The following is a 57,671-nucleotide window of genomic DNA, read 5'->3' as shown; positions in this document are numbered from 1 at the left end:
CACGGTATCGGTGTTCATTCATTTTACTGATTTCATTAAACTTGCGGTTTTTGATCGCATACTCGGCCATTTTCATGAGGTCTTTGGGAGTGGAGTAGTGCCCTTTGGTATCGTATCCGCACGGATTGCTAAATGATGTGTGATTCATCCCGATTTTTTTGGCCTTGGCATTCATCATCTCAACAAAATGCTCTTCCGATCCTCCGACTGTAATCGCGATCGCTTTAGCCGCATCGTTATCCGATTTGATCATCGCCGCTTTGATCAAATCTTCCATAAGGATCACATCGCCTCTGCGATATCCCGCTATCGTCGGCTCTACTTTGGTCATTTCCCGTGTAATCGTAATCGGTTTTTTAAGGCTGCCGTGTTCAATCGCCAACATAACCGTCATCACTTTAGTGAGACTGGCAGGTTGAACCTCTTTGAACGGTTCTTTCGAATAAAGCATCTGATTAGAGGTCATATCTTTAACCAGTAATGCTTCGACTTCAAGCTTACCCAGCTCATTTTTATCGATCTGAGCGTTGAGGGTGAGTGAAAACCCAAAAAGAAGTGCACATAGATGTTTAACCATATAAATCCTTGAAAAAATGTTTGTATTAACTCCCTAAAAAGCAAACACTATGCCACCTCGTAACATACACTTTTAATCCGTCAAAAAAACGTGAAAAAGTCACAAAAAATGTGACTTAAGATTTATAGAATGCGTTATAATAAAAGATGCAAAGTGTAATTCCGGCATCACTAACTATTACCCATGATTCGATCCAAACCCTTCTTAAGTGCAAAGGAAATTGGACCATCGAAAATCTCTCAGAGGTCTCGGATCAACTTGAAAACCTTACTCTTCAACCAACGATTCTTTGGGATGTAGCCGAGATATCTGAAATCGATTCAGCCGGAATTGCATTGTGGCAACTGAACAATCGTCTCTTTGAACAAAAGGGACACCAATGTGAAACAATCGGCATCCGTAATGAACATTCCCATCTCTACCGTCTTCTTTACTCCAAACCGTTCCAAGATTCTCCTCCCCCCGACTTACCCTCTTGGCTTTATCGGCTGGGAAGAGAAGCCCATTTTAGTTTTTTAGGGATTGGAGCTTTTCTCTCCTTTTTAGGAGAAGCTTTCATACTGCTGTTTTTTACCCTTCGGCATCCTCAACTCATTCGCTACCGTTCAATCGGGGTTCATATCTTGGAAACCGGAGCAAAGGCCCTACCGATTATCGCCATCAGCGCATTTTTGATTGGTGTCGTAGTAGCCTATCAAAGTGTCGTACAGCTTCAAAAATTCGGCGCCGACATTTTTATTGTCGATATGATCGGAATATCCCTTACCCGCGAACTCGCACCTTTGATTACGGCCATCGTTGTTGCAGGGCGAAGCGGTTCGGCATTTACCGCTCAAATCGGTGCCATGAAAATGACGCAAGAGATCGATGCGATGAAAACCATGGGATTTGACCCTTTTACCTTTTTGGTATGGCCGAGGGTCTTCGCACTCATGATCGTTATGCCACTCCTTATTTTCTTTGCCGATATGGTAGGAATTTTCGGAGGAATGGTGATTGCAAACGCTCAATCTAATTTGAGTTTTACTGAATTTATCAATCGTTTGCAAGGTGCATTGGCACTGAAACATTACCTTATCGGAATATTCAAAGGGCCGTTTTTTGCCTTTTTGATCGCGTTTGTGAGTACGTATCGAGGATTTCAAGTTTCCATGAATACGGAGAGTATCGGGCAATACACAACAAAAAGTGTTGTAAACTCCATCTTTTTGGTCATTGCCTGCGACGCCATTTTTTCGATCCTCTTAACGGAGCTAAAACTGTGACTCTCCCTATCATTGAAGTTCGTAATATTGTCACTTCATTCGGAGAAAATCTCATTCACGATCATGTCAACTGTACCGTACATCGCAATGAAATCTATGCTCTCTTAGGAGGAAGCGGCTCCGGAAAATCAACTCTGATGCGTGAAATGATACTCTTAGAACGTCCACAAAGCGGTACTATCCGAGTATTGGGGCATGATCTTTCTACCCTAACTCCGCTTGAAGCAATCCGACTTCGTCGTTCATGGGGTGTACTCTTCCAATCGGGTGCACTTTATTCCTCTCTTACCGTCGGAGAAAATATTGCCCTCCTATATACGGAGTATACCGATCTCCCTCCCAAACTTATTGATGAACTTATTCAACTCAAAATTAATCTTGTCGGGCTTCCACCTCATGCAAAACACCTCTACCCTTCCCAGCTCAGCGGAGGAATGGTTAAGCGAGCGGCACTAGCACGCGCCCTTGCCCTTGATCCAAAACTCCTTTTTTTGGATGAACCCACTTCCGGACTCGATCCGCTAAGTTCACGACAGTTTGATGCTTTAATTCAACAATTACGTGATCTTTTGGGACTTACCGTCATCATGGTGACCCATGATTTGGATACAATTCATCATATTGTGGATCGATTCACCTTATTAGGCGAGAAAAAAGCGATTGCGGAGGGGACTCTCAAAGAGGTTCTCGCAATCGATCATCCGATTATTGATTATTTTTTTCAAAAGGGTCAGCATGGAATCACGCGTTAATTATACGGCCATCGGTGTCTTTATCGTCCTCTTTATCGTCGCTCTCGTTGCGTTTGCATTTTGGCTCGGCAAATACAATCAGGATGAACGGCAATACCGTCGCTACAAGGTTTTTATCACCGAATCGGTTTCAGGGCTTGCACCTGAAGCGGCTGTAAAATTTCACGGGGTGGATGTCGGAAAAGTCGAATCGATCCGTATTAACCCCCGAAATAGTGAAGAGGTCGAGTTGACCCTAAAAATAAAAAAAGAGACCCCTATCAAAACCGACTCTAATGCTATCTTGAAATTTTACGGTATTACAGGACTTGCTTTTATTGAAATTGCCGGCGGTTCAAAAGGTGCCCCACTCCTTGCAAACGGAAATGAAAATGTTCCTACTATCCCTTCTAGCCCTTCGTTAATCCAGCGTCTTGATGAATCTCTCAGCGATGTTGCCTCCAAACTCTCGACAACCCTTGATCGAGCCGACAGACTCTTCAGTGATAAAAATGTTGATAACGTTGCCCGATCCCTTGAAAATTTACGCTCATTAACCGCCCAAATTGACGGTTATCAAGGAGAGATTAAAGCCTTATTGGCACAGAGTATCGCATTAGAGCACAATGCATCCGAATCTTTGGGGGCGATGAAAGAAGCAGCCGGAAGCGTTAAAACCGCTTCGGGTAATTTTAATACGCTCGTTCAAACCAAAATGGCGACAACCTTAGACTCGCTTGAAGCAACCTCTAAAGAGAGTCATACACTGATTAAAAAGCTTGAAGCGAGTGTCGATCGAGGTGATTATAATATCGCTCCGGCAAGCAGTGAACTCACCTCCCTCTTAGAACAAAGCCGTTCTCTTACGAATGAAATGGAGATGACGTTACGCTCGCTCAGAGAAAGCCCTTCTGATTTACTGTTTAAAAAAACGCCTCCAAAACCAGGTCCGGGAGAATAATAGATGCGACATTACCCTCTTTATCTTATAGCACTTTTTACACTGTGGGGATGCTCCGCACCTTCCATCAATGAATATACACTTCTCACTACCCAAACCGTTTATCAGGACAAAGCTCCGCTCTCTTCAAAAAGTCTCTCAGTGGCTCTCAGTAAATCGGTAGCTTCTCTCTCCGGTAAAAACATTATTTACCTTCATGAAAACGGTGAAACCGGGGCTTATCTTTATAGCCGCTGGAGTGATACTCCCTCCCTCATGTTACAGCGTTCCCTCCTCACATCGTTATACGCTCAAGGTGTATTTACCTCTCTCTCCCCTTCCACTTCCGTTGCTAAATCCGATTGGATACTCGAATCCGATTTAGATGCCTTTACCCATCGTATTTTGAATGATAAAAGTGATGGGTACATTGATATTACCTACCGTCTCATCGATACCCAGAGTAAACGTCAGATTGCATCCAAACGCTTTGTTGTCTCCTATCCCTCATCCTCAACCAATGCAACAGGGGGAATCAATGCCCTTAAATCGAGTGAACATGAACTTAACCGTCAATGCATAGAATGGCTAAAAACAATCGCCAAGGAGATAAAATGAATCAAAAAATCGCTATCCTCTGCTCAGGCGGAGATGTATCGGGAATGAATCCGGCACTCAAACGCTTTGTCGAATATGCCTATGCCCGTAACCTACAACCCTATTTTGTCCGTAACGGGTATGAAGGGCTCATAGATAACCATATTATGCCCGCTGATTATCATGATGTTGCCGGGATCATTACACGAGGGGGGACTAAGATCGGTTCAGCCCGATCTAAACGGTTTTTGGAACCTTCTTTTCGTGCACTTGCCGCAGAAAACCTCCGATCCCACGGAATTGATAAACTCATTGTACTGGGAGGTGATGGCAGTTTTCGAGGAATGGAGCGATTTTATCATGAGAGCGGAATCGCCTTTTGCGGTATCCCCTCTACGATTGATAATGATATCAACGGCACCGATTATTGTCTGGGAGTCGATACGGCACTGGGGGTGATCAAAGATGCCATCGATCAGATACGCGATACCGCATCCTCATTTCATCGTGCATTTGTTATTGAGACGATGGGGCGAAACTGCGGATATCTTGCCCTTATTTCGGCGATTACGTCAGGTGCGGAGCTGTGTCTTATCCCTGAAATTCCGATAAATATCGATGAATACACCGGGTGCTTTAAATCACAAGTGGCTAAAGGGCGTGACTACTTTATAGCGATTGTCTCGGAAGCGCTTAGCAGTGACGAAGTAGCACAGTGGTTCGAAAAAGAGCTTGGGTTTGAATCGCGGGTTTCGGTCTTAGGACATATTCAGCGCGGAGGCAACCCGAGTGTTTATGATCGATTGATGGCGTACAAATTTGTTACTTACGCGATTGATGCTCTTATGGAAGGGAAAAGTCATTCAATTATCTGCTATAACAAAAGCCATTTCAACTTTAAAACGATTGGCGAAGTAGCCCTCCACCCTTATCAACTCGACGAAGAGCTCCTTAAGCTCGGACGTGAACAATTTCTTCCATCGCACTGTCAAATGTAGGGTACAAAAACTTAAACCCTGCATCTTGCAAAATCCTCGGATATACCTCTTTGGATTCAAGCATTACGGAAGAGCCTTCTCCGAATGCCAGTTTCACCAACCAAGCCGGAAGATCAAAAAAAGTGGGTCGATCTAAAATCCGCCCTATCGCTTTGGTCTGCTCCAAATTACTGATCGGTTCAGGCGAAGTTAAATTGACGACACCTTGTATCTCATGATGATCGATTAAAAAAGCACACGCACGCACCAAATCTTCCAAATGGATCCATGAAATCATCTGAAATCCGTCTCCCATTTTTCCGCCGAGTCCAAATTTGAAAGGGGGGAGCATTTTAGACATCGCTCCGCCCCCATTGGCATAAACGACACCGAAACGCATTGCACAAACACGGGTACGTTCCGATTGAGCACGAAATGCGGCATATTCCCAATCTTGAACCAATTGACTCAAAAAATCATCTGCAAAATGAGTGGAAAATTCATCATGCTGATGATACGCATCGTATATCCCAACGGCTGAAGCGTTTAAGAGGGTATGGGGAGGATGTTCGCATGTTGCGAGTGCATCGACCAGCACTGCCGTTGTCTCTAAACGGCTTTGTCGTAAAAGCGCTTTATACTCTTTCGTCCAACGTCCCAAGATATTGGCTCCGGCAAGATTAATGAGGACATCACATCCGTTTAGCTTTTGAGAAACCAGCTCAACCGATGTCTCGGCTCGGATACTTAAAGAAAATACCTCATCCCCTCTTTTTTCAAAGAAAACTTTGAGTGCACTTCCGACAAAACCGCTTATTCCACATATTGCTATTTTCATGCTCATCCCTTTAATTCGGGTTTATTGTAGCCTAATGGATGTATGAAACGTTTAAAGATATTATTGACATTGGGGTTTAAAGCAATTCTAATGCTAAAGAAAAAAATTGAAGGTTTACTAAAAAGGTAGAGAGAATACCCCAAGAGGGGTATGAGGGGATTAACCGCAAGAAGGAACGTTGCCTGAATCTGAACCGTATTCAAACAAGAAGTCGCGTAAATCTTGTGATTGTCCTTTGAATGCCTCACCGTTGAAATAGGCTGCAGATTTGTCATTAGCATGTGCTTTAATGATTTTTGCTCCGCCGTTTGCAAACAATTCATCCCATTCGTCTTGTGTATGCATTGCAGCACCTTTAGTACCGCTACCATGACAATTTTTACAGGTTTTCAAATAAACTTTTTGACCTTTTTTTACATCGGCAGATGCCACTGTACTCATCATCCCTAACGCTACAAGCGCTGCAAGGAAGCATGAAGCTGACTTTTTCATGTCGTTCTCCTTCGAAAATTAGTGATTTAAGACACCTTCAACATTTTCGAAAAAACAGTGAAGGTGTCTTGATACCCCTTAATAATATCGGATAAAGAATAAATGGAGCTTTAACCGAATGTTAATATGATGCTTTTTTAGCATATTTTATCAAAAATGTATCAAACTCTCCCATTTTATTCTGCATCAACACTCGTGTCAACTTCTTCTTTTACTTTACTCGCACGGACTTCCAAGCGAATTTTATCTTGGCGAATTTTACGATACGCCTTATATTGTGCTTTGGTAAGTTCTTCGCCCGCCATCCCTACTTCTTTACCTATCTCTTCAGACGAAACTCCCGCTTCGTTCATCATTACCATTCTAAACTCTTTTTTAGTAAGGTGACGTTTCAGAGATGCATACAGTGCACGTTCATCATCACCGATCTCTACCGCACTGCACTCATAAAGGCGTGCCAATACTTCGCGGATGGTTTTCGTCGGGTTGTAGCGGAGCCACAATGAATTTTCTAACATTATGAAAATACCTTTGTAATAATTTGGGTGAGATCTTTCGTCTCAATGATAACATTCGCCTCTTTTTTGAGGATCTCTTTCGCGCAAAATGCGACGCGGATTCCGGCATGAGCAAACATAGAACGATCATTCGCGCCATCCCCCACCACCATCGTCTCCTCTGCGGCGACTCCGAAAAGCCCTTGCAATCGGACGAGCATATCCCCTTTGGAATAATCGAACATCATATCGCCGCCGACCAATCCCGTGAGCTTTCCGTCCTTCGAATGCAAAACATTCGAAAAATCGGCATCGTATCCGAGGATATCTTTCGCATACGATGTTGCCGTTCTAAAGCCGCCGCTGAAACAAACAACCTTAATACCGCGCTCTTTCAGTGCCGCGATTGTCTCTACCGCACCGTTCATATATGGCAAGTTTTGGCAGATCTCTTCGACAAGACCAAACTCCAACCCTTTTAAAAGCCCCACTCGTTGTTGGAGGGATTCGAAAAAATCGAGTTCACCGTTCATCGCTCGCTCAGTGATCGTACTCACTTGCTCGCCGATTCCAAGCGCTTCCGCAAAAAAGTCAATCGTCTCTCCATCCATGAGAGTAGAGTCAAAATCAAATACCGCTAATTTAATCAAAAGAGCCTATCCTGTTTGTTATAATGACGCAATTATATCCAAGGGTAGCTTTTGTTCGAATCATTTATACATAAACTCCGTCACGAGACCTATATCACCCTTGAGACGACACCATCACGCTCAGCTCAGTTTGAGCCGACAATTGAAAAAATTGCCGCATTGGGTCTTGATAAACTCATCGACGGATTCAGTACCACCGACAATCCTCTCGCCAAACTCAAATACAACGCCCTTTTCGCGGCAATGAAACTTCAAGAGCGCTTTGGAAAACCTACATTAGCAACCATGAGCATGCGCGACCGCAACCGTATCGCATTGCAATCCGATCTCCTCGGAGCAAATGAATCCAATGTCCGCGCCATCCTCGCCCTCACGGGTGACAGCGCTCATTATTCTGACCAACCGCATGCCAAAGGGGTATTCGAGGGGAACAGCAAACTCCTCCTCGACATCATCACCACCCTCAACAACGGAACCGACTTGGCGGAGCAAAAACTCCTCGCCCCCGTACAAGAGATTTATCCCTTTGCCGTTATCGATGCGTATGCCAAAAGTGCCACGACGTTGCAGAAAAAAATGACCAAAAAAGTGGCGCACGGGGCGATAGGCATTATCTCCCAACCCGTCTACGATCTCGAAAACGCCCGCAAACTGCTCGATATGATGGCAGAAGCCAACCGTGAAAACAGTGCTGAGTGCGTCCTCGTTTTGGGCTATTTTCCGATTACGAAACTCCGTACCGCACGATTTTTGGATGAAAATGTTCCTGGGATATTTGTACCCAGCACATGGGTCGAAGCACTCGAAGCCGCTTCGCTCATCAGCCCTGAGGAAGAGTACAAAGTCGGCTTTGACCTGAGTAAAACACTCTTTGAAGAGCTCAAAGCACTCCATCCGAAAATCCATATTATGACGGCCAATCAGTTTGAACTCGCCAAGGCGATTTTGAGCTAATCATTTTTATCTTTATGATAACTGTCCCGCTCGCAACACAAGATTTGGATAAACATTAGACTTGTCTGCTATTATTGTTACATGATTGTTTTGTTGAATATCAGCAACTAATCGATTAATAATATTAGAATATACAAATGTACCGTTTTGTTTTCTTTCATATAATTTATTCAAATCTTCGTTTAAAAATGAAAAATATGTATTAATTAAGTCACTTACCGAGTAGGACTCTATCCTTCGTTCTCTCAGAAAAACTCCCTGCTCATAAGTTACTACATTTGATTGAAATTTAATTGTCAAATTGAGTTTTAATTGATCCATACTGTCTCTAAAGAATGACTCTTTTTTGTTACTTTCAATATACTTATCAAACTCAGTATTAGAATGTTGTTTTAGCATTATCAAAAACAGCAAATATCCCAAGTGTATAGATTCAGAACTTTGCCATGTCAACACAATTGCTGATAAAACTGTCGCAACTTGTTCTTGATCTCTCAAACTCAATTTGAAAAAACTGGCATAGAGAGTAAACAGCTCAACATTGAGGTCTTTGTCTTTGTATAAATCTTGTTCCAAAGGTGAAAATAGTTTCTCATTTTTGGTAATACCGTGAAGTTCAAAAAGATAATGGGCAAAAGCATAATTATCTGGTTTAGTTAGGTTGTATTCTTGATCGAAAAAACGTTTTAAATAGCGCTCAGATGCAAAGTTTTGCCCATAAACAGCATTGATGGAGTGTGAAAGTTGTTTCGAATCGGTTGCGATGACAAAGACTATTCCTGGAATATCAAAAATATGTTTGATGTTTTCGAGCAACTCAATTGCATAACTAGGCCGACATCGATCTAACTCATCGATAAAAACAAACATCGGCAATTGTTTAGATGAAATATTTTTATCAATATAACTTAATAATTTCGCCATATTCTCTTTAAAAGTAATGATGCTTTTACGAACGGTTTCATGATCCACCAATGCTGATTCGGCTAATTTTGAAAACACCGATTCCACTGAGTCCTTTGTTGAATTATGATCAGTTTTTTCTATTTCTTGTTCATTTTTTGCATTTTCGTTGCTATCATCAGACTCTTCATTGAAATGATCATATGTTAATCCTGTAAGATTTTTGACAAGCATGGGAATGAGAAGTTTTTTTGATGTATTCCACACTTTCGTAAATAGTTGTTGACCTTTTTTACTTTTAGTAAGAAAAGGACTTAACGAAGTATTTATTTGTGAGATAAAAGCTAAAAGCGGCTGATCTGAATAATCGTTTTGCCATGCATCAAAATAGATGACAGGATGTTTTTGTGTTGCAAGTTCTTTGGAAAGGTTTTTTAAAAAATAGGTTTTTCCAAATCCCCATTCGGCATTGATATTTAATACAAAAGGCTTATTTGGTGTGTTTGCATAACGCTTTAAAAGATATTCGGACAGAAATTTGCCCTCATTCCGTCGGTTTAATAAATCATCTTCCCAAATAGCTTGTTTTTCTTCCATTTTACATCTCGTCAGCATTGTATTTTAGTACAGATAGTTTACAGTAAAATCATGCTTGTTACACAAGACAAAAAATAATTTGTCAATTGTTTTGACAAAATAAATATTGTCTGATTTTACTTATCGTAATATGCCTTCATTATGATCATAGAGAGAACAATTTTCAGCCTCTTTTGGCTATAATCGATCATTATTAAACAGCAGGAATATTCCCTTATGATCGATGTAAAACTTCTCCAGAAAAATTTTGACGAAACCGCTTCTGCGCTCATGCGTAAAAAAGTCTCAGCGGAAATAATCGCTGAACTGAAATCCGCCAATGAAACCCTCAAAACCGCTAAACTCGCTTACGAGACATTACAGGCCAAACAAAATGAGTTGAGTAAACTTTTCGGTCAGTATAAAAAAGAGGGAAAAAGTACCGACGAGTTGAAAATCGAAGTCGATGCGAACAAAGTAACCCTCAATGATCTCCTCGATACACAACGCTCCGCCGAAGAATCCCTCGATGCGATCATTATGCGTGTTCCGAACATTCCCGATGCAGACGTACCCGACGGTGCGGATGAAAACGATAATATCGAAATCCGCAAAGTTCTCACCCCTCCAACATTCACATTTACTCCTAAAGAGCACTGGGAATTGGCGGAGCAAAACGGCTGGATCGATTTTGAGCGCGGTGTCAAACTCGCCAAAAGCCGTTTCAGCGTTGTGGGCGGTATGGGTGCACGATTAGAGCGCGCATTGATCAATTTCATGCTCGATTTTAACCGTGAACGCGGTTTCGAAGAGTTCAGCGTTCCGATGCTCGTCAACCGCCGCGCATTAGAGGGGACGGGTCAGCTTCCGAAGTTTGAAGATGATTTGTTCAAAGTCGAAGAGGAAGAGCTTTATCTCATCCCGACGGCGGAAGTCCCTCTCACCAACCTCTATCAAGATGAGATTTTAAACGGTGCCGATTTGCCGATCAAAATGACGGGATACACCTCATGTTTCCGTAAAGAAGCAGGTTCCGGCGGTCGTGACGTGCGCGGGATGATCCGTCAGCATCAGTTTCACAAAGTTGAACTCGTCTCGATCACCCGTGCCGATCAAAGTGACGCTGTGTTTGAAGAGATGGTTGCGTGTGCTTCCGATCTCCTGAGTGCTCTTGGTCTCCCTCACCGTCTCGTCACTCTCTGTACGGGAGATTTAGGTTTCGGTGCGGCACGTACCGTCGATTTGGAAGTATGGTTACCGGGACAAAATACCTACCGTGAAATCAGTTCTGTCTCCAATACAAGAGATTTCCAAGCCCGTCGTGCGAAGATCCGCTACAAGGAAGAGGGAAAAAATATCCTTGCTCACACCCTAAACGGTTCAAGTTTAGCGGTCGGACGGACGATGATAGCTATTATGGAAAATTTCCAGCACGAAGACGGGACTATTACCATTCCGACTGTATTGCAAAAATACCTCTAAAGGGTTAAAGAGAGGCCATGGCAGAAGATCAAGAAGAGATAATTATTATTGAAGAGGCAGATGCAGCCGGTGTCGAAAAAACGGCAGCGGCAGCGGCTGAACCGATCAGTGAAAAACCGAGTCTGCTCAAAAATAAAAAAATTATTATCTTGGCCGCACTTGTACTTACGCTCCTTTTAGGAGCTGCCGGTATGATTTTTTTACTCACATCCGGTTCTGAAAAATCGGCGCAACCAACCCATGAGCAACCGATCGAAAAAGCAAAACCTTCTCAAGAAGACAACATCATTGAGCCCAGTGAACTGGAGAGTATGATTGAGCGTGCCAACTATCTTTACGCAAACGGAAATGCGAATGAAGCACTAAAGCTGTATGAAAAAATAGCCCTCTACTCCGAAGCGATATCCCAATACAATCTAGGTGTCGTTCAACTCAAAGAAGGTGAATACCAAGAAGCATTGGAGAATTTCAAACGTTCAATCGCCAACAGTGAAAATCGATGCGTCAGTGCCATCAATGCAGCGGTGTGCTGTCTCCATTTAAAACGGGAAAAAGAGTTCAATTATTATATGAATATGGCCCATTCCTATCTCCCCCAAGAGAGTAACTCTCCGATGTACTCGTATTATTATGCCCTGATCAACTATTACAAAGGAAATTACTTCGAAGCTCTGAGCGCTTTAAAGCACCCTACGACTGAAGAGTACCAAACAACACAAAACAAACTTCGCGCTAAAATCAGTGCCATGTTCGGAAGCTTCCGCGATGCTATCAGCGCCATGGAAAATATGTTTCAAGAAGAAGATTCTTTTTCATTGGGACTTATGTACGGGAATCTCGGAGATTTACCCTCGGCAAAAAAATATTTAAACGATGCGATTTTACAAAATGACAAACCGATCCAAGAGCGACTGGCATTAGCGTTCATTAATCTCAAATCAGGCCTTCATGAAGATGCGGCTAAATTAATTAAACAAACTACCGATGAATACCCGAATGAAGTCTATACCCCCTATCCGATCCGTGTCTTTTTAAAACCGTCTCTCTATAATCCAGATGACATTCAACGTCTCTATCGAGACTCAAAACAAGATAATCGTCTAAAAATTTATCAAAGTATCTTTTATTTTACCCCTTATAAAATTTTTAATGCAGACCAAACTCTCCGCTATATTCAAAAAGGAAATGCCAATATCTATATTGATGATATTGCCACGGCAAAAGAGTATCTTCAAACCAGTTCAAGTGCTTCCAGTGTCGATTACGGTATAGCTCTTTCGATACAAAAAGCGCTTAAATTTCGCCTCAGAGATGCCAATCAACAGCTTATTCAACTTTTAAAACGTAATCCTCAACATTCTATTTTGCATTACAATTTAGCTCTAACCTATGCACAAATGGGTGATATGTCAAAAGCGCATGATCACTTCTTACGCTCTTATTATCTTGATGCTAACAATTATATGTCCGGTATTTTTGCCATAATGTGTTCGGACATGATTGGTAAAAGTAATCCGAAACTCACCTCTATTCTTAAAGATAATCTCTCCCAAGAGCCTGAGAAAGAGGAATTTGAGCTTTACCGTACTTTATTAGACATCACCCAAAACAATATGCCTAGCGCATCTAAATGGCTCGATAACACCTATAAAGTGCGTCCTCTTTATCTTGCTCTTAACGTTGCTATTGCTACGGAGATGGATCAAAATGATATAGCACGTCTAAGTGCCAAAAAATTATCTGAACTTCAACCGCACGATATCCTTCCCCATCTGATGGTTATAGATACCCATTTCAGCGATCAAAAGCCAAAAGCATTTGCCACATCGGCAATCAACTATCTCAAAAAACAATCTTTTCATTATGATGATCTCTACTTCGGTCCTCAATTAACTCGGGATAAAGCGATCCTTATGTCGGTAATGACCGGACAACTTACCCCTTTTATCCAGCGTCTTGAAAGCAGACTTCAAATAACGGCAGATCATACAACTGATATTGTCGGAGCATTGGCACAAGCCTACTTCTACAATCAAGATTTTGAAAAATCGTATACCCTCTACAATCAGCTCATTGATACCCATAAAATTCGGGATGAACATACTCTATTTATGGGTGCATCCGCTTCTATCGGCTCAGAACATTATGAAAATGCGATTGCACTTTTAGAACTCTCTAAACTCAAAAATCCAGCCTATTTAGAGACTCGCTACGCGCTTGCACTTCTTTATATGCAGATTTATAATAACCCTGCTGCAGTCAACCAACTGATTAAAATGGGAAATACCGGCTTTATCTCCCGCTATTTTGATTTCGAAATTGATACCGAAAAACTCGCTAATGAGCCTAAAAAACATCACCCTCTGTAAATAAGACGTCTTAGTAAATAAAAAGAGGCACGCAGAGGTCCATAAAGCAAATATCCCGCTGCAAGTATTGCCAAAGCTTCTATCGGATAAATAAATACCCCCATGGCGATCACAATGAGCACTACCAAAAAACGCATCAAATGGAATGTTTTAAAGTTCATTTTTTTAAAACTCGGATAGCGAATATTGCTCACCATCAATATTGATAAAATAACGGCGAAGGGAAGGAGCAATATTTTTAAGTCGGTGATTTCACGGTAATGCTCTAGCAATAAAATAGCGATTGATATCATAATTGCGGCCGTAGGTATCGGTAAACCGATAAAAACACTCGGCTCAATTCGAGAGGTCATGACGTTAAATCGGGCTAATCGCACTGCACCGAAGATAATAAATAATGCGCTTACAACAATACCTATCCTACCATAGAACTCACCGATATACAAATAGAGTAATAATGCAGGAGCCACACCAAAAGCAACAATATCGGCAAGCGAATCAAATTCAACCCCAAAATGGCTTGCCGTATTGGTCATTCTCGCAACTCGCCCGTCCAGCCCATCAAAAACAAGGGCTAAAAAGATAAACCAAGCCGCTGGTTCAAAAGCACCTTCATAAGCCAAAGCAATTGCATAAAATCCGGTAAAAATAGAAGCCGCCGTAAAAAGGTTAGGGAGAAGGTACGCGATAGGGGGAGGGGTTTGACGCATAGAAAACTCCTTTTGCACAACAAAGAGAAGCGAAGAGATTTCTTCACTTCAGCACTTAGGCAGCGTTTAGATATCCAATAACACTTTCACCCGCACGAACGGTAGATCCGGCATTAATATTCAAACGGGTATTCTCAGGCAAGTAAATAACACTTCGCCCTTTGGCTAAGAAACCGTAACGACCGCCTTCTTTGAGTTTTTGGCTTTTTTCCACTTCAATACCTATCGGAAAACAGCTCTGCTCACTTAGATGTTCGATGTAGATTTCATCCCCTTTTGATGAACGGAACGAAATAACTGCTTTTTCATTCAACGTATCGGAAAGAGGATTATAAAGCGGTAACGATGCACCATGGCGGATTTTAAATCCTTCTACGGCGCAGTCAAAGGGAGCACGAAGCATTGAAACATCCCAAAGTGAGTTCATAATGGTCACTTTTGACATCTTATGATCATCCACCAAAGTCTCTTCTATGGATAATACTACGCCATCAACACTACTAATGATCGCATCTGCTTCCGTGACAGAGGTATTACGTTCAGGATTGCGAAAAATCATCAAAACGGCCAGTAATAATGCACCCGTAATAAACTGAAAAAGGTGCAATTCGGTCATTGTAAAAAACAAAAAGAAAGCGCCGATCACGCCTGATAAAAGCCATCCCCGAGAAGAGAGGATAAAGGTATCGTTTTGAACGCTCATCTTTGTCTCCTTTTTTTAATCGTCTATCACTATTTTTTTACTTGAAGGGGTCTCTTTACGCGGTTCAAGCTTCGTCTCGATGTTATTTTCCAGTTCGTATACCTCAATGATCTCACGTACCTGATCACCTGAAATATTCTCTTTGGCATAAAGAAGCTCAACAATTTTCTCAATGGCACCTTTATACTCTTCTAAACGATTTTTGACTTCGACATAACGTGTTTGAAGAGATTGCTTGATAAAAGTATCCATATCTTCAGCCATTTTATCACTGTATTCACGCCCTTGTGTCATTCCGCCGCCAAGGAAAGTACTACGCTGTTTTTCTAATACCATCAAACCTGCGACGTCACTCATACCGTACATTTGCACCATTGCTTTGATTATATCGGTAGAGCGCTCTAAATCGTTTGCAGCACCGGTAGAAATCTCCCCGATAAAGACCTCTTCCGCCGCACGTCCCGCTAAAAGAACATCGACTTCGGCCCAAAGTTCATGACGTTGCATCAAATACTTATTCTCTTCAGGGGTATTAAGGGTGTACCCCAATGCCGCCAATCCTCGAGGAACGATAGAGACTTTAGAGACTTTTTTTGCTCCCTTAGTGGTCTCAGCCAGCAAGGCATGTCCACTTTCATGGTAAGCCACAATCCGTTTCTCTTTTTCATCAATTCGACGACTTTTCTTGGACAATCCGGCAATCGCACGCTCAACGGCTTCACGCATATCCGCTTGACGAACTGTTTTTTGGCTTTTACGTCCGGCAAGTAGTGCCGCTTCATTGATAATGTTAGCTAGATCGGCTCCCGCAAGACCTGCAGTGAGACGGGCAATCTCTTCGAGATCAACATCCGCATCTTGTTTGACCCCTTTGACATGGACGTTAAGTATGTCGATACGTCCTTGATAATCGGGTTTATCTACCAATACTTGACGGTCAAATCGACCCGGACGAAGAAGAGCGGGGTCAAGAATTTCAGGTCGGTTGGTTGCCGCCAAAATAATGATCGGCGTATCGGTACCGAATCCGTCCATTTCTGCAAGAAGCTGATTTAGGGTTTGTTCCCGTTCATCATTTCCCCCCATCATACCGCCAGCTGCACGGCTTTTACCGATAGCATCGATTTCATCGATAAAAATGATTGACGGAGCATCTTTTTTCGCTTGTTCAAACAAATCACGTACACGCGCCGCACCGACACCGACAAACATTTCAATAAAGCTAGAACCCGATACGGAGAAAAACGGAACTTCCGCCTCTCCTGCGACTGCTTTAGCAAGCAATGTTTTACCGGTCCCCGGACTCCCTACAAGCAATACCCCTTTAGGAATTTTGGCACCCAACTCAACATAACGATCCGGAAATTTCAAGAAATCAACAATCTCCAAAACCTCTTCTTTTGCCTCTTGCGCTCCGGCAACATCATCAAATTTGGTTTTCGGCTTCTCAGAGTTGATCAGTTTTTTAGAATTCCCCATCCCCAAGATGCCGCCGCCCATGCTTTTTTGCATTCGTCCCGCAAAAAACATCCAAATTGCAATAATAATTAAGAACGGAAAAAGCCATCCGAACATTTCGGTAAACCAGTTACTTTCAGAAAACCCGACGTAATTGATCTGTTTTTCATCAAGTAACGGGATAAGAGTGGAATCAGGTCCTACAATGCGCGTAGTGTAAGCGACTTTTCCCGTTCCGTCATTTCCGATAGCCCGAATATACGTTTGTCCGATAGATACTTTTTCTACTTGTTTATTTTGGATAAGTCGTTTAAGATCTGCATAACTGATCTCTTGAGTACGGGTAACACTTTGACCTCCAAGTTTTCCGGAGAGGTCATTCTCATCACCGATGAGCGCTTTAAAAAGGATAATAACAACAATTGAAAAAATAGCAAAAGTGATTAAAGGATTTTTATTAAAAAAATTACCGTTTTTATCCGGATTCGGGTTCGATTCGTTTTGAGCCATATTATTCATTTCCTTTTTGAGTTACCACAAGGGTCACCCATTCGTTTTCAACAAGACGTTCTGTTAATTCAAAACTTTTGTATGCGCGGAGAACTTTATCTTCATATTTATCCATAATCCCTGAGAGGATTATTATCCCCCCCTCACGTAACCGTTTTTTAAGATCACTCGCGATAAATACCAATACATCGGCAACGATATTGGCAATGATTACATCATATTTTTCAGCCGTTTCATTAATCGGCCCTTCCCAAAGGCGGCGGTAAGCAATAGAGTTTTGTTCCGCATTGACCATGGCATTCTCTACCGAGAGAGGGTCGGTATCACACGCATCAACAAACGCACCTTTTTTGATTGCGGCAATCGCCAAAATACCGCTTCCACACCCGACATCCATCACTTCATCACCGGCTTTTACGTACTTGGCAATTCCGCGTAAACATGAAGCGGTTGTAGGATGGTGCCCCGTGCCAAACGCTAATGCAGGGTCGATAGCGATGTTCAGCATCCCTTCTTTCGGTGCTTCCCATGTCGGGTGGATATAAAACGGTGCAATTTCGATAGGGGTAATTCCCTGTTGATACTGTGCAATCCAATCGTCGTTCTTTTCTTTTGTGAGCGTCATCTCGACATCAACGACCTCACCTAGTGCACGTTGAAGCGCTTCAGCGAACTGCTCGATTCCCCACATGACCGTCTCTAGGTCTTCTTCACTACGGATAATAAATCCCTCATCGATCTCTTCAAATCCGACCGGCAATACATCCACAAGAAAATCACTAAATAACTCGATATGGGATGATGGTTTAACCACCAACATATAATAGTGATCTTGCATTAACCCTCAGTACCGAGTACAGCGGAGAGTTTTTCTTTGAGAACTTGAGGAGTAAACGGTTTAACAATATAGTTATTTACCCCTGCTTTAAGAGCGGTAATAACTTCCGCTTTTCCACCTTCTGTGGTTACCATAATGATCGGAAGATCCGTAAAGCGAGCATCCGCACGTACTTTTTTAACCAATTCCAAACCGTTCATCTCCGGCATATTCCAGTCTGTAATCAACATTCCCATATCGGGATTTTCATTCAGAACTGACCATCCTTGAACTCCGTCTTCACCTTCTAATACATCCTCATAACCGAGGCGTGAAAGTGTATTTTTGATAATTCGGCGCATTGTCGAACTATCATCTACAACCAATAATTTCAAAGCACGTCCTTTTGTTGATACATTTTTACAGAATTAATACCTAATAATAACCTAACCAACTTTGCGGTAAGTTTAAAAAAACTTATTGAGGTCAATTCTACCCTCATAAAATGCTTTTCCGACAATTACGCCGGAAACTTCACCGCTTTTTAGCAAAGCTTCAATGTCACTGCCATCTTTTACCCCGCCGCTAGCAATCGTCGGAATTCCTGAGGCTCTGGCAATTTCAAGGGTAAAATCGACATTTACGCCCGAAAGTGTACCGTCACGTCCCACATCGGTACAAATTATCGCTTCTACCCCCGCATCTGCGAACGCACGCGCCAAGTCAGCAGCTTTCATCGTACTTACTTCACCCCATCCCTCAACCGCAACATAACCGTCAATCGCATCGATCCCGACGACAATAGGATACTTAGCCGCCATTGATTTGACAAATTCAGGATCACGAAGGGCAATAGAACCTAGAATCAACCGATCTATCCCCAACTCCAAATAGCGTTTTATCGTCGCTTCATCACGAATCCCGCCGCCGAGTTGTAATTTAACATTGCAATTTTCACGAATGGCACGGATCTGCTCCAAATTTTTCGGCTCTCCCGCAAAAGCACCGTTCAAGTCAACCAAATGAACCCACTCTGCCCCCATCTCTTCAAATGTTTTAACGAGTTCCCATGGGGTATCGGAGTAGATTTTAGCACTCTCCATTAACCCTTTTGTAAGACGTACCGCTTTGCCGTCTTTAAGATCAATTGCCGGAAAAATAATCATTGGCATCCTTTATAAGTTAATAAAATTTTTAAGTATCGTGAGGCCGTTATCATGACTTTTTTCGGGGTGCGGCTGTATTCCCATTACATTTTCATGCGCAACGGCACTCGTAAATCGGTATCCGTACACCGATTCACCGATGCTATCCGTTTCATCCGTACAAAGAGCATGATACGAGTGAACAAAATAGAGATAATGGGCTTCATCCAATCCGTTAAAAAGAGGATGTTGCGATGTAAACATCCGATTCCACCCCATATGAGGAACCTTAAGCGGTGTATGAAAACGGCTCGTATCAAACGCCACGACCCGCCCTTTTATCAACCCTAGCCCCTCGGAAATACCGAACTCTTCACTCGATTCAAATAAAAGTTGCATCCCTAGACAAATTCCGAGTAGATATTTTCCGCTTGCGGCATATTCACGTACGGCTTGATCCATTCCTCGTGCACGCAAATGTTCCATCGCATCAGCGAATGCACCGACACCGGGGAGAATAATTCGGTCATACGACCTGAGTCTTTCGGGATCGGATTCGACAACTACCTTTTCTCCCAAAAGATCAAAAGCATTTTTAACACTGGCGAGATTGCCCATGTTGTAATCAACAATTGCTATCAACGGTGTTCTCCTAAATTTGTAAAACGGATGTAGATCGCAAGACCCACAAGGAGCATGGCCACTCCCCCTATAATATAAATCGCATTCACAAGCATATGGGGTTCGGTCATTGCAAATTTAAAGACAAGCATCAAAGCCTCAATCGAGAGTGCGATAATAATCGAACCTAAAAATCGAACCATGGTTTTATGGATACTCGAAGCGGGATCACTTTTGGGACGTCCCAGCACTTCCTCTTCAAAGAGCGTTTTTACTAAATCCAATATCGCCAAAGAGAGTGTTAGTAAAATAGTCGCTTCGAAAATATCTTTAATCTCGATCCGATCATAATGACCCATTCCGTACGATAAAAACCCCTCGATTCCTTTGACGAACAGTAATAAAGCGACAAGAGAAAGAACAACGGTAAACGCGGCATATGCCAATCTAAAAAAGCGCCCTGCCCCTGATTCAAGCGCCATAGGATGGGCGATTTTCAGCACCTCCGCTAAGGGCATATCAATACAGGCGACATAAACGATTTCACCGTGTTCATCAAATATCGGTTCCGATGCCGTGACTGTCAGCTCATCATTTAGCAATGAAGGGTACGGATCGGTAATCGTACATCTGCGCTCGTGCATAGCACGGTAATAATACGCCCGTGTCGAACGACTGACACCGATATCTTCTTCTTTTTTTCCACTTTTTAGGTAGGTCGGAGTGACTTGATTCCCTTTATCATCAAGCAGATAGGCCGCTTCAAGTCCCTGAAGATCGCCCCGTATTTTTAATAAACGGGCCGTCAGCGACTCAATCGAAACGGAAGGGAGATGATTAGGGAGATTTTTATGAAATAAATAACAAAAATAGGCTCGTGCTTTCGGGCGAATTTCTGCGAACTGTTGAATATCTTGAACAACCATAATCTCCCCTTTTGTTCTACCTGTAATTGATGCGGATTGTAGCTTAGTTGCGCTATAGTTATGCTTATGAATACGCATTTTCGAATCGCCATTGTACGGCTCAGCGCACTAGGTGACATTGTCAATACTGCCGTTGTCTTACAAATCATCCATAAATATTATCCTCAAGCAACCGTTGATTGGTACGTTGAAGAGGTGTTTGCACCGATTTTAAAAGATCATCCTCTTCTTCATGAAGTCATTGCGCTTCCGCTGAAACGGATTAAAAAAACGAAAAGCCTTACCCTCCTGAGGGAGACAATTCAAAATCTCAGAGCACGCCCATCTTATGATCAGATTATTGATGCGCAAGGGCTTGTAAAATCAGCACTCGTTACCTATTTTTTAAAAGGGGATGTACACGGATTTGATCGCTTCAGCGCACGTGAGAGATTTGCCGCTTGGTTTTACGATACCGCCTCTTCTATCCCCTATGAGCTGAATGTCATCAAGCGTAACGTCCAAGTGATTACCGAAGCGTTGAAAATTCCTTATGACGAGAACGATATTTTCTACAAAAAGCCCCTTTTCCCCTCGTATCCAAAACCGGTCTGGATGGAAGATTCACAAAAAAGTATCGCTTGTGTAATCGGGGCTTCGTGGCCGAGTAAATGCTATCCAAAAGAGCATTTTGCAACACTTTGCTCAACCCTTCCCTACCCGTGTTATTTGGTTTGGGGAAATGAAGCAGAACGGCTAGATGCACAATGGATTGCGGAAAATGCTTCCAATGCCATTTTAACTCCAAAAATGTCATTAAAAGAACTGGTCAGTTTTATCAGCCATTGTGATCTCATTATCGGGAACGATACAGGCCCGACCCATATGGCGTGGGCTATGAATAAAGCTTCCATTACCCTTTTCGGTCCTACGAATGAGAGGATGATTTTCCCGACCGTTATCAATCTTGGGATAAAATCCCCCTCAACGGTCAATATTTTAAAAATCAACCGCAATGATTTTTCAATCCGCGACATTGACCCTTCGGTTATACTCAAAAAAGCCAAGGAACTTTTGTAATGCTTTTATTTCGACTCTTTATGTTGATCGATGCTTTTTTAATGGCACTTCCCCACTCCTGGCGTAAGGGAATTTTTACCGCTTTAGCGGAACTGGCGCATCGATTAGCTCCTAAACGCAATAAGGTGATCCAACAAAATCTCTCCTTTGCCTTTAAAAATGAACTCTCAGTGAATGTAAAAAAGGAGATTGAACGCTATTGCTACCGAAATTTAGCCCTTAATCTCCTCCAAACCATGGAAAATCGACATAATACGGCAGAAGATATCGCAAAAAAAGTAACCTTTGTAAACCGTGAAAAAGTAGAGGAAATTTTATCCCATGGCCGCGGAATTATATTTGTTTCTGCCCATTTTGGTAATTGGGAACTCGGAGGAGCCGCCTTATCTTCACTCATAACCCCTATAACTTCAATATACAAAGGTTTTAAACGTCCGGAGTTTGACTCTTATTTATTTGAAGCGAGAACGGCTCATAGGATGATACTTGCCGAAAAAAACGGTGCACTCAAACATATGGCAAAAGCACTTAAAAATAACGGTTCCGTTTTAATTATGATGGATCAAGGGAGCAACGCAAAATACGGGGTTTCGGCCGATTTTTTCGGTCATCCGACTTATCACTCCTCAACTGCGGCACACTTAGCGGGTAAATTCAATACGCCGATCGTAGGGGTATACATAACGACTGAAGATGAAGAAAACTACACTTTAACCTTTGAAGACCCTATAGAAGTTACAGGAACGGATGAAGAGACGATTACAGAGGCGACCACAAAACAGGTCAACACTCTTGAGCGGGTTGTTCGACACTATCCAACATTATGGTTTTGGTGCCATAAACGGTGGAAAGGCGAATACAAAGATATCTATCAATAAGGCTTTTATGCCGGATAAGCCGCTTTAAGCGCTTCGTACAATCCATCCGGTGTCATATCGGGGTTCGCTTCCCATGCACTCTTCATAACGGCATTGTCTTCCGATCCGTTCCATATCTTAATATAGCTTCCCTCTTTGTATCCGTGATCTTGGCGAAATTGGTTAAGGATATTTTTACCGACATACAAGCGGTAAAGCCCTGTCACGTTGAGTGCTCCCAAATACGCCAATTCAAAAAATTCTTCAATCAATGCCCCGATCATCTCAGGAGAGAGTGGAATAAGTGAAAGGCGCATAACGTTTTCGATTTTCGTCATTAAAATATCATCGTTTCCAAATTGCAAAGCCGTCTCACTCATAAGCTTTTGATACTCCGGTGTTTTAAACATCCGCTCTGCAAGCTCTTCAATACTCTCAGCTCCGTTATTGTAGGTAAACTCTAAGACCAAACTCATCACAAAATGCCATACATCGACAATCTCGATTTGAAGATTTTCATAATCGGTCTCTTGCGCAATACTTTTCCAGTGCTTCCAACCGAACGAATCGATCATCTCCGCCGATTCCATCGTAATACAACGGCGCCAATTGATCTTTTTACCGTGTTTGGTAACCCCTTTTTCCCACCCGTTACCGTTTGTGGCATCGTTCAATTTTTGCTGAAGTTCTAACATACAGAGTAATTTATTCATTTAATTCCTTTTGACTGCCCATTTTAATTTGCAAATTATACGCTAATATTTCATCCATGGAAAAAATAAATTGTCATAAGTGCACCTATTATTTTGTTACATGGGAAGCTCATCAGCCTCACGGATGCAAAGCGTACGGGTTTAAAGCAAAGATGATCCCCTCAATGGTCGTTCAAAGTTCCAGTGGCGCGCCGTGTAGTTACTTTACCCCTAAAACTCCCGTTTCCAAATAATTTTTTTTCCGAAACCCAAGGTATTATCGGTCATTTTGACCTCATCGAGCCGTATTACCCACAATGTTGGATTCATAATCCGTGCATACGGGAAAGCTCCGAAATAGAGTTCATACGCTTTTGTTTCCGCTTTAGCCATCACGCCACGAAACTGTATTCCTTGAATTTTCCCCACCATTTTAGTCTCTAGTGCCACCGTTCCCGCTACGTTTGAATCACATGCAACATTTCGCATATGTTCTGTCGTCTCCTCAGAAGCAACAATAAAAGAGATCCGCTCCGAATCATACGCATAAAACATCGAACAACACCATAATCGCTCCCCAATCGTCGCAAGAGAGAGGAGATGATGTTCATCAATGAAGCGCTCTATTTTTTCAATCATTTAAAGCCCTGTCTAACCGATCCAATGCTTCCGTAAGGACGAACGCAGGAACCGCAAAATTGAGTCGCATAAACCCACTCCCCTCTTTACCGAAACTAAGTCCCGGACTGAGACCAAGCCCCGCTTTGCAAACAAAAAATTCCCGCAGTTCACGATCACCTAATCCTAGTGATTTACAATCAAGCCATGCTAAATAAGTTGCTTCTGGGGGACGAAATTTAATACGGGGATGTGCCTCACACCACGTTTCGATTATTTTGATATTAGCGCTCAAATGTTCCACTAACTTCGTATGCCAGCTTTTCCCAGCGGTGTACGCTGCCTCGAACGCAACATGCGAAAGTACCGCTCCATCTCCGAAATGGACACGATGACGTTCTTTGTCGTACGCTTCTCTAAGTGTTTCGGAGGGGATACACACCGTTGAGATCGAAAACCCCGCCATATTAAATGTTTTTCCGGGACCTAATAACGTAATCGTATTCTCTAAAAGCTCTTCAGAGAGTGCCGCGATTGGAAGATGACGATGAGGTTCAAATACGATATCCGAATGAATTTCATCGCTAATAATACGGATATTATGTTCCAAACACAATGCACCGAGAGCATTCAGTTCATCACGACTCCATACCCGTCCTATCGGATTATGAGGAGAGCACAGCAATAAAAGTTTCGTTTTCGGGGTTATTTGGGAGGCTAAAGCATTGATATCAAAACGGTAGATTCCCTCATCATCCTGTTTTAGCGGATGAAGGATCAAATGACGATTATTATCGCGTACCATAGAATAAAAGGGGGGGTAAACGGGATCCATTACGATCACCTCATCTCCCTCTTCACTTAAAGCACGAATCGCACATCCGATCGAAGCGACGACGGAGGGGAAGTAGCTGAGCCATTCACGTTTTATCTCAAAACCATGATGTTCCCGCATCCAACCGATCTGTGCTTCGTAGGCGCTATCGCTCATGATCTCATATCCGAGTATCGGATGATGAAGCAACCGTTCTTGCACCGCATGAATCACACATTCAGGAGTCGCGATATCCATATCGGCTACCCACATCGGTTGTACCGTTTCAGTGCCGAAGAGTCTCTGCCTCAAGGTGTATTTTTCAGCATTAGAGCCGCTACGCTCTATAAATCGAAATTCATCCATACCGTTTTTTCCATACAGTGTACATCTGATCAATCCGAGTATACTTTTTTGCTTCATCTTCTGTGTTTCCGATGACGTATCGAAATCCTGCATGTTGGATAAAATGACGGCGAAAGGCGTATCGTGATGTACGGATAATTTCATTTCCTGTTGAAATCCACGATCCCCCTTTCATCAAATTGTGTTTTCCATCAAACGTAGGTTCTGAAAAATCGTCATACCACGGATGGGTTACAAACCCCTCATACGCATCCATCTGCGTTTGTGTCCATTGCCATACATTTCCTACGACATCATAAAGTTCCCCGTGGGCAAACGTATCGACGGGAACGGAAGAGGCAAAATGGGCCAAGTTAAGGTTGGAGTGCTGATCCTCAAATATCTCCTCTGAAACACCTCCCTCTTTCGCCATCATTTCCCACTCTGCTTCGGTAGGGAGACGATAGACTTCACCCTCTTGTGCACTCTTCCAACGGCAAAATGCTTCCGCTTCGAGAGCATTCACCTCTACCGGCCAATTGTAAGGCATCGGTATCTCTTGGGTTAAGGTACGATACGTAAAACTGCCGTCGCCTTGCGGAATCCAAAATGGGGGACATAGTGCATGGCGAATTTGAAGATAACGCAACCCCTCTTCATCCCACCAACGCCGAGTCGTGTATCCCTCTGCTCTCACGAAATCCATAAACTCGCCATTGCTTACCAAATATTTGGAGGTTGAAAACGGCTTAACATTCACAACAAGACGACCGTATTCATTATCCCAACCGTAAAGACCCTGATCGTCGGCACCTTTTCCTAAACGTACCTCACCGCCGTTAAAAGAAACCATACTGTTTTCAGGGCTATCCCCTACTATCGGACAAATCGGAAAATCCGCATGAGGTTTTATAAAGGCTAAAGGCATCTGACGATGAAGCACGCTTGAGGTTTCAATATGGATTCGCTCATGCTCAATTCCCATCCATATTGCCCAAAGCGGATTATCTTTAGTAATCGGCAACGTCATAGGCAGTGTAGCGATCATCTCATCCACTACGTGACGAACTTTTTTGCGATATTCTCGTACTTCGTCAATACTCGGCCATTGGAGCGTATCACTGCTAGCATCCCACGTCATTTCATCGACTCCGACCGCAAAAAGCTTTTCAAAATAGGGGTTGATCCGCTCTTCAAGTCCACCTGAAGCTATCAGCTTATTAATGTAAAAAATTGCCGTATGACCAAAATAAAAAATCATCGGATGTCGTGTCGGTTCAGATTGCAGATAAAAAACGTCATCTGATTTTAAAAATTCAAAAAGTGACTCGAAAATAGTATAACTCTGATGAAAATAGTTTTTCAACTCTTCACGTTTAAGGGTACAATCCGACCCATCCAAACGTACTGACTTCATCTGTCTTTGTAACACAGTCCTATCCTTATTCCAGTTTCAATGTATTTTATCCTATTTACGGTATCCCGAATGGGTAAATTTAGTTTCTCTCTTTATGAACCTTACCGTTTGGCTCAAGATTCTATTGCAGAAATAGAAAAAAATATTATAATAGCACCCTATCTTATTTTGTATTCTTATATCGATAAGTACCCGTTATTAAAAAAAGGTTAAATAATGTTAAACAACATCCTTTATCATCTCAGTATTCGTCAACGAATGCGTTATCTTGTTATTGCCGCAACATTTTCCGTCGTCGGAGCCGCTGTTTTTGTTTTTTTCGCCCTCAAAAGCATTGAATCCCAATACGATGATCTCCAAACCAACTCAACAGAAGGGGCATTGCTGGCACTGGAGATCGAAAAAGATCTCAACTACGTCAGTCGTACCAGCCGAGATATCATGCTCGGAGGGAGCTATGATAAGAATATAGCCAAACTCGGCGAACGGATTGAAAAAATCAATGCTGCATTTGCTAAGCTTGAAAAAACCTCAACCGATCAAAAATCTAAAGTATTACTTGAACATGCGAAACACAGTACAACCCAATTTTTAGACAATTCCTACACGATGATGAAGTCACTTGATCCGGATTCAATAACCGCCAACAGTATTGAAATCTATGCCCAATATAAAAAAGATCTCACCCCCTATGCCGATGCATCACGTGATGATTTTGAACAAGTAGTAAAAATAAAACAAGCCGCACTTGCCGATGCCTCTGAAAATTTGCATGGTGAAATCAGTTTTTATAAACTTTTTGTACTGATATCGGGAATCACGGTAGCCGCTATTATATTTGCCTTTGCAAGTCTCATTCAAGCCTCTATTATTACCGCTTTAGAAAACTTTACCCGTGTCATCAAACAAGTGGCGGAAGGTAATTTCTCCAATACCCATATCGATGTCAGTCCCGGTACGGAACTTGGAATTATGGCTGATGCCCTTCAACAACTTCTTTCCCAAATAGAGAATTTTATCTCCCAAATTAACACCTCTATCACCAATGCTACCGTCGGTGACTTTTCACACCCTATCAGTGATGTAGGAATGCACGGAGCTTTTGTCGATGCACTCTCACATGTCAAAGAGAGCATCGCCGTTATGGAAGTCCAAGAACTCAAAAAACGTCATGATGCTATGAATGCCGAACTGAGTCATCTGAGTATACAGGTTACCGAGAGCCTCAGTGTTATCCAAGAAGACCTCCAAAAAAATATTCAAAATTTAAAAGAGGTGACCTCCGCAACCAAAGATGCCGCGACGTTAGCGGATGGAAGTCGCCAAAGTATCGGAGAGATTATTGACGAGCTCAGTAAACTCACCGAAAAAGTCAGTAACAATAACGATGCTATTAATCATATTGCCAACCGCACTACGGAAATCTCCTCCATCATCCAGCTTATCACCGATATTGCCGATCAGACCAATCTATTGGCACTCAACGCAGCGATTGAAGCGGCACGTGCCGGAGAACACGGACGCGGGTTTGCCGTGGTTGCCGATGAAGTGCGCAAACTTGCCGAACGTACCCATAAAGCAACCGGAGAGATCTCCGTCTCGATTAATTCACTCCAGCAAGACATGAGTGATATCCAAACCAGTGCCGAAGAGATGAATACGGTAGTAGACAGCTCAAGCGATAAAATCAATAAGTTCGAGCACACCCTCATTCACCTTAATGAAAGTTCGTCATGCATCGTGAATTCTTCATATAAAATGGAGAACAGCGTCTTTATCGTACTGGCAAAAATCGAACATATTCTCTACAAATCGCGTGCATATAACAGTGTTATGACCTGCGGGCATCAACTTGATACGATGGATACCCACCAGTGCCGTATGGGTCAATGGTATGATAATGAGGGGAAACGCCGTTTCGGAAAAACTACCAGCTATCCAAAACTAAAAGATCCGCATGAAAAAGTTCATCAAAAAGCAAATGAAAATCTAAAATTTGTCCAAACGTATGAAGGTAAATGTATCGACCATGGACCGAAAATTGTTGAAAACTTCAAAGAGATGGAACAAGCGTCACATGAATTGTTTATCCTCATGGACACAATGCTCTCAGAAGCCTAAAAAAAGAAAAGCGGGAGCTACTCGTTCATCGAGGAGGAAGGCTCTCCGAAATAATACCCTTGCATCGAATCAAGCTGAAACGGCTTGAGATAATTATAGACCTCTTCACAACAAACAAATTCAGCCACCGTTTTAATATTCAATTTGGTGGCGAATTCAATAATCGTCTCTGTTATGAGCTGCGAAATCGGATTGGTATTAATATCACGAATGATAGAACCGTCGATTTTGATGTAGTCGATGTCAAGCTTCGTAATGTACGCAAAATTTGAGTACCCTGCCCCAAAATCATCTAATGCAATCTGCACCCCGTATTTTTTGACCTCTTGGATAAAAGAGTTAACTACATCATAGTTTTCAATCCCTTCCGACTCCAAAATTTCAAAAATAACCTGATGACTCCCCGAAAACTGTCGTACTTTATTGATGATGTATTCATACATAACGGTATCGTTAATATCTTCGATCGAGAGATTAATCGTACAGACTCTATCCGGATTCATTTTGAGCGTATCAAACACCTTATCAATCATAATCATCGTGATACGATGATACAACTTAACTTTTTTAGAAATGTTCAGAAAGTGGATAGGGGAAATAACACTCCCATCCTCTTCAATAATTCGAACAAGTGCTTCATATTTTTCAATTTTGAGGGTTTCGGCATTGACGATCGGCTGATAAAAAGGGACGATACGATCTTCCTCGATTGCACTCCGTAACCGTTTGATCCATAAAAGATTTTTTTCATAATCTTCTTTGATATGGAACAATTCATCATAAACAATGTAGTTACGCCGCATTTTCTTGGCACGCTTTAATGCCATATCTGCCCGTAAGAGGAGATTTTGCTCCTCCGAGGCATCAGAGAGGGCTACCCCCATTGTCATACTTAAGCTAATCTGCTGATTTTGTACCGTAAAAATATTACCGCTCATCCAATGAGAGAGGTCATCTACAAATACTTCAATTTCGGATAATGAAAATTCTCCGCTGATAAGGATAACGTATTCATCCACCGGAAGTTTATATATAACAACCTCTTCCCAACGCTTCGACAACTCATCTAAAGCCCTAGCCAAATCACATAAAAGTCCATCTCCGATCCCATGACCGTAAAACGTGTTAAGCTCATTAAAACTGTCAATATTTAGAAGAATCATTGCATGAGGTATATTTGATTTCTCGATATCATCCAGTAATTTGAGACGGTTTGGAAGTCCCGTAAGGGCATTGTGCAAGAGACGATGGGTAAGCTCATTAGTCCGCTCTTCAATAATATTTTGGAGATCGTTTGCATAACGCTCTTGCTTGGCTTTAGATTCAAGAAGCTCTCTATTTAGTTCATGCAGGGAGGTCAAATCACGAACACTTACCACAATAGTATGCATGGTATTTTGCTCATCGTAAAGGGCTTGAACATTTTTTGATATATGGACTAATGAGCCGTCTTTGCGTTTAAAGACAGTCTCTTGATCATTACAATAGCCGTTTTGAGTTATATCCGCCATACAGCTGGTGAGGATATTCAAATCCCCAAGCCACTCCGTGATTGAGGTACCGATTAACTCTTCGGATGTTAGGTTAAGAAGTTTATAAAAAGCAGGATTTGCATATTGAATAGTTAGATTGGTATCGAGAGTGAACATACCATCAGGCATTTGTTCGAGGATATCATGTACGAGAATACTTTTTGTACTTTTGTATGCTCCCATGAAATCCCTTTTATAAAATAATTAAATATTATCCTGTAATAGATATTAACTTTAGATGAATTGCATTATTTACTTATAACCAGAGGGATTATAAGCATCAATTTTACTAATAAATTGTATCGTTTAGTATCGGCAAAAGTTCTGAAAAATAAAATGGGTTTAATACCAACTAAAACGCTTCAGAGGTATACTCCTCCTTATGAAAACGATCCCTTCATCTCTTTTATCAGCTTACCCGAAAATTACTGCCGCTTTTACGACACGGCATGGAGGCATATCATCCGCTCCATATAACTCTGCCAATTTTGCTTTTCATGTCGGCGACAACCCTTTGGATGTTATTAAAAACCATGATCTCCTCTCTGCTACATTGAGCTATGAGCGGAATCGACTGATCCATATGCGCCAAATCCACTCCGATCGAATCGTAATAATCGATGGAACATTCGACTTCGATACCCCGCCGGAGTGCGATGCCCTTATCACGAATCTCTCTCATATCCCGCTCATGGTGATGAGTGCTGATTGCACCCCTATCTTGCTGTATGATCCGATCCGTCACGTTTGTGCGGCTATTCATGCGGGACGTGCGGGTGCACTGAATGAAATCCTCCCAAAGACCATTCAAAAAATAGAAGAGTATTTTGAATCATCCCGTGAAAATATGCAGATTATTTTAGGACCTTCTATCCAGGGATGCTGTTATGAAATCAATGAGACTATTGCGCAAGAGACAAAAGAAAAAGGGTACGCTTGTGCATTACGAAGAGAGGAGGAGAAAGTATTTTTAGACGTCAATACCATTTTACTGAACCAATTAGAGAAGCTCGCTATTGATCCGACGCATATCGAAGTTATTGGAGAGTGTACCTCATGCAAAAGCGATGAGTATTTTTCCTATCGAGCAGATCGACAGCATACGGGGAGAATTGCAGGGGTAATTATCCTCCGATAACTCGTAATGCTAATTGTTCGGGAAGAAGTCCCAAAGACTCTTCTACGAGCTTGGTGTTGCCGTGTTTGATAAACACATCTTCGTATTCGAAACTCACAACCTGTACATCTGTAATTTTCTCTTCTGAGAGCCACTCTAGCAATGCGCTCCCTACCCCACCAAGTCGGGCTGAATCACTAAAAACATACCATTGTTTATATTTTTGTGCCATTTGACGCAACATCTGCGTATCCAAAGGCTTCACGAATCGCAAATCAAGCAATGAGGGCTTCTCTTCCATCAGTTCAATGGTTTGTGCCGCACGTCCGACACCGTTGCCGTAGCCGATAAACAATCGGCTGGAGTCGTTTGAAAGTAGAAGCTGTGACTTCCCTCGCTCACACGGGATGGATGCAGGAAGCTCCGCTTCAAAAAATGCCCCTCTCGGATAGCGAATCGCACACGGATGCGCATAATTGGAAGCGAATTCAACAATCTGGTGAAAGGAGAGTTCATCACGCGGTGCACAAAGTGTCATATTAGGGATAAGACGTAGAAAACTGATATCGTATGCCCCTTGATGGGTTTCACCGTCTTCTCCTACGATTCCGGCACGATCAAGGGCAAATACGACCGGTAAATCCATTAAACATACATCATGGATCACCTGATCAAACCCGCGTTGCAAAAAAGTTGAATAGATCGTACAAAACGGTTTAAATCCCTCTTTGGCCAATGACCCCATCGACGTAACGGCATGCTGTTCGGCAATCGCCACGTCCCAAAAACGGTCGGGGTATTTTTCCATAAGTGCCGACAATCCTGTTCCGCTCGGCATAGCTGCGGTAACCCCAACGATTTTATCGTTTTTATCAGCCTGTACCATAAGGGCATCCGCATAAATCTGCGTAGCGCTTTTGGCTGAACTTTTGGCATTTGCCGTACCGCTTTTCAGATCAAACGGTGAGACGCCGTGCCATTTTTCATGTTTACCCTCGGCAATCTCATACCCTTTGCCCTTAATGGTTTGGATATGGACAAGCACCGGTTTACCCATCCCTTTAGCCGTTTCAAACGTCTCGATGAGTGATTTAAGATCATGCCCGTCAATGGGACCGATATACTCAATCCCCATCTCCTCAAACATAATCCCCGGAGTGATGAGTTTAAACGACTCTTCAAACCGCTTTGCCAGATAATGGGCCCCTTCTCCGAAATTATCGACAAACTGTTCTGTTTTACGTTTGAATCGCTGATAAAACGGACTGGCCATTGCAGAACTGAGCATTCGGCTGATCGCACCGATCGGTTTGGCGATACTCATTTCATTATCGTTGAGGATAATAATCATCGGGTATTTACGATCTCCCAGTTCATTCATCGCTTCATACGCCATCCCTGCCGACATTGCACCATCACCGATCACCACAACGGGGATACGACTCTTTTGCTCATTTTTCAATGCAATCGCTTTGGCTGCCCCTACCCCTAAAGAGATCGAAGTGGAACTGTGCCCCGCGACAAAATAATCGCTTTTTGATTCTGAAGGTTTCGTATAACCGCTCAGACCCCCAAATTGGCGAAGTGTCGCAAACTCTTCCCAACGCTCTGTTAAAAGTTTATGGGCATACGCTTGATGGGATACATCAAAGATAAAAGGATCACGTGTTGAATCAAATACTTTATGCATCGCTACGATAATCTCTGTAGCACCCAACGTAGAGCTCAAATGACCGCCGTTGGTACTTACTACCTCTAAAATACGATCCCGTATTTTTTGAGACAATGATTCCAACTGCGGTAAAGTATAATTTTTAATATTCATTCTAATGCACTGTCCTAAAATAATTCTATTCTCGAAGTCTATAGTATAAAAGTGAATGTTTACGAAACTGCTTTATGATTCAAGCAACAACGAACGTTTAAGTCTTTCGTAACGCTTTTTAATCTCCGAATCAATATTTCCCGCATCACTGATGGCAACAACCCCACCGGGGCTGATCGCACGATCTGAGAGCACCTCGACATGCTCAAGTGAGCCCACTTTTTCAGAGATAAATCCATGATCGGTTGGATTAACCCGAAGGGTTATTTTAGAGGCATCTTTCAGCTCTTCAATCAGATCACTCGAAAGTTTAGCCGCTATTTTCGAGCTGTGCTCTCCCGTTTCAATCCCGATCACCTCTTTGGCGATATCAAGCGCCGTATGGGTAAGCTCTTTTTGAATTGCTCCAAGTGCGGAAACAAACTCGGCGGCGGCATTTTCTAATGTTTTAACCGACTGAGCCAGCTGATCATGCGATTGTGCATTTTTTCCCTCATGATTCGCTTTCTCTTGCGCTATTCCCGCCTCAATACCTTCATCATAAGCAATTTTTTTAGCTTCTTCGAGTGCGCTTGCATGCTCTTCTTGCATTGACTCAAGACGCATTTGCATTTTGATCACATTTGAACTCATTTCATCGGCTTTTTTCATCAATGACTCGATGAGTTCATCTTTAGAAGATTTCGGTTCTTCTTTACGGTGTTCCTCTTGCGGTTCTTCTCTTGGGACGTTATTGATTTCTTGACTCGCTTCACCGATACTCATACCGGAGAGAGACGAAAGAATTTTAAATTGGTATTTGTTGATGGTATGTGCGCCGGTAGAATTATGATGAATAACTACGTCCATCTACGTTACTCCACCATCTCTTCAGATTCACCGAGTTGCAAGATACCCTGCTCTGCCAATGCCTGAACCGCATCAACAATTCGACGTTGTGCACCCTCGACCTCTTTCATCTTAACCGCACCCAAAAATTGGAGCTCTTCGATAAAGGCATCTTTAGCACGTTGGGACATATTGGCATAAAATTTCTCTTTGAGCTCTTCCGCCGCATTTTTCAACGCCAGCATAAGATCATTTTTATCCACCGCTTTAAGGATTTCACGAATACTGTTACCGTCGAGATCAACCATATCTTCGAAGGTAAACATCATCTCTTTGATCGATGCCGCAAGCTCTTGATCCAACTGCTCGATTTGTGACAAGGTGGCTTTAGACGCTTTTGCACCCAAACGGTTGAAGACATCGGCCACGGCCCGAGGCCCGCCCACTTCGACTTTGTAGCTGGCAAGGGATTCGAGTTTGGATTCGAGTACCGCGCTGACCCGTTTGATAATCGACGGTGAGATGTCTCCGAGTTTGGCCATACGCATCGCTACTTCGGCGCGCAAATCATCCGGAAAGATATAGAGGGTCTCTGCAGCGGCGGAAGGGTCCATATGCGCTAGGATCAAGGCTACGGTTTGAGGATGTTCGTTCATAATAAAGTCGGCGAGCTGTTGCGGTTTGATTTTTGCCAAATAAGAGAAGTTTTGGGCGCCTTGCATTGTTTTGCTCAGCCGTTCCAATACCTTTTTCGCCTCTTCAGGCCCTAATGCTTTGTAGAGGATTTCACGTGCGTAATCCATACCGCCGGTGTTGAGATATTGGTTTGATTGAATAATCGCGTAAAACTCTTCTAAAACGGCAGCTCCGATATTTTTTTCAATAGAGCGGTTATTGGCTATAAATTTGGAGATTTCGGTAATCGATTCGACATTCATACGGGAAAAAATAGTGGCTGTGACATCTTCACCCAACTGTACTAATAAAATAGCCACTTTCTGTGACATACTCATTTCGTCAAAATTAGCTTGTTGGGACTGTGTCAAAGTCATATGCCGCTCCTATCGCTTATGTGGAGAATCAGACGGTACTGACTCTTCATCAATCAAGGCTTGAATTAACGAAGCTATCTCTTCAGGATGATCTTCGGCAATTTCACGTACTTTTTCAAGCAATACATCGTATTTAAGCTCATCTTCATTGAAATTTTCCCCAAGTCCCAATTGATTTTCCACTTTTTTACGCATAAGTTGTACTTTTTCCGCCAAATCTTCATCTTCATCGTCGGCAATTTCTAAATTCGGTTTTTCGAACTCTTCTTCTTCTCTGCTAAATTCTAGCATACGTTCCGCAAATGGGATAATGATTTTTTTATACGCTATGAATAAAATAATCCCTACTAAAATGTATTTAAAAATAGGGGCAAAGGGGAGGAGATATGTTGCTATAAAATCAGAGGCTTTTGAAGCACCGTCTTTAGGTTCTAGCCCCTCTTTGGAGGCTTGAAATGCAAAATTTCGGACCGTTACCTGATCTCCGCGCTGTTCATCTACACCGATAGACTGCTTAACCAATGCATCAATTGCCTGAATTTGTGTCTCATCCAGTGCAACATACTCGATCTCATCGGTCGCCTCTCCTGCTGCATCTTTTTTAGGCTCATACTTACCGTCAACAACAACGGCGGCCGTCATCCGTTTAATGCGTGCAAACTCCATCTTAGTGGTTGACACGGTTTTGGAGACTTCATAATTGGTGGTTCCGGAAGTTTTTTCGAATTTTTCACCGCCGCCGCTTGCTAGACCTTCTACCGGTCCAATGTTACTGACGGCACCCGGAACGCCGCCTACTTGCGCAGGTGCAGCTCCTTCACGCTTCTCTTCAAGCGTTTGTTCACTGCGCACTACGTTTTCCGGATCGTATTTTTCCGACGTCGAACTTTGTTCTGAAAAATCATATTCAATCGTTACTTTTGCAACAACACGATCTTTACCACCGATAAACGGGGCAAGAACATTGATGATTTTCTCCTCTTGCTTTTTCTCTTCTTTGGTTTTGTACATCTGTTGTATTGCAGAGAGTTCACCCATTGCACTCGCGGCATCATCATCTCCGAGAGTTTCACCCTCAGAATCTATCAATGCTACATTCTCAGGAGTCAACTTCGGAACGGCAGCCGCAACGAGCTTTTTAATCCCCCGAATCTGTTTTGGGGTCAATTTCCGATCAGGATAAAGTTGAACCATAACAGAAGCTGAGGGGGGAACTTCTTCGGCTACAAACAGTGTCTCTTTCGGAAGAGCAAGTGAAACACTCGATTTTTCTACCGGAGAAAGGGAGTCAATCGATCTTGCCAACTCCCCCTCTAATGCTCGTCGAAATTTTACCTCTTGATCGAAATTTGTAGCACCGAATTCTTGTTTATCAAAAAGTTCAAATCCGACATGTCCCTCTTTCGGAATACCCAAAGAGGCGATAGTAATACGCTCTTTATAGACAACTTCTTTGGGGACTTCAATCACATTTTCACGAGGGATTCGGTAAGGAACTTGATCTTTTTCGAGTTGTTCAATAACTTTCGCGGCATCTTCACTGCTCAGTTGATCAAAAAGAACTTGATACCCATCATTATCTGTTTTCGACCCTTCGGAAGTATACACAACCAAGAAAATCAAGAAAGCGATAATTCCGGCAACCGCCGTAGCGATAATAATTCTTTGTGCCTGAGTGAGCTTTCCGAAAAAAACAACAAGCTGTGCGAAAAGGGTCTTAAAATCCATCGTTACCTAATTTTTATAATAAAGGATCAGTGAGTTCAAAGAATCGATCATTTTGAACTCGGGTTCCGATTGTAACACGAATCGCGTTCAATCCGTAACTGCTTAAATCACGTACAATCATACCCTTTTTTAAGAGTTCTTGCGCAATTTTCGATGAATTTTTTTCTTCAGGAAGCGATAAAGTGACGAAATTGGTATAACTTTCAATCACATTGATCCCTTTTTCTCGTGCAAACTCTTCATAACGTCTCATCTGCGCAAAATTATCGGCGATACACTCTTGAACAAATTCCTCGTCTTCCAACGCTACAGAAGCCGCTTCGAGAGAAAGTGTCGTAATATTAAAAGGGGGACGAACTTTATAGAGAGCATCAATTATGTGATTTTGGGCGATGCCGTAACCCACACGCATCCCTCCTAAACCGTACGCTTTTGAAAAAGTCCCGAGAAAAAGGACGTTATCAAACTTCGCAATTAAATCTCGCGGCTCGACGGCAAAAGCGGGATTTTTAAAACGGGCATATTCCATATACGCACCGTCAACGATTACTAACGTATCGTTGTCTACTTTTTCGATAAAAGAGAACATCTCTTCTGCGTTTAACCCCTCACCGGTCGGATTATTAGGGGTACAAAGAAAAACAATAGAAGGTTTGTGTTCTTGATACAGCGCATAAAACTCTTCCATTTTATGCTCACGTGACGCGGTACGAAGGATTTGTGCGCCTACCTGTTTCGCATAAATCTCATACATGGCAAACGTTACACTGTTCATCAATACTTTACTACCTTCATGCACTTTGGCATGAATCGCGAATTCGATCACCTGATCGCTTCCCGCACCTATAATGAGCTCATTAGGTTCGATACCGTATTTATTCGACAACGCGGTTTTAAGTTTAACCATCGAATCATCAGGGTAAAGTGCCATATTATCGATAATAGAACGTACGGCTTCTTTAACTTTCGGAGAACACCCGAACGGATTTTCATTACTGGCTAATTTGACAATCTGATCTTTCGTAATACCGTATTCACGGACTACTAACTCGATCGGTTTACCAGCTTCGTATGTTTTGATCGTTTCTAATGCACTATTAAATTTCATAACTCTCCCTTAACATAACTTCCCAGCCATGTTACTTCATCATTGTGTTTTTGTATTAATGTTTGAACACTCGGCTCATCAATGTGGCCGAAAAAATCGATAAAAAACCAGTAGCCGAAACCGTCATTGTCTCTTGAGGGACGACTTTCGATCTTGCTTAGATTGATGTCGGCGTTATTGAAATCTTCGAGAAAATGAACCAAGGCTCCCGCTTTTTGCGCATCTTTAAGACGAACCAAAATGGAAGTCTTATCATCACCGCTAATACCGTTTTTAAAATCACTTAGTATAAAAAATCTCGTAGCATTATTTTGAGTATCTTCGATATTTTCAAACAATGTCGGAACACCGTAAAGTTTTGCGGCGATATGAGAGCATATAGCAGCGGCTTCAGGATCTTTAGAAGCCAAAATAGCCGCTTTTGCCGTTGATTCTACCGGTATATGCTCAATCGTATCTAACCCGTGTTCCGCCAGAAACTCTCGACATTGTCCGAACCCTTTATCCTTAGAATAAATACGTTTGATATGGTGGATTTGCTCCGCTTTGGTCGCAAATGCCATATGTATCGGCATGTAAAGTTCAGCTACAATTTTGACACTGCTTTTACCGAGTAAATCAAGCGTTTCACCGACAACACCATCTCGTGAATTTTCAATCGGAACCACTCCGAATTTGGCACGACCCGCTTCAAGAGTTTTAAAAACGGCTTCGATGGAACCAAGGGAGAGGTAATCGCTCATTGCACCGAAACGAGATTCCGCCGCCTGATGGGTAAAGCTCCCCTCAGGTCCCAAATACGCAATACGCTCAGGAAGTTCAAGATTACGTGCCACGGCAAAAATCTCTAAAAACACCGCTTCAATCGCTTGACGGTTTAGCAATCCGTTTGACATTTCACTGATTTTAGTGAGACGATCGATAATCGATTTTTCCCGTTCAGGACGATAGATCGCACTGTTGCTTTCATGTTTGATTTCACCGACACGGCGAACCACTTCCATACGGCGATTTAACAGTGTGACCATCTCATCGTCAATCTCATCAATGTGTGCTCTGCACTCTTCTAAAGTATTCATAAACGCTCCAATATCTCTTGCATATCGGCATAAATCTCTGCCGGACGCTCGGAAGTTTTTAAAGAGGGAATAATTTCCTCGGCACAACGATATTTGCCACTGAGGACGAATATCCCTTTCATACCTAAGGACTGCGCTCCGATAAGATCCCCTTTCACATCATCACTAATGATCGTAACATCAGAGAAGGTTGCTCCTGACTTTTGCTCACAAAGTCGAGACAACGCCTCTTCAAAAAATAGGGTACTCGGTTTTCCGACAACACTATACGGCGTGGAAGTGGCAAATTCCAACATTTTTAAAATTGCCCCAACCCCCGGATAACGTTTGTGATTTTTGACGTAAAGGGTCGTTTCATGCATTCCGATAAGTTCAGCACCTGCGAGGAGAAATTCAATCATTTGTGCGTATTCATCACTCACAAAATCATCTTTAATGGCGATTAAAACAACATCCGGTGCACTGTAGTCTAATACATACCCCATAGATCGCACTACATCTAAAAATGGGGTTGATCCGTAAGCGGCTATTTTCTTGGTTTTCCCAATATGGCGTTCTAACATCATCAAAGGATCAAGATAACGTTCACGCGCGATATTCAATCCGATAGAATTCAAATAACCCAAAAACTCATCGCTCGGATTTTTGGTGCTGTTGGTAATCACCATATACGGGATCTGATGCGTATTGAGATGATCGATAAACGCTACTGCTCCACGCGTTGGGAGTTTGGTATTGTCTTCGATCAATGTCCCCTGCACATCTATAAAGTACATCATAATGTCCTACAAATACTCGCGTTCTAGCGCAATAACGTCTTCAAACGTTTCACGACGGCGAATTAAACGTTCATTGCCCGATTCAACCGCAATTTCGGCTGAACGCCCGCGCGTATTGTAGTTACTCCCCATCCCGAAACCGTAGGCTCCGGCACTGTGAACCACCAAAAGGTCGTTATGCTCCATCGGAGGGAGGGGATAGTTTTTGGCTAAAAAATCACCACTTTCACAGACAGGTCCGACAACATCGGCCACACTCTCATCACCGCTCTTGTCCAACGCTTCGATACGGTGATACGCTTTATACAAGCTCGGACGTATAAGATCGTTCATTGCTCCGTCCACCATAACGAAACGTTTTTCACCGTTATGCTTCTCATAGAGTACTTTGGTTAAAAAATATCCCGCATTGGCGGTCAAAAAGCGTCCCGGCTCACAAATTATCGTGACGTCTATCCCTTTGAGGGCAGCGAGGATCGCCTGTGCATAATCATACGGTTTAATCGTTGTTTCGTTATCGTAACGAACCCCTAATCCACCGCCGATATCGAAAAATTTTAACTCAATATCGATCGCTTGCAATGAGCGGAGCAAATCGGCTACTATCACCGCCGCCTCGTAAATCGGTTCTAGTTCGGTCAATTGGCTTCCGATATGGAAATGGATACCTACTGGGTCTAAATGGGCTGAATTTTTTGCTTGAATATACATCCGTTTTGCCGCAGCGATTTCAACCCCGAATTTATTGTCATGAAGTCCGGTAGAGATATACGGATGGGTTTTTGGATCGATATTCGGATTAACACGGATACTAATACGGGCTTTGGACTTCAACTCCCGTGCAATCATTTCAACACGAGAGAGTTCCGCTTCACTCTCTACATTGATATAGAGAATATCCGATTCAATCGCTTCACGAATCTCATCATCGCGTTTACCTACGCCGCTAAAAAGTATACGGTATTTCGGAACACCCGCCATCAACGCACGACGTACTTCACCGATCGATACACAATCGGCACCCGAACCCATCTGCGCAAAATGCTTGACAACGCTAAGGTTAGAATTTGCTTTAACCGCATACGCCAAAATTGATTTACGACCGCGAAAAGCCTCTTTTAATGATTCAAATTGTGTACGCATCGCATCAAAATCATATACGTACAAAGGCGTTCCGTACGTTTGTGCCAGAGCTTTAAAATCGATCACCCTTAATCCTCATTGATTAGTTTTGTCGCGATTTTACCCTAACTCTCCTTAGGGGATTTCCAAGACGCCATAACATGACACAGCACAAGAGAATAATCGGGGTGATAATCCCCATTTCAGGAGAGAGTGTTTTATTATTTGAGAGTTCACCCAACATAAACAACAAGCCCCATGTAATCAGAGTTACTAAGATAGCACCGAAGCTAAAAAATGAGAGATTTAAAAAACGGCTGCTCACCGGTGCATAGGTGAAAAAAATAACCATTAAAATCGGGGCAAACCATGGAGAGATAAAAATACGGTACATTGCACTTTTTATTTTGGCCACGTCAACATTTTGATTTTCCAAAAGAGCAAGGGCATCCAAGCCATCACCAATGGTAAAATTGGCTTTTCCTTCATACACCTGATCCAATATTTTAGGTTTAAAATCACGTAATACTTTGAGATTATGGCGATCTTCGCTCGTTATCCCGAGTCCCTTGAGATCAAACCCTTGCGGAGGACTTATAATATGAGCCTTTTTAATATTCCAAAATTCATTATCGTAATGTGCTTCTTTTGCACTTAACGCCTCTTTTAAATGCCCCTTTTCAAAAGTAAAAATTCGGATATCTTCCGCTTTTTTACTCAAAGGATAGAGGTTGCCGAAATAGATATAACTTCCCTCGTGTGTGAAAAAAAGATTACTCGTAGGACGAATAAATTGGGAAGTCTCACGCAAATTGTTGGCAAACTCGTTTGATCGGGCAAAATTGGTCGAATGAAGGGCAATGTAACCGATAATCATCCCCCCCGCTACACTCAAAAACGGTACCATTATTCGAGTTTTGGAATATCCAAGGGCAAAATACGCCGCCAGCGCATTAGAGCGAACCAATTCAACCAAAGAGGCGATGATCGCAAAAACGAGGGATATCGGAAGCATCATATCAATCGCATAAAAATATTTATACATGATATAGATTAATACAAGATTGGCGGAACTCGGCAGTTCTGACGCATTATCCATCAGATCAAATCCCACCATAAAACTGCTTAATGCGATCAGAACAATCGAAAAATAACGTAGATAAAGTAACGATAAAGTAGTAAATGCAAGCATGATAGCCTAACTATAAAAATTGAAGTTTATTGTATCCAATAAAACCTGCAAAATTTTTACAGCCCCTTCATCGAATATTTGGAGGCAACATCGCTGCAACTGTATTCAAGAAGCATTTCAACGGCATCAGCAGCGGAAGCTATCCATGCGGGAAGCTTGGTTTGTTCTTCCGCACTAAACGGATGGAGCACATAATCGGCCACTTGCGATTTGTGTTCCGGTTTGCCGATTCCCATACGGACACGGATATAATCGGCAGATATAGCTGCATCGGTCGATTTTAATCCGTTATGTCCGCCATGACCGCCACCGCTTTTAAAACGCAACGCACCGAATGGTATATCCAAATCATCATGAACAACAATGACTTCATCGATTTTATAGAAATTTTTAACGGCGAGGATAGAGCGACCGGAGAGATTCATAAACGTAGTAGGTTTAAGAAGAAAGTGCTGACCCATTTTAAACAACTCCCCTTCGAAGGAGCTCTTTGAAACATTTTGCACACTACGACGACGGCAAAGCTCGTCAATCACCATAAACCCGATATTATGCCGGGTTTGCGCATACGCCGAGCCGGGGTTTCCCAGTCCGACGATAAGCATCATTATTTCGCTTTGATGATACTAAGAACCGATACACGGTCTGAATCAGTAAACGTAACGTTTTCAACACGTGGAAGATCACGAACCAATACTGAATCACCGAGATCAAGCGGAGCAACATCGATAGTGATATTAGCCGGCAAGTTTTCAATCGCCGCTTTTACGCGAAGACGTTTTTTTGCAACAAACAACATACCTTTGTTTTTCAAACCGATTGGAGTTCCTACCGCATTAACAGGAACATGATAGTGAGTAACCACACCCGGTTGCGCAACCATCAAATCAACGTGCAACAAATTGCCGGATACCGGATGAGACTCATACCCTTGAACAACAAGGTTCATCTCTTTTCCGCCAACTTTTACAGCAAATGCTACGGTTTCTTTATTGCGCACCGTACGGATAAAATCGTTCATTTTGAACGCGGCGTGAACGTTTTCAAGCCCTTTTCCGTAGATGTTGGCAATGAGATAACCATCACGGCGATACGCTTTTGTAGCAGCTTTGCCAATACTCTCTCTTACAATGCCTTCTAACATAATCATGTCCTTCGTAAATAAAATGGGGCGAATTATACTTAAACATAGCTTATTTTATTCTAAACCCTATCTACTCTTTTAACCCTATGTAATCCTCTTCTCTAAACTCTCTCAGACCCTCATCTAGCCCGAGTTTCCCTTTATCCACTGCCGTGCTCAACCCCTCCATACGAAGTTTTAAATCCGATGGAGACGTTGCATAAGATAATGCATCCTCACGACTGATACGCTGTGCAAGATACAAATCCAAAATCCCCTGATCAAATGTTTGCGATTTATAGAGCTCTTTCCCTTCCGCAATCGTATCCGGGATTTCAATATCGCGATTTTCGGCAATGAGCTGCTCAATACGAGGAGTTCGGATCAATATCTCCAATGCCGCTGTCCGTTTTCCCTCTACCGTAGGAATAAGCCGCTGAGAAATAATCCCTTTAAGAACGGAAGCGAGTGTCATCCGAACACGGTTTTGTTCACCGGTCGGAAAAACCGAAATGATACGGTTAACCGTCTCCTTGGCGTCCAAAGTGTGAAGGGTCGAAAAAACCAAATGTCCCGTATCTGCCGCATGCAACGCAATCTCAATGGTCTCCGTATCTCGCATCTCTCCGACCAAAATAATATCGGGGTCTTCACGCAAAGCGGCGCGGAGTGCATTGCCAAAGCTTAGAGTATCTTGTCCGACACTACGCTGATTTATAATACACTTACGATCTTTATGGACAAACTCGATCGGATCTTCAATAGTAATAATATGTTTACGTCGCTTCAAATTTATTTCATCGATCAATGCCGCTAACGTTGTTGATTTACCGCTTCCGGTGACCCCGGTGACCAAAACAAGTCCCCGTTCCATCTCAGAAAAGGTATGAATAACCGCAGGAAGATTAAGTTCATCAATGCTCAAAATTTTAACCGGAATCAAACGAAAAACTGCCGACACCCCTTCCATTTGAAAGAAAATATTGATACGAAAACGGGTGTTTTCATCGAATGGATATACCAGATCAAGCTCTTTTTTTTCTACCAATTCAGAAAAACGCGTTTGGAGTAACTCTTTTGCAAAAATAAAGGCATCTTCTTTTGAGAGAGTTTCACCCGATAAAGGGACAATCTCTCCGTTAATACGAGCGCGTACAATGCTATTGGCTTTAATATGCAAGTCACTTCCCCCCGCATCCACCATACGGCGCAAATAACCTCGAATTTTTTTCAATACCTCAAATTTAAGCTCACCTGTATCCGTTTGGTCGTTTTGCTGACTCATCTTATTACTCCAATGCGTCCAGAATTTCGGTGAACGCAACTTTAAATGCATCCAATCCCTCTTCTATCTGCTGTTTAATGATATCTTCCATCACAATTCCGGCATTCGCCACTTTGTTATGATGTTCTTGAATACTCACTGCATTTTTCGGCAATTTCAATGTTCTATCCCCTCCGAGCACATACGCGTCAATCGTCGCAATCGGTGCCGTATTGACACTGTTAGGTGCCAAAAGTTCATCGATATAATACGAGGCTCTGAATTCAGAGCCTTTAACGCCGGTACTGGCAAAAAGTACACGACATTTCGGAACGTGCAATGCTTCAACGCGATTATAAATATCACTCGCGTTGAGTATCCCCATCAATCCGGTCTGAATTCCCTGTGCACGTAGTGTCTCATCAATAGCGCGGTCTATTCGACTTACAAAGACACTGATAACCGTATCAACCGAAGATTTTTGAGCAGCTTTATTAAATGCATCCGCACATTTAAGCGCTTGCTCAACCGAAAAAATCAACGTCGCATTCACCGGAATTCCCATTCCTGCAAGCGTTTCCATCGCGATATATCCGGCATCCGTTGCAGGAACTTTTATCATTACATTAGGTCGGTTGATACTACCGTGCAGCCGTACCCCCTCCGCAATCGTAGCCTCGCTATCATCACATAAAAAAGGATCAACTTCGATACTCACGTACCCGTCATCTCCTTTGTCATACAGAGGACGTAAAATATCGGCGGCACTCTGGATATCAAAAATTGCCAACGCTTCATACTTTGCTTTGGAGGATAAATGGGTGAGAGTAGCGAGTTGCTCTTGATACGCCGGTGAGGTAAGGATCGCACTTTTAAAAATAGCGGGGTTGGAAGTGGCACCGTTGATAATCCCTTTATCGATGAGTTCTCTAAACCCTGTTTCCAAAAAGGTTCGTTCGATAAAATCAGCCCAAAGGGCGAAGCGAGCTTCCTCTAAATACATAAAAACTCCATTCTTTAAATTAGAACTATTATGCCGAAAAATAATTAAAAATAGAGGTTCATACCGAGCATCAAGCGTTCTTCCCGATACTCTTGATCAATCGTTTCATAACGCATTGAAAGGGCTCCTGACGTGTTTAATTGCCATAAATGAGAAATATTCATACGACTTTGATCTCTCTTATCGAGATAAAAAATATGCCCTGCTTCGGCTAAGGTTTTCATACGTCCGCTCCAGCTAATTCCCGCCCCTGCACTAAAACCTAAACCGATATCAGCATTAAACCCTAATCTTATTTCGGGTTCGCTCAAAAGATACCCGAATATCTGATCATTTCCTATCGATGCCCCGGCTCCGACTCGGGTAACGAAGCTCAATTGATCCGCTCCGTAATCACGATCCCAACCGCTTTTCATCCTCCAAGAGAATGGCTTAAAAAAGTGACTTACCGGAGTAATGGAAGCCAAAGAGAGAAGGGTCAATTTCTCCATTCTCACGTTATCATGTTCAATCCCGACCAACGTATCAAGAAATTCGATTTGCGCCCCGGGGAGATGTCCCGTATCATCCTCACTCAAATCATGAAAAGCAGGACGCCATCCGATCAACAATGGAGAGCGGTGTTCAAACCATCCCTGTTCCACGACGACTCTTGCCGAATGGTGGGCGGTATCAGGATTAGCTTTGATGCCTATCGGAAGATTTTCCCCCTCGCCCAATGCCGCACGCTGACTAAGGAGGGCATGATAACGCAAAGCATAAACTTCTTTGGATATTTTCCCTTCTATAAAATCATATTCGACCAGTTCTGCCGCCGCCTCAAGGACAAAGCGGCGTTCTTGCTCACACAAATCAACCTCTTTAAATGTAGCAGCATTGATTTTACCCTCGGTTAGTTCTTTCACGGCTCTAAGCCCTTGAGAGGAGAGATGACGTTCGTATGATAACAATTTTGTCCGTTTTGAAGGGCGGTAGTGTTTTTCCGTAACGAGTGCTTCATCCTCAAAAGCCCGTACGGTTTCGGGAGGAATGACGTAATAAAAGAAATGCTCTCTCAGTCGTACGCTCGGACGGGCTATTTCGGTAAGCCATAGCATATGATAAGAGCAGTTTTCATCAAAAAAATAGTACCAAGAATTGATATGTTGTAACTCCCAAATATGACGTACCATCGCCATTACCTCATCATGGGTAAGGTTAAGATCATATTCCCATACGTCTCTGGACTCGGAATCACGATACTCTTTGAGTTTTTCATAATAGGGGAGCATGGAATAGTACCCGTAGTAGCCCCCAAACAACCCTTTATAGGCGAATAACAAACCATTTGTATCTTCCGTATGCGCAGCATAGTTGATCGCGTATGACATGAGTTTCGACTCCATTGAGGAATCAATCCGTAAAAAGGTATGGCCGAACATTGATGCAGGTGAGTTGATATGGGCACTCGGAAAAACAAGGGTCACTTTTTGGGGATCCATCTTTACCACGAGAGCTTCATATCCTCGACACTCACCCTCCCCGAATGAGGTGTTAAGCTCTTTTTCCAGCCAAGCTCTTCGTGCAGGAAAGCGACAAAAAACAGAAGTATCACTACGATTTTGATCTTCATTTACCTGTTTGATGGTTGCGTCGAGTTCAGAAGAGAGATCTGTCTTACCCGTTGAAGAGAGGAAAAAAGAGGGATCATCAATCTCACTTTCATCCACAGGAGTATGCATCAGAAGATGCCAATAACGAGATTCGGAAAGTTTTTTAGAATGAGCTTGTGCGATCAGTTCATCAGTCGAAGCTGCAAAGATTGATAAACTCAGTACACATATTAAAAGAAGAAACGGCAAAAAAAACCTTAGAAATTCTCGAACGCATAAAATGCGTCCGTAGAAAGTGATTATCCGGCGATAGTAGAAACGTTATCGAGTACCGTTGCCATATCGGCTTTTTCATTGCTATAGATAGCGTTGTAGTTTGCTTGAAGTGCTGATGCAAATGCCGCTTTGTCTTGAACATTCAAAAGTTCAGCTAAAGTCGAAACGCTTTCACCTTGACCGATAGCAATCTCACGAGAAAGCTGATCCATGTTTGACGCTACGAATTCTGCCGCTCGCTCATTCATAACAAAGTTTGCTTTTCTACATCCGGATGTTCCTGAAGTAACACCAAAGGTTTGGTTTCCAAGTGTTCCGTTAGTTGTTGCTTGGAGAGCAAGCATTACCGCTGAACTGTCATCTTTAATGATTTGTGATCCAAGACCACATCCCGTTTGATTGTTAACTGTTGCAAAACCTGCTGTACTTAGTGCCGCTACGGCAACCATACTAATAAGAACTTTTTTCATGTATACCCCTTTTTCATAAGAATTAACAGCTAGTATAAAAGAATGAAGCTTAATTTTAACAAAAAGTAATGTGTCAAATCCTTTAAAATTTGTAATCAATTATCATTCTCTTTTCTTGATACCCAAACTCATTTGATACACGAATGCTAAATCTTTGCCCAAGTGGATAATAAAAAGTTATTAAGTGTTCTTTCCTTGAAGAACCTCCACAATTTGCAAAACTTTCTTTATAATCAAAATTTAAATGGCCTTTTTCAACCCATAAACTTAATCCAAATAAGGCTTGTAAATTTATGGATACTTGTGTTGGATATATTGCCATTTGAACAAGTCCATATGCACTAAAAAGATCATTTCCTTTTGTTAAGCCTATTCCTGCTTCAAATACTGACGAAAAACTATTATCATTAAATGTTCTATTAGCTCCAAGATAAATTCTCCATGAATTTGGCTCATAAAAATCAAATCTTTTATTCAAAGATTCTACCTTAATAATGTCAAAGTTTTCTAGTTTTGTATTATTATCAACTCTTGAAAATGTCATATTTAAAAATTCAAGTGTTGATTCACTTAAAAGACTATCTCTCTCTTCAAATCTATCCATCAACACAGGTCGGAAGCTCAACAGTTCTCCCATATTTCCATTTTTGGATATAGCTCCTAACGAAACTTTATGTGGCTTCCTTGGTTCAAAATCGATTACATCTTTTATTTGTGTTTTCATAAAAGGAATTTTTTTTACATCATAAAAATCTGCCTTACTATTGTGATTTTTTTTAAATAAAATATCATAATAGCCATTTATTAGTTCCGCAAACGTATTTTTAGTGCTTTGCGATATATTTAAGTCATCTAATTCTTTCTCTTTATTAGAACTTTCTTTCCAGTATGAAAAAAGCTTCTTTTCGTCATTATTCAAAGTACTATATACTCTATATAAATGTTCTATCAATGGTTGACGCTTATTATGATCTAATACCATCCCCTCATCTTTTAATACTTGAATTGTTTCATATGGGATTACGTAAGGCTTTAGTTTTGTTCTCAGACTTATGGAAGGTCTTGCTACTTCAATAAGCCAAAAGACTTCATATGCACAATTTTCAGTAAAAAATTTATACGGGACATTGATGTTCTGAAGTTCATAAGAATGCCAGAGCATATTTTCTATTTCACTCTGATTTAAATCAAGAGTATATTCATATAAAGTTCTTTGTTCAATAACACTATACGACTCAAGCATTTGATAATATGGCGCTAAAACATATCGTCCATTATATTGTCCCGAAACACCTTTTATAACTAAAGAAAAAGGATTCCCTGATTGTGGAAGTTCTGCGGCATATCCAAACGTTTCAGAAAAGTGTATATTCTTTTCCTTGTTTACAGAAATAAACGTATGACCGAAATAAGAGGCTGGAGAACCTAAAAAAGAAGATGCGAAAACTAAGCTTACTGATTTTCCACGGGAATCTTTTAGATATGCTTCTAATTCATCACAATGATCGAAAGAAATATTTAAGTCTAGCTTTTTTGAAAGGAATCGATATCTTGCAGGATATTTACAAATATTTTCACATGTTTTATTAGCTAATAATGTTGTTAGTTCAATGCTTGGATTGGTTTGCTTAGAGAGAAAAAAATTCATATCTGTAATTTCAGATTGATTACTTTCATTGATATGTAATAGTGACTTCCATTCAGAAGACTCTGTAATCTCTTCTATAGTTTGTGCCGATAAAGTATAAGTGCACAATAAAATATAAAGTAAACATTTTACAAATATCAGTCTAATTCCTTTGTAATTGATACTGCAAAATCAAATGGATCTTTGATAGAAGAAAATTTTTCTTTCACTGCACTTTTCGTTATGGTTGTTTTAAAAGATGCTATTTCAGAATATAAGCTGTTAAGATATTCATCTTCGCCATATTTCATTTCATTAGAAAGTAAGTTATAGTTAATTGTTATAAAATAACGGAGTGAGGCTTTTTTTAAGTCCGATAGAGAAAGCTTTGCCTCGATATTATCACACCCAAATAAAAATGTTGATAACATCAATAAAGCAAAGCTTGTTTTCAATTATTTATCTTGTTTCTGAAGTTCGAATTGATAGTAATTAGGACTAATTTGATATGCAGTCCCTTTTTGAATATCTGTTGTAATAGGTGTACCATAAGAGAAAAGACCGACAAGTGCCATTGGGTCAAAAGATGTATTAAGTGGCGCAGTAACTTCTTTATAACCATCTTTAGTTAGAGTAATTAAAATGTCTTTCTTCTTACTTATTGGAGCTGTAAGAGGAGTCTGTCCAATTGGCATTCCATTAATTGCAACATTTGCTCCAGCTGGGCTAGATTTCACTGTCAACATTTGTGTTTCACCAGAAAACATTCCTGCACATCCAGAAAACATGACTAATGATACAGCACTAACTGCAAGTAGAGTGATTTTTTTCATTTTTAACCTTTTTTTTTGATTAGTTATTTTATCTAAAATATTTAAAAAAATGTATTATCTTATTATAAATATAACAAAAAAAACCAAAAATAATATTTTTATTTGACTTAATATTAACTATTTTTACACGATTCAAGTACTAAGTCGTTATTTTGACTCATTGCCAAACGTCTCAAAAAAAATTCTCTCGAAACCTCTTTTGCCCCAAGACTTTTCAAATGCTCCGTCGGAACCTGACAGTCGATAAAGTCAAATTCCCCTTCACGTAACCGATCCACTAAAGCGGCAAAAGCGACTTTAGAAGCATCAGAAACTTTAGCAAACATCGATTCGCCGCAAAATACACCTCCGACACTCACCCCATAAAGTCCTCCGACCAAAACGCCGTTTTGAAATGCTTCGACACTGTGCGCATGTCCCAATGCATGAAGCGTTTCATACGCCTCAATCATCTCATGGGTAATCCAGCTTCCCTTTTGTCCCCGACGCGGTGCACTTGCACATTCACGTATCACCTCTGAAAATACACTATCAAAACGGATTTCAAACTGAGAGATTTTTTTACGCAGTGATCGATGAAGTTTAAAATCATCCAATTCCAGAATAAGTCTCGGATCAGGTGACCACCACAAAATCGGGTCATTAATACTGTACCACGGAAATATTCCATTGCGGTACGCCATCATCAAGCGAGACGGAGAGAGATCACCGCCATACGCAACGATTCCCTCAGCAGAGGCTGTTTTTGGATCAGGAAAAGAGAGCTGGTACGTAAGCTTTGGAATCATACCGCATAATCGAATAGTAGTTGATCCGTATAATCTACCGAAACTTTCCCACCTTGTACCAACCGTCCAAACAGCATCTCATCCACCAACGGATCTTTGATTTTCTCAGAAATCACACGTGAAAGCGGTCTCGCCCCCATTGCCTTATCGTATCCGATTTTGGCAAGGTATATTTTTGCCGCTTCCGTAAGAGAAACGTGTACTTTTTTCGTTTTGAGTTGTGTATTAAGTTGACGTATAAATTTATCCACGATACTCTCAACAACCCTTATCGGCAATGCCCCAAACTCGATGACACCATCCAAACGGTTACGGAATTCAGGGGTAAAAAATGATTTGAGTGCTTCATGGCGGGAGATCGAGCTATCTGCATTAAAGCCCATAACGGTACGTTCAGTAGCACCGATATTAGAAGTCATAACCAATACAATATTCGAGAAATTGGCTTTAAATCCGGTATTGTCGGTGAGTGTTGCACTGTCCATGACTTGCAAAAGTACGTTGATTAAATCGGGATGCGCTTTTTCGATCTCATCGAGTAATAAAACCATATAAGGGTGTTTGCGTACGGTTTCAACCAAAAGTCCCCCCTGCTCAAATCCGACGTATCCGGGAGGGGCACCGATAAGACGGCTAAGGGCATGTTTCTCCATATACTCAGACATATCAAAGCGTTCGAAGTAAATACCCATAATCTCTGCCAACGATTTTGCCAATTCTGTTTTTCCTACCCCAGTCGGACCGGAAAATAAAAATGAAGCAATCGGTTTATGAGGAGCACTCAATCCGGCATAAGTACGTTTGATTGCTTTGACTACTTGTGCAATCGCCTGATCTTGCCCTATAACCAAATTTTGAAGATCCGCTTCGAGAGAAGAGAGTTTTTCACGTACGTCAGCACCCATTTTAGAAGCAGGTATTCCCGTCATTTTAGAGATAATAGTTTCAATATCATGGGGAGTAATTGTGGTACGTTTGTGCGTTTTAAGATGAAAAGAGGCTCCTGCTTCATCGATCAAATCAATTGCTACATCGGGTAAAAAACGATCCGTAATGTATTTTTTGGAGAGTTCCACGGCTGAACGTAGTGCCTTATCGGTATATTTAACCCCATGATGCCTTTCATAGCGTTCACGAAGTCCTTTAAGAATCAAAAAGCTCTCTTCTTCACTCGGCTCACCCACCTCAATGCGCGAAAAACGGCGACTAAGGGCACGATCTTTTTCAAAAACGCTTCGATATTCCGCATGCGTTGTCGCACCCATACATTTCAATGCACCTGAAGCAAGTGCAGGCTTAAGCTGATTTGATGCATCCATACTTCCGCCGCCGACGGCACCCGCTCCGACAATCGTATGTATTTCATCGATAAACAAAATTGCATTAGGGTGTTCTGCGGCTTCATCCATCACCGCTTTGAGCCGTTTCTCAAAATCACCGCGATATTTCGTTCCTGCCAGCATAGCCCCTAAATCAAGGGCAAAAATCTCCGCATCTTCGAGTAATATAGGGACATCACCGGAGACGATACGCAATGCCAACCCTTCAGCGATTGCGGTTTTACCGACACCCGGCTCACCAATCAAAAGCGGATTATTTTTCTTGCGACGACAAAGAGTCTGAATCGCGCGTTCAATCTCATTAATACGTCCGATAACCGGATCAATTTTCCCTTTACGTGCTTGTGCGATAAGATTAATCGCATATTTTTGTAAAGCCCCTTCACTACGTGAATCTTCTTGTGTGCTCTCCACATCACGATGCGAAATCGCTTCGAGGACATCTACGCGGCTAATGCCGTACTCTTCGAGGAGCATACACGCATAGGTGTGGTGTTCTTCGTATACTGCCGCAATGAGATCTCCCACATCGGCATACTCTTTCTGAGCACTTCGGACATGATGCATCATTCCGTCAATCATACGAGCAAGTGCTACCGTTTCAAACGGCTCTTGTTCTGTATCATCGGGTAAAGGTTCCATCGTCTGCATCAAATATGACCCCAATGCTTCACGAATCAGTTCGACATCGGCACCGCAGCTTCGGATAATGGCTTCCCCATCCGGTGAGTTAAGGAGGGCGAGTATCACATGCTCAATCGTAAGATACTCATGACGCTGATGCCTTGCAAAGGCAATTGCTTTTTGAAAAATTGCGTTCAGTTCTGTACTTACCATAATTATGCTTCCTCCATTATCGCTTTCAACGGAAATCCGTTTTCACGAGACAATACTCCGACTTGATGCACTTTCGTTTCAGCAACTTCGTAGGGATAGACTCCACATAGTCCTCGCCCTGATTTGTGCACTTCAATCATGATACGATGAGCATCTTGAAAATTTTTCCGAAATAACTTCATCAAAATATCGACCACAAAATCCATAGATGTGTAATCATCATTGAGCAAAAAAACATTGTATTGCTTTGGATGTTCCAATGTAAGTTCTAAACTTGTCGAATGTTCGTGTTTTGGTCTCATAAACTATACCGAATCTTTTTAAATTTTTGCCGCATTCGTAAAATCATCGATAATCGCATCAGCACTTTCTAAACCGATCGAAATACGGATAAGTCCGGCAGTTATACCTAAAAACTCTTTAGTTTGCTCATCAAAATCACGATAGATCGTTGATGCCATATGAAGACCTAAGGTACGACTGTCACCGATATTGGCGGTAATAGTAATTAATTTAGACCGGTTAAGGAATTCAAACGCTCTCTCTTTAGACCCCATGTCAATGGTTAAAAGTGTTCCGCATCCCTTTGCAAATTGTGTTCGATACCGTTCATGATGAGGATGTGTCGGCAAACAAGGGTGATTAATAACAAATCCTTTATCGCTTAATGCATGTGCGACACGCTCAACACTCTGAATAATACGATCAAGACGAAGCGGTAGCGTCTCCAACCCCAACATCGTAAGGTAACTTCCGAATCCGTTAGCCGACATCCCTAAATCACGTAAAGCCCGTTTTTTAGCAACAGCGATCAAGGCCATTGAACCCATTTTTTGAATAAAAGGGTGGATATCACGATAACGCTCCCCTTTGAATTTATCTTCACCTTCAGAAATTGCACGGTAGATTACAGCTCCCCCTAATGCCGATGCGTTTCCGGTAATTATTTTGGTCGTCGAATAAACAACAACGTCCGCACCCAAAGCTATCGGTGCGATGCAAAGCGGGGTACACGTATTATCGACCATGAATGCGACACCGTAAGTTTTAGCGATATCGGCAATTTTTCCGATATCGGGTAGACGCATATTCGGATTACCGACACTCTCTAAAAAAATAATTTTAGTAGCCGTATTAATGGCACCTTCAATCGCTTCTAACTCATCTACGTCAAAAAAATGGGTGGTTATCCCAAAGCGGGTTAATGTCTCAGAAAAATACGAATAGGTTCCTCCAAAGAGCCCTCCGATGCTGATAATTTCATCTCCTGTTTTTAAGAGACTGAGGGTTGCCATCGCGGTAGCACCCATACCTGAAGATGCCGCAATCGCACCGATCCCACCCTCCATTGAGGCTAGAATCTGTTCCAACTGGGCCGATGTCGGATTTCCGACGCGGGCATAAAGGGGCTTTTTTATCGACCCTTCAAATATCCCCTCGCCGGTCTCACTGCTGCCGTATCCAAACGACGCCGAATTGACCATCACGGGACTGATAGGTCCCTCTTTTTTTCCCACTTGCTGAACAATGCGGGTTGTAAACTCTTCAAAGCGATTCATCATCAAACCTGTATTAAAATGAGGCAATTATAACCTAAAAGGGTCTTTCCTTGTCTAAACGAATTTTCGTAACCGCAACCAACACCGATATCGGTAAAACTTATACCTCCCGATTACTCATCAGTGCGTTCACAAAGTTAGGGTTGCGCGTCGGTATCTATAAACCAATTGAAACGGGGGTAACAACGCTTCCTGCGGATGGAAGTGCCCTTTTTCAAACAGCTTTACTCCACAATCCAAATTTAGAATCTTTGACGTTAGACGATATCGTCACGCTTCAATTGCCCCTTCCCGCAGCCCCTTTTGTAGCCAATGAAGGGAAAAACATTGATTTATCCCTTTTTGAAATCGCTTTGAAAAAAATTGAATCCCTTTGCGATCTTGTTATTATCGAAGGGGCGGGAGGATTAATGGTTCCGATCGATACCGAAAAAATGATGATCGATTTACCGCGCTACTTCAATGCCTCAACACTTTTAGTTACCCACTGCAATCTCGGATGTATTAACGATACCTTACTCAGCATTAAAGCGCTTGAGGATGCTGATGTGCCTCATGTGGTGGGATTCAACTGCCGTCTTCAAGATACCTCATTCGATACCACGTCACTCCCCTATTTTACTTATCGGTTTGAACGTATTTACCGAATCGAGAACGATATTGATGCTATAGCCAAAGCACTTTTAGATACAATTTCACCACAATAAGGAGAGAGTATGCGCCATTTAATTCGAACGGATGACTTTACCACTACCCAAATAGAAGATGTTTTAAAAGATGCAGAAGATTATTTGTCCGGTAATTTTTATAACATCCTCAAAGAAAAAATTATTATTACCCTCTTTTTTGAAAATTCTACCCGCACGAAAAGTTCCTTTGAAATTGCCGCAAAACGCCTTGGCGCCGAAGTGGTTCATTTAGATGTTCAGAAAAGCTCTACCCAAAAAGGGGAAAGTTTGGTGGATACCGCTCTAAACCTTGACGCTATGGGTCCCCATGCGATGATTGTCCGTCATGCCCATGCCGGTGTCCCGAATATTCTGGCCGAACATACCCATGCCTCTATTATCAATGCGGGTGACGGCGCACATGCCCATCCAACGCAAGCACTTTTGGATCTTTTTACCCTCCGCCGCCACTTTGGAAATATCCAAGGTAAAAAAATTGCCATCGTCGGTGATATCAAAAATTCCCGTGTCGCCAACAGCAATATCGAACTCTTAACCCGTTTCGGGATGGAAATCACCCTTGTGGCACCACCGCATTTTCTCCCTGACAGCAACTTAAAAATGACCCATAATCTCCACGATATTATTGATAATGTAGATGCTATTATGAGTTTACGCACGCAAACAGAGCGCCATTCACATCAAACCTACGGATCCCTTAAAGATTACGCCAGTGATTTTTGTATCACAAAAGAGCTTGTCGGTAATCGAGACCTAATTCTGCTCCATCCGGGGCCGGTACATCGCAATATCGATATCGATGATGCGATGCTCAAAGATTCACGTTGCAAAGTCTTAGAGCAGGTACGAAACGGTGTCGCCATCCGTATGGCGGTCCTTAAAGCTCTTATCGCCTGATGGCTCAACGATTAAGTTCCCTCGTCTCTTCGGGGATTCCCTGTTTTTTTTATACCGATTTCTCAGGAAAATATCTGCATAGCTTTACGTTAGAAGAGATGCAAGCACACGATATTGAATTTGCTTTTCATCGCCCCCCCGATTGTACCAACACACCGCACAAGCCTTTTCACTTCCCTATTTCATTAGAACGGTATCGAGAAAAATTTGAAACGATACAAGAGCATATACGCAGTGGTAATACCTATTTACTCAATTTAACACAACCGACTCCTATAGAATCCGATTACACGTTAAAAGAGATTTATACAATGGCGCATGCCCCCTTTAAAATGCGGGTGAAAGATCAATTTGTCTGTTTCTCTCCGGAAGCCTTTATCACAATAGAGGAGAATACTATCCACACCTATCCGATGAAAGGGACAATAGACGCATCCCATCCCGATGCCGTCAATACCCTTTTAAATAACCCTAAAGAGCTTGCGGAACACACCATGATCGTCGATCTTCTCCGCAATGACTTAAGTATCGTAGCCAAAGAGATACGGGTAGAGAAGTTTCGCTATGTTACGACCATTGATACCGGAAGCAAAAAACTACATCAAGTAAGTTCTCATATTACGGGTATCTTAGAGAGTAATTGGAGAGAAAATGCGGGGGAACTGATAGGTGCACTTTTACCGGCAGGAAGCATTAGCGGAACCCCTAAACGTAAAAGCGTTGAAATTATAGAAGCGATCGAAGGGTATGAGCGTGGATATTTTACAGGGATATTTGGTTATTTTGACGGACAAAATCTTTACTCTGCCGTAGCCATTCGTTTTATTGAAAATATTGACGGCAAGCTTATTTATAAAAGCGGCGGCGGCATTACCGCAGAGAGTGATCTAGTGGGTGAATACAACGAAATGGTTGATAAAATCTACATTCCTTAGCGAATACTCACCTGCGATTTTAGTTTTTGAAGTGTTTTCGGCCCAATCCCTTTAACATTCATCAACTCTTCTACACTTTTAAAGTGGCCGTGAGATTTTCGGTATTTCAGTATCTCTTGGGCTTTTGTCGGACCGATCCCATAAAGTGTTTGCAGCTGCGCCGAATTTGCCTTATTAATATTAATGGCACCGAATGTAAGTGAAAAAAAGAGGAGAAGGATTGTTATTATTCTAACCATTTCTAACCTTTAAAAATTAAGTATTAGATTGTAGCTTGAATTAATCTCATTGTCAAACAAATATTTGTCATAAAATTAAAAGTATTGATTGTTAAGTAAGTGATTGAATTATTTGTTTTAAGATTTTAGTTGAGGATTGAGTAGTTAAGGAGTTAAATCTGAGGCCAGGCGGCGAC

General features: G+C 42.0%; 59 protein-coding genes (1 of these 59 running past the window's edge). 17 read left to right on the top strand and 42 right to left on the bottom strand.

From position 1 onward, the window contains the following. Window positions 1-577: the 5' portion of a D-alanyl-D-alanine carboxypeptidase family protein gene (locus RMO68_RS10630; protein ID WP_310440733.1), read on the bottom strand. 224 nt of this gene lie to the left of the window's left edge; 577 of the gene's 801 nt are visible here — the first part of the coding sequence; its start codon is at window positions 575-577; its stop codon lies beyond the left edge, outside the window. Between the two features lie 146 nt (window positions 578-723). On the opposite strand from RMO68_RS10630, the gene RMO68_RS10625 reads away from it, so the two are divergent. Genes RMO68_RS10625 through RMO68_RS10605 form a run of 5 tightly spaced genes read left to right on the top strand, consistent with a single transcriptional unit; the run spans window position 724 to window position 5,108 of the window. Further along, the gene (locus RMO68_RS10625) at window positions 724-1,842 is read left to right on the top strand and encodes an ABC transporter permease (protein WP_310440732.1); all 1,119 of its coding nucleotides are present in this window, start codon (window positions 724-726) and stop codon (window positions 1,840-1,842) included. Then, complete coding sequence (locus RMO68_RS10620; protein WP_310440731.1) at window positions 1,839-2,594, top strand: ABC transporter ATP-binding protein; 756 nt, start codon at window positions 1,839-1,841, stop codon at window positions 2,592-2,594. The genes RMO68_RS10625 and RMO68_RS10620 overlap by 4 nt, the downstream gene beginning before the upstream one ends. After that, a complete protein-coding gene (locus tag RMO68_RS10615; RefSeq protein ID WP_310440730.1) occupies window positions 2,578-3,534 on the top strand; it encodes an MlaD family protein in 957 nt (318 codons plus the stop codon). Before RMO68_RS10620 ends, RMO68_RS10615 begins: the two co-directional genes overlap by 17 nt. A gap of 3 nt (window positions 3,535-3,537) precedes the next feature. Then, window positions 3,538-4,131 (top strand): ABC-type transport auxiliary lipoprotein family protein, encoded by a 594-nt coding sequence (locus RMO68_RS10610; protein WP_310440729.1) that lies wholly within the window; start codon window positions 3,538-3,540, stop codon window positions 4,129-4,131. Then, entirely contained in the window at window positions 4,128-5,108 is a 981-nt protein-coding gene (locus tag RMO68_RS10605) for a 6-phosphofructokinase (RefSeq protein ID WP_310440728.1), read from the top strand. The genes RMO68_RS10610 and RMO68_RS10605 overlap by 4 nt, the downstream gene beginning before the upstream one ends. Here the strand turns inward: RMO68_RS10605 and RMO68_RS10600 are convergent. From RMO68_RS10600 to serB, 4 genes are all read right to left on the bottom strand, one after another. Beyond that, window positions 5,062-5,925 carry a TIGR01777 family oxidoreductase gene (locus RMO68_RS10600; RefSeq protein WP_310440727.1) on the bottom strand — a complete coding sequence of 288 codons (864 nt, stop codon included), beginning with the start codon at window positions 5,923-5,925 and terminating at the stop codon, window positions 5,062-5,064. The two genes, RMO68_RS10605 and RMO68_RS10600, sit on opposite strands and share 47 nt — an antisense overlap. Before the next feature lie 159 nt (window positions 5,926-6,084). Beyond that, a complete protein-coding gene (locus RMO68_RS10595) occupies window positions 6,085-6,417 on the bottom strand; it encodes a c-type cytochrome (protein ID WP_310440726.1) in 333 nt (110 codons plus the stop codon). Window positions 6,418-6,593: 176 nt separating this feature from the next. After that, window positions 6,594-6,935, bottom strand: a complete 342-nt coding sequence (locus RMO68_RS10590) for a hypothetical protein (RefSeq protein ID WP_310440725.1) — start codon at window positions 6,933-6,935, stop codon at window positions 6,594-6,596. Then, window positions 6,935-7,564 (bottom strand): phosphoserine phosphatase SerB, encoded by a 630-nt coding sequence (gene serB / locus RMO68_RS10585; protein ID WP_310440724.1) that lies wholly within the window; start codon window positions 7,562-7,564, stop codon window positions 6,935-6,937. Before serB ends, RMO68_RS10590 begins: the two co-directional genes overlap by 1 nt. 51 nt (window positions 7,565-7,615) lie before the next feature. Here serB and RMO68_RS10580 point away from each other — a divergent pair, with 51 nt between their 5' ends. Further along, window positions 7,616-8,518 carry a methylenetetrahydrofolate reductase gene (locus RMO68_RS10580; RefSeq protein WP_310440723.1) on the top strand — a complete coding sequence of 301 codons (903 nt, stop codon included), beginning with the start codon at window positions 7,616-7,618 and terminating at the stop codon, window positions 8,516-8,518. 12 nt (window positions 8,519-8,530) lie between these two features. On the opposite strand, the gene RMO68_RS10575 is transcribed toward RMO68_RS10580, so the two are convergent. Beyond that, window positions 8,531-10,018, bottom strand: coding sequence for a P-loop NTPase fold protein (locus tag RMO68_RS10575; RefSeq protein ID WP_310440722.1), 1,488 nt, complete (start codon window positions 10,016-10,018; stop codon window positions 8,531-8,533). A 216-nt stretch (window positions 10,019-10,234) separates the two neighbouring features. Between RMO68_RS10575 and serS the strand changes: the two genes are divergently transcribed. After that, complete coding sequence (gene serS / locus RMO68_RS10570; protein ID WP_310440721.1) at window positions 10,235-11,479, top strand: serine--tRNA ligase; 1,245 nt, start codon at window positions 10,235-10,237, stop codon at window positions 11,477-11,479. A gap of 17 nt (window positions 11,480-11,496) precedes the next feature. Continuing rightward, complete coding sequence (locus RMO68_RS10565; protein ID WP_310440720.1) at window positions 11,497-13,848, top strand: tetratricopeptide repeat protein; 2,352 nt, start codon at window positions 11,497-11,499, stop codon at window positions 13,846-13,848. Here the strand turns inward: RMO68_RS10565 and pssA are convergent. The 8 genes from pssA to RMO68_RS10525 form a co-directional block, all read right to left on the bottom strand. Further along, entirely contained in the window at window positions 13,836-14,558 is a 723-nt protein-coding gene (gene pssA / locus RMO68_RS10560; protein WP_310440719.1) for a CDP-diacylglycerol--serine O-phosphatidyltransferase, read from the bottom strand. The genes RMO68_RS10565 and pssA overlap by 13 nt on opposite strands. 55 nt (window positions 14,559-14,613) lie before the next feature. After that, window positions 14,614-15,261 (bottom strand): phosphatidylserine decarboxylase, encoded by a 648-nt coding sequence (locus RMO68_RS10555; protein ID WP_310440718.1) that lies wholly within the window; start codon window positions 15,259-15,261, stop codon window positions 14,614-14,616. A gap of 15 nt (window positions 15,262-15,276) precedes the next feature. Further along, window positions 15,277-17,229, bottom strand: a complete 1,953-nt coding sequence (ftsH, locus tag RMO68_RS10550; protein ID WP_310440717.1) for an ATP-dependent zinc metalloprotease FtsH — start codon at window positions 17,227-17,229, stop codon at window positions 15,277-15,279. Between the two features lies 1 nt (window position 17,230). Further along, window positions 17,231-18,067: a 50S ribosomal protein L11 methyltransferase gene (locus tag RMO68_RS10545; protein WP_310440716.1), complete on the bottom strand. Its 837-nt coding sequence runs from the start codon at window positions 18,065-18,067 to the stop codon at window positions 17,231-17,233. Continuing rightward, a complete protein-coding gene (locus tag RMO68_RS10540) occupies window positions 18,067-18,441 on the bottom strand; it encodes a chemotaxis response regulator CheY (RefSeq protein WP_310440715.1) in 375 nt (124 codons plus the stop codon). The genes RMO68_RS10545 and RMO68_RS10540 overlap by 1 nt, the downstream gene beginning before the upstream one ends. Before the next feature lie 72 nt (window positions 18,442-18,513). Then, entirely contained in the window at window positions 18,514-19,212 is a 699-nt protein-coding gene (gene hisA, locus RMO68_RS10535; protein ID WP_310440714.1) for a 1-(5-phosphoribosyl)-5-[(5-phosphoribosylamino)methylideneamino]imidazole-4-carboxamide isomerase, read from the bottom strand. Between the two features lie 9 nt (window positions 19,213-19,221). Continuing rightward, window positions 19,222-19,833 (bottom strand): imidazole glycerol phosphate synthase subunit HisH, encoded by a 612-nt coding sequence (gene hisH, locus RMO68_RS10530; protein ID WP_310440713.1) that lies wholly within the window; start codon window positions 19,831-19,833, stop codon window positions 19,222-19,224. Next, the gene (locus RMO68_RS10525; RefSeq protein WP_310440712.1) at window positions 19,830-20,738 is read right to left on the bottom strand and encodes a PDC sensor domain-containing protein; all 909 of its coding nucleotides are present in this window, start codon (window positions 20,736-20,738) and stop codon (window positions 19,830-19,832) included. The genes hisH and RMO68_RS10525 overlap by 4 nt, the downstream gene beginning before the upstream one ends. A gap of 66 nt (window positions 20,739-20,804) precedes the next feature. On the opposite strand from RMO68_RS10525, the gene waaC reads away from it, so the two are divergent. Next, window positions 20,805-21,797: a lipopolysaccharide heptosyltransferase I gene (waaC, locus tag RMO68_RS10520; RefSeq protein ID WP_310440711.1), complete on the top strand. Its 993-nt coding sequence runs from the start codon at window positions 20,805-20,807 to the stop codon at window positions 21,795-21,797. Further along, window positions 21,797-22,675 carry a lipid A biosynthesis lauroyl acyltransferase gene (locus RMO68_RS10515; RefSeq protein ID WP_310440710.1) on the top strand — a complete coding sequence of 293 codons (879 nt, stop codon included), beginning with the start codon at window positions 21,797-21,799 and terminating at the stop codon, window positions 22,673-22,675. The genes waaC and RMO68_RS10515 overlap by 1 nt, the downstream gene beginning before the upstream one ends. A 5-nt stretch (window positions 22,676-22,680) precedes the next feature. Here RMO68_RS10515 and RMO68_RS10510 read toward each other — a convergent pair whose 3' ends face one another. Continuing rightward, window positions 22,681-23,367, bottom strand: coding sequence for a dUTP diphosphatase (locus tag RMO68_RS10510; protein ID WP_310440709.1), 687 nt, complete (start codon window positions 23,365-23,367; stop codon window positions 22,681-22,683). A gap of 56 nt (window positions 23,368-23,423) precedes the next feature. On the opposite strand from RMO68_RS10510, the gene RMO68_RS10505 reads away from it, so the two are divergent. Next, the gene (locus tag RMO68_RS10505; protein ID WP_310440708.1) at window positions 23,424-23,600 is read left to right on the top strand and encodes a uracil-DNA glycosylase; all 177 of its coding nucleotides are present in this window, start codon (window positions 23,424-23,426) and stop codon (window positions 23,598-23,600) included. On the opposite strand, the gene RMO68_RS10500 is transcribed toward RMO68_RS10505, so the two are convergent. The 3 genes from RMO68_RS10500 to ovoA are packed head-to-tail and all read right to left on the bottom strand — an operon-like array spanning window position 23,578 to window position 26,555. After that, window positions 23,578-23,985, bottom strand: coding sequence for a hypothetical protein (locus tag RMO68_RS10500; protein WP_310440707.1), 408 nt, complete (start codon window positions 23,983-23,985; stop codon window positions 23,578-23,580). The genes RMO68_RS10505 and RMO68_RS10500 overlap by 23 nt on opposite strands. Then, complete coding sequence (locus tag RMO68_RS10495; RefSeq protein WP_310440706.1) at window positions 23,978-25,201, bottom strand: pyridoxal phosphate-dependent aminotransferase; 1,224 nt, start codon at window positions 25,199-25,201, stop codon at window positions 23,978-23,980. Before RMO68_RS10495 ends, RMO68_RS10500 begins: the two co-directional genes overlap by 8 nt. After that, the gene (ovoA, locus tag RMO68_RS10490) at window positions 25,137-26,555 is read right to left on the bottom strand and encodes a 5-histidylcysteine sulfoxide synthase (protein WP_310440705.1); all 1,419 of its coding nucleotides are present in this window, start codon (window positions 26,553-26,555) and stop codon (window positions 25,137-25,139) included. Before ovoA ends, RMO68_RS10495 begins: the two co-directional genes overlap by 65 nt. Window positions 26,556-26,609: 54 nt before the next feature. On the opposite strand from ovoA, the gene RMO68_RS10485 reads away from it, so the two are divergent. Both RMO68_RS10485 and RMO68_RS10480 read left to right on the top strand, forming a co-directional pair. Next, the gene (locus RMO68_RS10485) at window positions 26,610-26,753 is read left to right on the top strand and encodes a hypothetical protein (protein ID WP_310440704.1); all 144 of its coding nucleotides are present in this window, start codon (window positions 26,610-26,612) and stop codon (window positions 26,751-26,753) included. A 3-nt stretch (window positions 26,754-26,756) separates the two neighbouring features. After that, window positions 26,757-28,661, top strand: a complete 1,905-nt coding sequence (locus tag RMO68_RS10480) for a methyl-accepting chemotaxis protein (RefSeq protein WP_310440703.1) — start codon at window positions 26,757-26,759, stop codon at window positions 28,659-28,661. Window positions 28,662-28,678: 17 nt separating this feature from the next. Here the strand turns inward: RMO68_RS10480 and RMO68_RS10475 are convergent, their stop codons facing one another. Then, complete coding sequence (locus RMO68_RS10475; RefSeq protein WP_310440702.1) at window positions 28,679-30,376, bottom strand: bifunctional diguanylate cyclase/phosphodiesterase; 1,698 nt, start codon at window positions 30,374-30,376, stop codon at window positions 28,679-28,681. Window positions 30,377-30,575: 199 nt separating this feature from the next. Here RMO68_RS10475 and pgeF point away from each other — a divergent pair, with 199 nt between their 5' ends. Then, entirely contained in the window at window positions 30,576-31,331 is a 756-nt protein-coding gene (pgeF, locus tag RMO68_RS10470; protein WP_310440701.1) for a peptidoglycan editing factor PgeF, read from the top strand. On the opposite strand, the gene dxs is transcribed toward pgeF, so the two are convergent. The 22 genes from dxs to RMO68_RS10360 all read right to left on the bottom strand — a co-directional run bounded on the left by dxs (window position 31,318) and on the right by RMO68_RS10360 (window position 54,738). Further along, window positions 31,318-33,135 (bottom strand): 1-deoxy-D-xylulose-5-phosphate synthase, encoded by a 1,818-nt coding sequence (dxs, locus tag RMO68_RS10465; RefSeq protein WP_310440700.1) that lies wholly within the window; start codon window positions 33,133-33,135, stop codon window positions 31,318-31,320. The genes pgeF and dxs overlap by 14 nt on opposite strands. Window positions 33,136-33,207: 72 nt before the next feature. Continuing rightward, complete coding sequence (fliH, locus tag RMO68_RS10460; protein ID WP_310440699.1) at window positions 33,208-33,984, bottom strand: flagellar assembly protein FliH; 777 nt, start codon at window positions 33,982-33,984, stop codon at window positions 33,208-33,210. A gap of 5 nt (window positions 33,985-33,989) precedes the next feature. Beyond that, window positions 33,990-35,015, bottom strand: coding sequence for a flagellar motor switch protein FliG (fliG, locus tag RMO68_RS10455; RefSeq protein ID WP_310440698.1), 1,026 nt, complete (start codon window positions 35,013-35,015; stop codon window positions 33,990-33,992). A gap of 9 nt (window positions 35,016-35,024) precedes the next feature. Next, a complete protein-coding gene (gene fliF, locus RMO68_RS10450) occupies window positions 35,025-36,743 on the bottom strand; it encodes a flagellar basal-body MS-ring/collar protein FliF (protein ID WP_310440697.1) in 1,719 nt (572 codons plus the stop codon). Window positions 36,744-36,756: 13 nt separating this feature from the next. Further along, window positions 36,757-37,851: a histidinol-phosphate transaminase gene (gene hisC, locus RMO68_RS10445; RefSeq protein ID WP_310440696.1), complete on the bottom strand. Its 1,095-nt coding sequence runs from the start codon at window positions 37,849-37,851 to the stop codon at window positions 36,757-36,759. Beyond that, window positions 37,848-38,930, bottom strand: coding sequence for a prephenate dehydratase (gene pheA, locus RMO68_RS10440; RefSeq protein ID WP_310440695.1), 1,083 nt, complete (start codon window positions 38,928-38,930; stop codon window positions 37,848-37,850). Before pheA ends, hisC begins: the two co-directional genes overlap by 4 nt. Next, window positions 38,927-39,709: an HAD-IIA family hydrolase gene (locus RMO68_RS10435; protein WP_310440694.1), complete on the bottom strand. Its 783-nt coding sequence runs from the start codon at window positions 39,707-39,709 to the stop codon at window positions 38,927-38,929. Before RMO68_RS10435 ends, pheA begins: the two co-directional genes overlap by 4 nt. A 6-nt stretch (window positions 39,710-39,715) precedes the next feature. Beyond that, on the bottom strand, window positions 39,716-40,918 hold the full coding sequence (lysA, locus tag RMO68_RS10430) for a diaminopimelate decarboxylase (RefSeq protein ID WP_310440693.1): 1,203 nt from the start codon (window positions 40,916-40,918) through the stop codon (window positions 39,716-39,718). 16 nt (window positions 40,919-40,934) lie between these two features. Beyond that, window positions 40,935-42,023 (bottom strand): LptF/LptG family permease, encoded by a 1,089-nt coding sequence (locus tag RMO68_RS10425; protein ID WP_310440692.1) that lies wholly within the window; start codon window positions 42,021-42,023, stop codon window positions 40,935-40,937. Between the two features lie 56 nt (window positions 42,024-42,079). Then, on the bottom strand, window positions 42,080-42,628 hold the full coding sequence (pth, locus tag RMO68_RS10420) for an aminoacyl-tRNA hydrolase (RefSeq protein WP_310440828.1): 549 nt from the start codon (window positions 42,626-42,628) through the stop codon (window positions 42,080-42,082). Between the two features lie 2 nt (window positions 42,629-42,630). Next, window positions 42,631-43,167, bottom strand: a complete 537-nt coding sequence (locus RMO68_RS10415; RefSeq protein ID WP_310440691.1) for a 50S ribosomal protein L25/general stress protein Ctc — start codon at window positions 43,165-43,167, stop codon at window positions 42,631-42,633. Window positions 43,168-43,237: 70 nt separating this feature from the next. After that, window positions 43,238-44,431: a PilT/PilU family type 4a pilus ATPase gene (locus RMO68_RS10410; protein ID WP_310440690.1), complete on the bottom strand. Its 1,194-nt coding sequence runs from the start codon at window positions 44,429-44,431 to the stop codon at window positions 43,238-43,240. A 4-nt stretch (window positions 44,432-44,435) separates the two neighbouring features. After that, the gene (locus RMO68_RS10405; protein WP_310440689.1) at window positions 44,436-45,413 is read right to left on the bottom strand and encodes a transaldolase; all 978 of its coding nucleotides are present in this window, start codon (window positions 45,411-45,413) and stop codon (window positions 44,436-44,438) included. Window positions 45,414-45,457: 44 nt separating this feature from the next. Beyond that, window positions 45,458-47,254, bottom strand: a complete 1,797-nt coding sequence (locus RMO68_RS10400; protein WP_310440688.1) for a DUF4105 domain-containing protein — start codon at window positions 47,252-47,254, stop codon at window positions 45,458-45,460. 50 nt (window positions 47,255-47,304) lie between these two features. After that, the gene (locus tag RMO68_RS10395) at window positions 47,305-47,751 is read right to left on the bottom strand and encodes a DUF3015 family protein (RefSeq protein ID WP_310440687.1); all 447 of its coding nucleotides are present in this window, start codon (window positions 47,749-47,751) and stop codon (window positions 47,305-47,307) included. Between the two features lie 82 nt (window positions 47,752-47,833). After that, a complete protein-coding gene (locus RMO68_RS10390; protein ID WP_310440686.1) occupies window positions 47,834-49,399 on the bottom strand; it encodes a DUF4105 domain-containing protein in 1,566 nt (521 codons plus the stop codon). A 137-nt stretch (window positions 49,400-49,536) separates the two neighbouring features. Next, entirely contained in the window at window positions 49,537-49,833 is a 297-nt protein-coding gene (locus tag RMO68_RS10385; RefSeq protein WP_310440685.1) for a hypothetical protein, read from the bottom strand. Next, window positions 49,834-50,211, bottom strand: a complete 378-nt coding sequence (locus RMO68_RS10380) for a PEGA domain-containing protein (protein ID WP_310440684.1) — start codon at window positions 50,209-50,211, stop codon at window positions 49,834-49,836. It abuts the gene before it with no gap. Window positions 50,212-50,324: 113 nt separating this feature from the next. Then, window positions 50,325-50,999, bottom strand: a complete 675-nt coding sequence (aat, locus tag RMO68_RS10375; protein ID WP_310440683.1) for a leucyl/phenylalanyl-tRNA--protein transferase — start codon at window positions 50,997-50,999, stop codon at window positions 50,325-50,327. Continuing rightward, entirely contained in the window at window positions 50,996-53,176 is a 2,181-nt protein-coding gene (gene clpA / locus RMO68_RS10370; protein WP_310440682.1) for an ATP-dependent Clp protease ATP-binding subunit ClpA, read from the bottom strand. Before clpA ends, aat begins: the two co-directional genes overlap by 4 nt. A gap of 2 nt (window positions 53,177-53,178) precedes the next feature. Beyond that, window positions 53,179-53,478, bottom strand: a complete 300-nt coding sequence (locus RMO68_RS10365) for an ATP-dependent Clp protease adaptor ClpS (RefSeq protein WP_310440681.1) — start codon at window positions 53,476-53,478, stop codon at window positions 53,179-53,181. Between the two features lie 18 nt (window positions 53,479-53,496). Next, complete coding sequence (locus RMO68_RS10360) at window positions 53,497-54,738, bottom strand: PLP-dependent transferase (protein WP_310440680.1); 1,242 nt, start codon at window positions 54,736-54,738, stop codon at window positions 53,497-53,499. 47 nt (window positions 54,739-54,785) lie between these two features. On the opposite strand from RMO68_RS10360, the gene bioD reads away from it, so the two are divergent. The 3 genes from bioD to RMO68_RS10345 are packed head-to-tail and all read left to right on the top strand — an operon-like array spanning window position 54,786 to window position 57,256. After that, complete coding sequence (gene bioD / locus RMO68_RS10355) at window positions 54,786-55,442, top strand: dethiobiotin synthase (protein WP_310440679.1); 657 nt, start codon at window positions 54,786-54,788, stop codon at window positions 55,440-55,442. Between the two features lie 9 nt (window positions 55,443-55,451). Next, window positions 55,452-56,321: an aspartate carbamoyltransferase catalytic subunit gene (locus tag RMO68_RS10350; RefSeq protein WP_310440678.1), complete on the top strand. Its 870-nt coding sequence runs from the start codon at window positions 55,452-55,454 to the stop codon at window positions 56,319-56,321. Continuing rightward, window positions 56,321-57,256, top strand: coding sequence for an aminodeoxychorismate synthase component I (locus RMO68_RS10345; RefSeq protein ID WP_310440677.1), 936 nt, complete (start codon window positions 56,321-56,323; stop codon window positions 57,254-57,256). The genes RMO68_RS10350 and RMO68_RS10345 overlap by 1 nt, the downstream gene beginning before the upstream one ends. Here RMO68_RS10345 and RMO68_RS10340 read toward each other — a convergent pair. Then, window positions 57,253-57,495, bottom strand: coding sequence for a ComEA family DNA-binding protein (locus RMO68_RS10340; RefSeq protein ID WP_409574826.1), 243 nt, complete (start codon window positions 57,493-57,495; stop codon window positions 57,253-57,255). The two genes, RMO68_RS10345 and RMO68_RS10340, sit on opposite strands and share 4 nt — an antisense overlap. Window positions 57,496-57,671 lie beyond the last annotated feature (176 nt).

It is taken from the genome of Sulfuricurvum sp., from assembly GCF_031427015.1.
GTDB lineage: Bacteria > Campylobacterota > Campylobacteria > Campylobacterales > Sulfurimonadaceae > Sulfuricurvum.
Note: the sequence above shows the minus strand (reverse complement) of the source record. Positions and strands in the feature narration are given on the sequence as shown.

What these genes read in the sequence shown, in the direction of transcription:
- RMO68_RS10625 (WP_310440732.1), top strand. Translation starts at nt 724, where the DNA reads ATGCAAAGTGTAATTCCGGCATCACTAACTATTACCCATGATTCGATC.
- RMO68_RS10615 (WP_310440730.1), top strand. Translation starts at nt 2,578, where the DNA reads ATGGAATCACGCGTTAATTATACGGCCATCGGTGTCTTTATCGTCCTC.
- RMO68_RS10610 (WP_310440729.1), top strand. Translation starts at nt 3,538, where the DNA reads ATGCGACATTACCCTCTTTATCTTATAGCACTTTTTACACTGTGGGGA.
- RMO68_RS10605 (WP_310440728.1), top strand. Translation starts at nt 4,128, where the DNA reads ATGAATCAAAAAATCGCTATCCTCTGCTCAGGCGGAGATGTATCGGGA.
- RMO68_RS10600 (WP_310440727.1), bottom strand. Translation starts at nt 5,925, where the DNA reads ATGAAAATAGCAATATGTGGAATAAGCGGTTTTGTCGGAAGTGCACTC.
- RMO68_RS10595 (WP_310440726.1), bottom strand. Translation starts at nt 6,417, where the DNA reads ATGAAAAAGTCAGCTTCATGCTTCCTTGCAGCGCTTGTAGCGTTAGGG.
- RMO68_RS10590 (WP_310440725.1), bottom strand. Translation starts at nt 6,935, where the DNA reads ATGTTAGAAAATTCATTGTGGCTCCGCTACAACCCGACGAAAACCATC.
- RMO68_RS10575 (WP_310440722.1), bottom strand. Translation starts at nt 10,018, where the DNA reads ATGGAAGAAAAACAAGCTATTTGGGAAGATGATTTATTAAACCGACGG.
- serS (WP_310440721.1), top strand. Translation starts at nt 10,235, where the DNA reads ATGATCGATGTAAAACTTCTCCAGAAAAATTTTGACGAAACCGCTTCT.
- RMO68_RS10565 (WP_310440720.1), top strand. Translation starts at nt 11,497, where the DNA reads ATGGCAGAAGATCAAGAAGAGATAATTATTATTGAAGAGGCAGATGCA.
- pssA (WP_310440719.1), bottom strand. Translation starts at nt 14,558, where the DNA reads ATGCGTCAAACCCCTCCCCCTATCGCGTACCTTCTCCCTAACCTTTTT.
- RMO68_RS10555 (WP_310440718.1), bottom strand. Translation starts at nt 15,261, where the DNA reads ATGAGCGTTCAAAACGATACCTTTATCCTCTCTTCTCGGGGATGGCTT.
- ftsH (WP_310440717.1), bottom strand. Translation starts at nt 17,229, where the DNA reads ATGGCTCAAAACGAATCGAACCCGAATCCGGATAAAAACGGTAATTTT.
- RMO68_RS10545 (WP_310440716.1), bottom strand. Translation starts at nt 18,067, where the DNA reads ATGCAAGATCACTATTATATGTTGGTGGTTAAACCATCATCCCATATC.
- hisA (WP_310440714.1), bottom strand. Translation starts at nt 19,212, where the DNA reads ATGATTATTTTTCCGGCAATTGATCTTAAAGACGGCAAAGCGGTACGT.
- RMO68_RS10525 (WP_310440712.1), bottom strand. Translation starts at nt 20,738, where the DNA reads ATGGTTGTTCAAGATATTCAACAGTTCGCAGAAATTCGCCCGAAAGCA.
- waaC (WP_310440711.1), top strand. Translation starts at nt 20,805, where the DNA reads ATGAATACGCATTTTCGAATCGCCATTGTACGGCTCAGCGCACTAGGT.
- RMO68_RS10515 (WP_310440710.1), top strand. Translation starts at nt 21,797, where the DNA reads ATGCTTTTATTTCGACTCTTTATGTTGATCGATGCTTTTTTAATGGCA.
- RMO68_RS10510 (WP_310440709.1), bottom strand. Translation starts at nt 23,367, where the DNA reads ATGAATAAATTACTCTGTATGTTAGAACTTCAGCAAAAATTGAACGAT.
- RMO68_RS10505 (WP_310440708.1), top strand. Translation starts at nt 23,424, where the DNA reads ATGGAAAAAATAAATTGTCATAAGTGCACCTATTATTTTGTTACATGG.
- RMO68_RS10500 (WP_310440707.1), bottom strand. Translation starts at nt 23,985, where the DNA reads ATGATTGAAAAAATAGAGCGCTTCATTGATGAACATCATCTCCTCTCT.
- RMO68_RS10495 (WP_310440706.1), bottom strand. Translation starts at nt 25,201, where the DNA reads ATGAAGCAAAAAAGTATACTCGGATTGATCAGATGTACACTGTATGGA.
- RMO68_RS10485 (WP_310440704.1), top strand. Translation starts at nt 26,610, where the DNA reads ATGGGTAAATTTAGTTTCTCTCTTTATGAACCTTACCGTTTGGCTCAA.
- RMO68_RS10480 (WP_310440703.1), top strand. Translation starts at nt 26,757, where the DNA reads ATGTTAAACAACATCCTTTATCATCTCAGTATTCGTCAACGAATGCGT.
- RMO68_RS10475 (WP_310440702.1), bottom strand. Translation starts at nt 30,376, where the DNA reads ATGGGAGCATACAAAAGTACAAAAAGTATTCTCGTACATGATATCCTC.
- pgeF (WP_310440701.1), top strand. Translation starts at nt 30,576, where the DNA reads ATGAAAACGATCCCTTCATCTCTTTTATCAGCTTACCCGAAAATTACT.
- dxs (WP_310440700.1), bottom strand. Translation starts at nt 33,135, where the DNA reads ATGAATATTAAAAATTATACTTTACCGCAGTTGGAATCATTGTCTCAA.
- fliH (WP_310440699.1), bottom strand. Translation starts at nt 33,984, where the DNA reads ATGGACGTAGTTATTCATCATAATTCTACCGGCGCACATACCATCAAC.
- fliG (WP_310440698.1), bottom strand. Translation starts at nt 35,015, where the DNA reads ATGACTTTGACACAGTCCCAACAAGCTAATTTTGACGAAATGAGTATG.
- fliF (WP_310440697.1), bottom strand. Translation starts at nt 36,743, where the DNA reads ATGGATTTTAAGACCCTTTTCGCACAGCTTGTTGTTTTTTTCGGAAAG.
- hisC (WP_310440696.1), bottom strand. Translation starts at nt 37,851, where the DNA reads ATGAAATTTAATAGTGCATTAGAAACGATCAAAACATACGAAGCTGGT.
- pheA (WP_310440695.1), bottom strand. Translation starts at nt 38,930, where the DNA reads ATGAATACTTTAGAAGAGTGCAGAGCACACATTGATGAGATTGACGAT.
- RMO68_RS10435 (WP_310440694.1), bottom strand. Translation starts at nt 39,709, where the DNA reads ATGATGTACTTTATAGATGTGCAGGGGACATTGATCGAAGACAATACC.
- RMO68_RS10425 (WP_310440692.1), bottom strand. Translation starts at nt 42,023, where the DNA reads ATGCTTGCATTTACTACTTTATCGTTACTTTATCTACGTTATTTTTCG.
- pth (WP_310440828.1), bottom strand. Translation starts at nt 42,628, where the DNA reads ATGCTTATCGTCGGACTGGGAAACCCCGGCTCGGCGTATGCGCAAACC.
- RMO68_RS10415 (WP_310440691.1), bottom strand. Translation starts at nt 43,167, where the DNA reads ATGTTAGAAGGCATTGTAAGAGAGAGTATTGGCAAAGCTGCTACAAAA.
- RMO68_RS10410 (WP_310440690.1), bottom strand. Translation starts at nt 44,431, where the DNA reads ATGAGTCAGCAAAACGACCAAACGGATACAGGTGAGCTTAAATTTGAG.
- RMO68_RS10405 (WP_310440689.1), bottom strand. Translation starts at nt 45,413, where the DNA reads ATGTATTTAGAGGAAGCTCGCTTCGCCCTTTGGGCTGATTTTATCGAA.
- RMO68_RS10395 (WP_310440687.1), bottom strand. Translation starts at nt 47,751, where the DNA reads ATGAAAAAAGTTCTTATTAGTATGGTTGCCGTAGCGGCACTAAGTACA.
- RMO68_RS10390 (WP_310440686.1), bottom strand. Translation starts at nt 49,399, where the DNA reads ATGAATTTTTTTCTCTCTAAGCAAACCAATCCAAGCATTGAACTAACA.
- RMO68_RS10380 (WP_310440684.1), bottom strand. Translation starts at nt 50,211, where the DNA reads ATGAAAAAAATCACTCTACTTGCAGTTAGTGCTGTATCATTAGTCATG.
- aat (WP_310440683.1), bottom strand. Translation starts at nt 50,999, where the DNA reads ATGATTCCAAAGCTTACGTACCAGCTCTCTTTTCCTGATCCAAAAACA.
- clpA (WP_310440682.1), bottom strand. Translation starts at nt 53,176, where the DNA reads ATGGTAAGTACAGAACTGAACGCAATTTTTCAAAAAGCAATTGCCTTT.
- RMO68_RS10365 (WP_310440681.1), bottom strand. Translation starts at nt 53,478, where the DNA reads ATGAGACCAAAACACGAACATTCGACAAGTTTAGAACTTACATTGGAA.
- RMO68_RS10360 (WP_310440680.1), bottom strand. Translation starts at nt 54,738, where the DNA reads ATGATGAATCGCTTTGAAGAGTTTACAACCCGCATTGTTCAGCAAGTG.
- RMO68_RS10350 (WP_310440678.1), top strand. Translation starts at nt 55,452, where the DNA reads ATGCGCCATTTAATTCGAACGGATGACTTTACCACTACCCAAATAGAA.
- RMO68_RS10345 (WP_310440677.1), top strand. Translation starts at nt 56,321, where the DNA reads ATGGCTCAACGATTAAGTTCCCTCGTCTCTTCGGGGATTCCCTGTTTT.
- RMO68_RS10340 (WP_409574826.1), bottom strand. Translation starts at nt 57,495, where the DNA reads ATGGTTAGAATAATAACAATCCTTCTCCTCTTTTTTTCACTTACATTC.